Genomic DNA, 56,313 nt, shown 5'->3' with positions numbered 1-56,313 from the left:
GGGCTCGGGCACGGACGCCCAGGTCCTCGCCGGGATCGAGTGGGCGCTGGAGAACAAGTGCGCGGTGATCTCGATGTCCCTGGGCTCGGACGAGCCGCAGGTCTCCCCGGCCTACACCGTGGTGGGCCAGCGGGCGCTGGAGCAGGGAGCCCTCATCGTGGCGGCGGCGGGCAACAACGCCAGCCGGGTCCAGGGGGAGGTCGGGTTCGTGGGGGTCCCGGCCAACAGCCCCTACATCATGGCGACCGGCGCCCTGACCCAGCAGCTCGACATCGCGTTCTTCTCCGCCCGCAGCCTGCCGGTGCGCGGCGGCCACGTGGATCTCGCCGCACCGGGGTGGCAGGTCTACTCGTCCTGGCCCATGCCCGAGCGCCACAACACGATCAGCGGGACCAGCATGGCCACCCCGCACGTGGCCGGCGTCGCCGCCCTGTGGGCCGAGGCCACGGGCTTCCGGGGACGCGACCTGTGGTCGGTGCTCGCGCAGGAGTCCTACCGGCTGCTCGCGCCCTCGGCGGACGTGGGCTCCGGGCTGCCCCTGGCCCCGCAGTAGGCACGGGCCGCAGAGCGGTCCAGGAGGACGGCGGACGCAGATGAACACGCAGACGGCGCACATCACCGTGGTCGTCGACGCGGCCCACCGGCCGGCGATCGATGCCCTGACCCATCGCCTGCGGGCGGAGGGGATGCAGGTGGAGCAGGTGCTCCGCCGGCTCGGCACGGTCACCGGCACGATCCCGGAGGACAGGCTGCCCGCCCTCGAGCGGATCGAGGGCGTCGCCTCGGTCGAACGGGAGCGGCGCTACAGGCTCCCCCCTCCGGACGAGCCGGTCCAGTAGCCGGCGGGCCCGCAGCGACGGGGCCCGGAACCGCGAGCGCGGTCCCCACGGGTAAGCTGAGCCGCCGGCCCCGCACCCGCGCGGGCGGGACGCCTCCTGCCGTCCGATCCCGACAGCCCCGAGGAGACCTCACCATGCTCGATCCTTCGCGACCTCGCCGCAGCGGCACGACCGCGCGGCGGCTCCGCACCGGTGCCGTGCCGGCCCTCGTGCTGACGGCGGTGACGACGCTGACGGGCTGCGGCTCGGACTATCCCCTCGGGGAGGAGCAGGAACGCGCGGCGCAGCACGACGGGTCGGGGCTGTCCGGAATCCTGACGGGCGTCGGCTCGACCGCGCAGAACGCCGCGATGCTCACCTGGCGCAGCAGCTTCGAGTCCGAGAACCCCGGGGCCCGGGTGCAGTACCTCTCCGCGGGCTCGGGCGCCGGACGCAGCGCGCTCGTCGGCGGCGGCACGGACTTCGCCGGTTCGGACGCCTACCTCGATGCGGAGGAGCAGGCCGAGGTGCGGGAGCACTGCGGGCCCGAGGGGGCCGTCAACATCCCCGTCTACATCTCCCCCATCAGCGTCGCCTTCAACCTCCCCGGCATCCAGGAGCTGAACCTCGACCCCGCGACCGTCGCCGGCATCTTCCGCCACGAGATCACGCGCTGGGACGACCCTGCCATCGCAGCCCAGAACGAGGGCGTCGACCTGCCCGACCTGCCGATCACCCCCGTGGCGCGCGCTGACGACTCGGGCACCACGGAGAACTTCACCGACTACCTGCACGCGGTGGCCCCCGAGGTGTGGACCGACGAGGAGGACGGCAGCTGGCCGGGCTCCCTGCCGACCGAGCGGGCCCAGGGCAACGCCGGCGTGGTGAGCCTCGCAGCCCGCACGGAGGGCGCCGTCACCTACGCGGACGACTCCCTGGTGGACGAGTCCATGGGCAAGGCCCGGATCAAGGTCGGTGACGAGTACGTGGCCGTGAGCGGAGAGGCTGCCGGCGCGGCCGTGGGCGCGGCCTCCCGGGTGGAGGGCACCGGCCCGCACGACATCGCGCTCGAACTGGACCGAGACCCCGACGTGGCCGGGGCCTACCCTGTGGTGCTGGTCTCCTACCACATCTACTGCACCACCTACGAGGACCCCGAGGTCCTCGAACTGGCCAAGGCGTTCGGTCACTACGTGGTCGGGGAGGAAGGCCAGCAACTGGCCTCGGAGTCCGTCAAGAGCGCCCCGCTGCCGGAGAACCTGACCGCGGAGGCCCAGGCAGCCCTGGACTCCATGCGCCTCCGCTGACCGCCCGGTCCGGCGACCGGCGCCGGGCGTTCGCGGACGGCTGAGCACCACGGGTGACCCTGGTCACAGCTCCACGGCGACGGTATCGTAAGCAACCTGGCGAACTGGAGACTCTTCGTCACGCACTGCTGGTCCGATCCAGTCGAAATCAAGTCGAAGGAGACGCGATGAGCACCAAGGTCGAGAAAACCGTTGTCGTGGACGTGCCGGTGACCACGGCGTACAACCAGTGGACCCAGTTCGAGGACTTCCCGCAGTTCATGGGCGGCGTGAAGAGCGTGACCCAGCTGACCGACGACCGCCTGGAGTGGGTGGCCGAGATCGCCGGCGTGCGCCGGCAGTGGGAGGCGAGGATCCTCGAGCAGGTCCCGGACCGCAAGGTCGCCTGGGCCGCCACCGAGGGCGCCACGAACGCCGGCGCGGTCACCTTCGAGGACGCGGGCCCCGGCCGGACCTCGGTGCACCTGGTCCTCGAGTACGAGCCCGAGGGCCTCGTGGAGAAGATCGGCGACAAGCTCAACGTCGTCGAGAACCAGGCCGAGAAGGACCTGGAGAGGTTCAAGAAGTTCATCGAGTCCGAGGGCTACGCCTCCGGCGCCTGGCGCGGGACGGTCGCCGGGGGCGCGCCCGTGGGGACGCCCGGCGTCGAGCACGCCGCGGCCTCGCGCGGGGACGAGGGCAAGGCCGGGATCTCCGGCAAGGCGGTCGCCGCGGGCGTCGCCGCGGCCGGTGTCGCCGCCGCCGGAGCCGCCGCGGCCTCGAAGAAGAAGGACAGGGAGGACGAGCAGGTCGTCGTCGAGCCCATCGCACCGGTCGCACCACCCGCGACCCCCGTCGTCGACGAGGTCGTGGCGCCGGCCAGGACTCCCCTGGACGAGAACCCGACCACGCCCCTGACGCCGCCGGTGCCCCCGACCGCCTACGACGCCGTCGGCACGGACGCCGAGGACGAGACCGGCCCGGACCGCACGATGCCGCCGAGCGCCGGCGGGCGCTCCGCGGGCGGACCGATCTAGGCAGGATCCGTCGGGGCCGCGGCGCGCCGCCCGGCCCCTGCACGCGAACGCCCTCCCGGCCCCGGTGACCCGGCGGCAGGGAGGGCGTCTCGCGCGAAGGCCCCGTTCCACCGCCCGCCCGCCGGCCGGCCGAGGCCGTGGCCGGCGAACCCTGGTGGTCTCCCGCGCAGTGGGTCACACTGGGCCTGTGACAGGCGAGGATGTGCTGATAGCCGTGGGCATGGCCCTGTTCGTCGCGGCGATCCTGTGGCAGCTGGGCGCCGGGCTGCGCCGGAGGCGCAGGGCACGGCGTGCGGGCGAGGCGTCGAGGCCGCCGGCGACGCTGACGGCTCCCGCGGTGCTCGGGCCCCTCGTGCTCATCGTGACGGGCGCGGCCCTGCTGGCGACCGCCGCCCTCGTCTGATCCGCCACCGGACACCCCACCTGACGCAGACGTGCGGAAGCCCCCGTCGTCACCGGTCGGCCGGCGACGACGGGGGCTTCCTCACGGTGGGCCCCGTGGGGCTCGAACCCACGACCCATGGATTAAAAGTCCACTGCTCTACCAACTGAGCTAGAGGCCCGCGCTCCGCCGCGGCGCAGGGTGCACGACCCGCCCGGAGCGGACACCACTCTACCGCACGGCCCCCGGCGGGACCGGGATCGGGGCGCTCCGGGGCCTCGACCGACTGGCCTACGCTGGGGCAGGGGGTGTGCGCCTCCCGACGCCGACCCGACCGGAGGACCCACCGTGGCACGCCAGCGAACAGAGGACACCGCCGGCGGCGCGGCCGCGGTGTTCGGCCCCTCAGCCGTCACCGAGTACCTCGAGCAGGTGGTCGAGCAGCTGCGGGACCAGCGCGGCGGCGCTCCCAGCGACTCGATCCCCGCCCTGGCCGAGGCCGACCCGGAGCGCTTCGGGATCGTCATCGCCACCGCGGACGGCCACGTCTACGCGGCCGGGGACGCCGACGAGGAGTTCAGCCTCCAGTCGATCTCCAAGGCCTTCACGTACGCCCTGGCGCTCGAGGACCTCGGCGCGGAGGCGGTGCACGAGAAGATCGACGTGGAGCCCAGCGGCGACGCCTTCAACGAGATCTCGCTGCAGCCGGGCACGGGCCGCCCCGCGAACCCCATGATCAACGCCGGGGCGATCACCTCCACCTGGCTCGTGCCGGACAGCGAGCGCGACCTGCGCCGGGACCGGATCCGTGCCGCCTACTCCCGGTGCGCGGGCCGCGACCTCGCGATCAGCCCCGAGGTGCTCGCCCAGGAGCACGACGCCGGCGACCGCAACCGCGCCCTGGGCTACCTCCTGGCCTCGGCGGGCATCATCGAGGGCGACCCGATCCGGGCGCTGGAGGACTACTTCGCGCAGTGCTCCGTGCTGGTGACCTGCCGCGACCTCGCGCTCATGGGGGCCACCCTGGCCAACGACGGGACGAACCCGGTGACGGGCGAGGAGGTGTTCGCCCCCGGGACCGTCTCCCGCGTCCTGTCCGTGATGAGCTCCTGCGGGATGTACGACGACGCGGGCGAGTGGATGGTCCGGGTCGGCCTGCCCGCCAAGTCCGGGGTGGGCGGCGGGATCATCGCCGTGCTGCCCGGCCAGCTGGCCGTGGCCACGTTCTCCCCCGCCCTGGACCGGCACGGCAACAGCGTGCGCGGCGTGCTGGCGTGCGAACGGCTGTCGCAGGACCTGCAGCTGCACTTCAGCCGCACGGCCCGCGCGTCGCGCTCCACGGTGCGGGCGAGCTACCCGATCGACCAGTCCCCGTCCATGGTGCGGCGCAACGCGGAGGCGGACGCCGTGCTCGCCGAGCACGGCACCGACGCGGTCGTCGTCGAGCTCCAGGGGGACCTGCTGTTCACGGGCGCCGAGACCGCGATCCGGACCGTCCGCGAGGTCGCCCTGGACGCCGAGTACGTCGTCGTGGACATGCGGCGGGTGGACGAGATCGCGGACTACGTCCTGCCGCTGCTGGCCCGCACCCGGGCCGAGCTGAGGGAGGCCGGACGCACCCTGGTGGTGGTCGACGGGGGCCGCGTCTCCCGCTCCGTCCTGGAGGGCGAGCCGCCGCTCGAGGTGTTCCCCAGCCGCGCCGCGGCCGTCAAGTGGGTCGAGGACGCCCTGCTCGAGCGGCACGGCGGGCCGGGGTGCACGCCCTCCCGCGTCGTGCCCCCGGACTCGGAGCTCCTCTCCCGGCTGGACCCCGAGGACGCCCGCGCCGTCCAGGCCCGGACCGTGGAACGGTCCTGGCGGGCCGGTGCCAACATCCTGCGGTCGGGGCAGAACTTCGCGGGCATCCACCTGGTGGTCAGCGGCGACGTCTCGATGTCCGTCCGCACGCCCACCGGCGAGCGGATCGAGCTGCAGATCCTGGGCCCCGGCATGAGCTTCGGGGAGATGGCCCTCGGCTCGGACGGCAAGCAGCACGTGACGCTCACCGCGGTCACGGACGTCACCGCTCGCGTGCTGACCCCCGAGGCCCTCGCGGAGCTGGAGGAGCAGGACCCGGTCCTGGCGCTGCGGCTGTGGAAGGCGATCGCCCGGGACGGCTACGAGCGCGCCGACCAGCAGTGGCGGGACGCGGCCGTGCACGCCTCCGCCACCGACTGGTGAGCGCTCCGTGGTCCGCCGCGGCCCGCGGCCGTACGCTGGTCGCATGAGCGACGTCCCCCGCCACCACAGGCCGGTCAGGTTCTCCCCCGAGCAGTTCGAGGAGCACGAGGGCGGACCCGACCCGGCCCGCGTCTCGGAGGCGGCCCACCTCGCGGCCCACGCCCTGGTCCACCGGGGCCGGGCCAGCGACGACCCAGAGGTGACCCGGCGGCTGATCGAGCTGACCGACGAGCAGGGCCTGGAGGGCATCGCGGAGATGTGGGCGGAGGCGCCCGCCGTGTCCCTGCCCGGGGCCCTGTGGCGGCTCTACGCGCTGCGCGCCGCGGTGCGCAAGGACCCGGAGCGGATGGGCCGCTACTTCGCCTCGGGACGCGGCACCGCGCAGGTCTCCCACGTGGTGGCCGGCGTCGCGGAGCCCCCGGGCGCGGAGGAGATCACCACGATGGCCGACGCGATCCTCTCGGGCGCCTTCAACGGGGACTTCGACGTGGCCCTGGACCGCTTCGCCGCGTTCTGCCGGGTGATCGCCCTGGGCCGGATCCGGCTGGCCGACACCGGGCAGATGGCGGTGGTCGACCCCGCCGCCGCGCGGGGCCCGAGCACCGTGGCCCTCACCCAGCGCCTCGAGCGCACCGCCGAGGAGCTCGAGGCCGCGGCCACCGCCTGGCGCCACGGGCACCTCGACTGAGCGCTCCCCGGATCCGGCCCGTGCCGGGTCCCACCGGGGACGGGCTTGGCCTCAGGGGGAGGTCGACTACCATGGACGCAGGTGTCGGGCCGTGGTAACCCCGGGCTCCAACTCATAGCCGCTGCGAGCGGCCTTACGCCGAGAGGCGTTCCCGGTCCGGCACCGCCCCCTTCCTCCGCTTCTCCTTCCGGTCCTCCCGGCCCGTTCCCGGGCGCGTCCCCCAGGCCCCGGACGGTTCACCCGCGCCGTGTACAGTGATTTTCGCCGTGCCCAGCGGCGCTGTCCCTCACGCCCAGGATGGTCACTACATGGCGCTTCGCATCTTCCCGGAGGACGACAAGGTCCTGGACCTGCTGGCGGACATGTCCGGGCAGATCACCGAGGCCGTGCGCCTGCTCTCGGAGCTGCTGGGCACCCCCGGTCCGAGCACGGACACCCTCGAGGCCATCCGCGAGTGCGAGGCCCGCACCAGCGACCTGTACTTCTCCGTGATGACCACGGCACGCTCCACCTTCGTGCTCCCGGTCCCGCGGCAGGACGTCTACGTCCTCGGGCACTGGCTCAACAAGGCCGCCGAGGAGCTCCTGGCGGTCGCCGAGGCCCACGTCGCCTACGATCTCGACCGTGCGCCGACGCACGCCACCGACCAGCTCGCGGTGATCGTGCGGATGTCCGGGCTCACCACGCGCGCGATGCGCAACCTCAGCTCCCTCGACGGCCTCGACGACTACTGGTACGAGATGCTGCGTCTCGGCAAGCAGTCCGAGCGGATCCACCAGCTGCACATGGCCCACATCCTCGAGCACCACAAGGCCATCCCCGCGATGAAACGACAGCAGGCCGTGGAGCGCTTCGTGGGCGCTGCCCGGGCGCTGGTGCGCGTGTCCACCGAGGTGGGCCGCATCGTCGTGGCGGAGTCCTGAGCGCGGTGCCGGAGCTGCTCACCGTCCTCGGGCTGGTCCTGGCCGTGGGGTACACGGTGGTCAACGGCTTCCACGACGCCCCCAACGCCCTGGCCCTGCCCGTGCGCGGCCGGGCGCTCACCCCGAAGGTCGGCCTGTGCCTGAGCGCCGTGGTGAACGTCGTGGGCGTCCTCTACGCCGGGATCCTGCTGTCCGACTGGTTGCTCCTGTCCGCCCCCGTGCCGCTGGACGTCGTGGGCTCCGCGACGATCGTCTGCGCCCTGCTGGCCACCATCGGCTGGAACCTGCTCACGTGGTGGTGGGGCATGCCGTCCTCGACCACGACCGCCCTGGCCGGAAGCCTCGTGGGCGCGCTGCTCGGCGCCCACGCCGTGGACCTGGTGGCGGACTCCCCGCTCACTGCCACCGCGCTGTACAAGATCGTCGTGCCGCTGGTGGTGGCCCCCGCGGTGGCCTACGCGGTGGCGTGGGCGCTGGTGATCCCCCTCGTCCACCTCCTCAAGCACTCCGAGCCCACGACGACCACCTACCGCTCCCGGCTCGTCCTCGCCACCGGCGCGGCCGCCGTCTCCTTCGGCCACGGCATCAACCACGGCCGCCGGGCCGCCTGGGTGGTCACGACCCTGCTCCTGTGCGCCGGGGTCCCGGTGGCCGCCGACGGCTCCGAGCTGTGGGTGCTGCTGCTGGTCGCCGCCGGCCTGGCGGGCGGCACGCTCTTCGGCGCCCGGCGGATCGCCTACACGCTCTCCTCCCGGATGGTGGTCATGGACCCGTTCCGCGGCGCCGTGGCCCAGGGGGTGGCCGGGGCCCTCCTGTTCATGGGCGGGACCCTGCTGCCCGTCCCCATGTCCACCTCCCAGACCACGGCCGCGGCCATCCTGGGGGCCGGCCAGCAGCAGCGGTTCACGACCGTCAACAGCAGGGTGGTCAAGCAGGTGCTGCTCGTCTGGGGCCTCACCGTGCCGGTGTGCGGGCTCGCCTCCGCGACGCTCATGCTCGCGCTCTCCCCCCTGCTCTGAGCCCCGCTCCCGGTCGCCGGGACGGCGAGCTCTGCCCCCGCACTCGGCCCCCGCACCGGGCCCCCGCACCGGGCCCCCGCACGACGGCGCCGCCCCACCTCGGGAGGTGGGGCGGCGCCGTCGTCGTGCGGGAGAGGAGCCCGGGCTCAGCCGAAGCGGCCGGACACGTAGTCCTCGGTCTGCTTCTCGTGCGGGTTGCTGAAGATCTCCGAGGTGGGGCCGTACTCGATGAGCTTGCCGGGCTTGCCGGTGCCCGCGATGTTGAAGAAGGCCGTCTTGTCGGAGACCCGGGAGGCCTGCTGCATGTTGTGCGTCACGATCACCACGGTGTACTCCTCCTTCAGCTCGCTGATGAGGTCCTCGATCGCGAGGGTGGAGATGGGGTCGAGGGCGGAGCACGGCTCGTCCATCAGGATCACGTCCGGCTTCACGGCGATCGCCCGGGCGATGCACAGCCGCTGCTGCTGCCCGCCGGACAGGCCCGAGCCCGGCTTGTCGAGGCGGTCCTTGACCTCGTTCCACAGGTTCGCGCCCTGCAGGGAGCGCTCCACCAGGTCGTCCGCGTCGGAGCGGGAGATCCGCTGGCTGTTGAGCTTCACGCCGGCCAGCACGTTGTCCCGGATGGACATCGTGGGGAAGGGGTTGGGCCGCTGGAAGACCATGCCGATCATGGAGCGCACGACCACCGGGTCCACGCCGGGGCCGTAGAGGTCCTCGCCGTCGAGCAGGACCTTGCCCTCGGCGCGGGCGCCGGGGATGACCTCGTGCATGCGGTTGAGCGTGCGCAGGAAGGTCGACTTGCCGCAGCCGGACGGGCCGATGAACGCGGTGACCGACCGGGCGTCGATGCCCATGCTGATGTCGTCCACGGCCAGGAAGTCGCCGTAGTAGACATTGAGGTGCTCGACGTCGATTCTTTTGGACATTCTGGGTTCCTTGCTGTTTTCTCGCGGAAGTTGGAGGTCGGTGCTCAGCGGCCGGCGGTCTTGGGCGCGAAGGCCTTGGCGACGAGGCGGGCGACCAGGTTGAGCAGCATGACGATGATGATCAGGATCAGCGCGGCGGCCCACGCGCGCTGCGCGGACGGGTCGGGGTTGGTCGGCGAGGTCGGCGTCATGATCTGGTAGTAGATGAACGTCGGCAGGGTCGTCATCCAGCCGGAGAACGAGTTCCAGTTGATGGCCGTGGCGAAGCCCGCGGTGACCAGCAGCGGGGCGGTCTCCCCGATCACGCGGGCGATCGCGAGGGTGACACCCGAGGCGATGCCGGAGATGGCCGTGGGGATGACGACCTTGACGATCGTCCGCCACTTGCGCACGCCGAGCGCATAGGCGGCCTCGCGCAGCTCGTTGGGGACGATCTTCAGCATCTCCTCGGTGTTCTTCACGACCGTGGGGATCATGAGCACGGTCAGCGCCACCGCGGCCACGAAGCCGAAGCGGGTGGACGGGCCGAAGAGCAGGCCGAACAGCGCGGCCGCGAACAGACCGGCGACGATCGACGGGATGCCCGTCATGACGTCCACGAAGAACGTGATCGCGCGCCCGAGCCAGCCGCCCCTCGAGTACTCCACCAGGTAGATCGCGGTGAGGAGCCCGATGGGCACGGACAGGAGAGTGGCCCAGAAGGTGATCGACACGGTGCCGACGATCGCGTGGTAGGCGCCGCCCAGCACGGGCGTCTCCCCTGCGGCGGCCGCGTTGTCCGTGGCGCCGGTGACCCCGTTCATGGAGGTGAGCAGCAGGTTCGAGTTGAGGCCCGGCAGACCGTTGGCGAGGACCGTCCAGATCACCGACACGAGCGGGACCACGGCCAGGATGAACGCGGTGTAGACCAGGTAGGTCACGAGCGAGTCGGCGCCCTTGCGCCGCCCCTCGACGGCGGTCACGGCGACCGGGGCGGCCACGAGGAAGATGACGGCGGAGAACACGGCCCACAGGGCCACGTTGAAGCCGACCAGCGCCGCGGCGGCGGCGCCGACCACGACCGCGGCGATCCCGATGGTGGGGACGAGCCACGCGGGCCGCTGGTTGCGGGTGAGCCGCGACCGGCGCCCGCCGGTCGGCGGTGTGGAGGTCTGGTTGCGCAGGAGAGTGGTCGACATCAGTTGGCTCCCGAGAATTCCTTGTAGCGGGTGATGATGGCGCGGGCGATCATGTTCACGACCAGGGTGATGAGGAACAGGACGAGGCCCGCCGCGATCAGCTCGGACAGCCGCAGGCCGTAGGCCTCCGGGAAGTTGAGCGCGATCTCCGCCGCGATGGTCTGGTTGCCGGACTGCAGGAGCGACGCCGTGAGCGGGCCGCTCGAGAGGACCAGCGCCACGGCCATGGTCTCGCCGAGGGCGCGGCCCAGCGCCAGCATGACCGAGGAGATGATGCCGGGACGGGCGAAGGGCAGCACCGTCATGCGGATCATCTCCCAGCGGGTGGCGCCCAGCGCCAGCGCCGCCTCCTCGTGGAGCTTCGGGGTCTGCACGAAGATCTCCCGGGACATAGCGGTGATGATCGGCAGGATCATGATCGCGAGCACGACGCCGGCGGTGAGGATGGTCTTGCCAGTCTGGGACGCCGGGCCGGAGAAGATCGGGATGAAGCCGAAGTTCTCGGCGAGCCAGCCGTACAACGGCACGAGCGAGGACGCCAGGACGGTCGTGCCCCACGCGCCGTAGATCACCGAGGGGATCGCAGCGAGCAGGTCGATGACGTAGGCGACCGGCTTGGCGATCCGGGCGGGCGCGTAGTGGGAGATGTACAGCGCCACGAGGACGCCGATGGGCGTGGCGATGGCCAGGGCGATGACCGCCGCGATGACCGTGCCGATGACCAGCGGCCAGATGTAGGCGAAGAAGCCCTCGCCGCCCGACACGTCCTCGGCCGGGGCCTGGAACGTGGGCAGCGCCTGCATGAACAGGAACAGGGCCACGGCGGCCAGGACCGCGAGGATCAGGACCCCGGCGCCGAGGCTGAGCCCGGAGAAGACGGAGTCACCTGCTTTGCCGCCGGCCGCGGATTTCTTGGTGGTGACGGTGGTGGACATGTCGTGCGCCCCTTCGATTGCGTGACACGAGCTGTTCTGGATGGGGATCGGCACCCAGCGCCTGGATCGGGTGGCGCACCTCACGGAGAAGGCGCCCCACACAGAAATGTCCCGTTCGGCGCGGAGCCGGACCTGGGGCCCGGTCCCGCGCCGAACGGGATCACGTGGATCGGATCAGCCGGCGACGGTGATCCGGTCGAGGGCCTCCTGCGCCCGGGTCCGCAGGGTCTCGGACATCGGCGCGGAGCCGGCGGCGTCGGCCGCCGTCTGCTGGCCCTCTTCGCTGACCATGTACGAGCCGAAGGCCTTCGCGAGGTCCGCAGTCTCCTGGGAATCGTACTGCGGGCAGAAGATCTCGTACGACACGAGCACGATCGGGTAGGCCCCGGACTCGGTGGTGTCCCGCTCCAGGTCCATCGCCATGTCGTACTCGGCGCGGCCCTCGACCGGGGTGGAGGCCTCGACGGCCTTCGCGGCGGCCTCCGAGGAGTACGGCACGTACTCCTCGCCGACCCCCACGGCGACGGTGCCGAGGTCGCCGACCGCGGAGGCGTCGGCGTAGGTGATGGCGCCCTCGGTGGCGTTGGTGGACTGGACGACGCCGGCGGTGCCCTTGTTGTTCTCGGCGGCCCACTGGGACGGCCAGTTGCCGGAGACCTCCTCGGTCCACACCTCGGGAGCGGCGGCGGCCAGGTACTCCTGGAAGTTCTCGGTGGTGCCGGACTCGTCGTTGCGGTGCACCACGGTGATCGGGGTGTCGGGCAGGTCGGCCTCGGGGTTCTGGTCGGCGATCGCCGGGTTGTTCCAGGTCTTGATCTCGCCGGTGAAGACCTGGGCGATGGTCTCGCCGTCCATGTTCACTGTCTCGACGCCCGGCAGGTTGAAGGCCACGGCGATCGGGGAGATGTAGGCGGGGACGTGGAAGGCGCCCTCGGGGCCGCAGACCTCCTTGGACGCCTCGTACTCCTCGTCGTCGAGGTAGGCGTCGGAGCCGGCGAAGTCCGCACCGCCGGCGACGAAGGCCTCACGGCCGGCACCGGAGCCGTCCGGGGAGTACTGGACGGTGGCCCCGGAGTTGGCCTCCTGGAAGCCGTTCTGCCACGCGGTCATGGCCGCGTTCTGGGCCGACGAGCCGATGCCGGTCAGGGTGCCCGAGACGGAGCCGGCGGCGGCGCCGGTCTCCGAGCCGGAGCCGTTCCCCGTGGCGTTGTCGGAACCGCACGCGGTCAGCGCGAGGGTGCCGATGGCGAGGACGGCGGCGGACCGGCCGAGGTGGGATGCCTTCACTGTTGCCCCTTCAAATCACAGTCGTGGCCCGTCGAGGGGCCGTGTTCCACGGGCCGCGGGGAGAGCTCCGGGCCCGGTGAGAGGTGGGATCCGCCGATTCGCAGCGGCGCTCTCACAGGGACACGCTAGGAATCGGACCTGACCATCGTGGCGTCACAAGGTGAACGGGTGGTGAACAGTCCCCCTCGTCACGGACACGTGTACGGAAGGTCACACCCCCGGCGCGACTCCCGGCCCCGGCACCACCGGCTCCCGGGGGCCGGCCGCCTGCTCCCCTAGGATGAGCCCATGGCCACAGGCACCCGCGCGCACGCGTTCCTCCGCGCCCTGCGCACGCGCACCCGGGTCGGCTTCACCCGGGTCCGCACCGGGGTGCTCCAGGCCTTCCAGATGACCGTCGCGAGCGTCGGCGCCTACCTGATCGCCGAGCAGCTCCTCGGTCACCACGGCCCCATCTTCGCGGCCACGGCCGCCCTCGTCTCCCTCGGCTTCGCCAAGGGCGGGCTGCGGTACCGGAGGGTGCTCGAGGTATCGATCGGCTGCACCCTGGGCATCGCCGTGGGCGACGCCCTCATCCACGTCCTGGGCACCGGGGTCTGGCAGGCCGGCGTCGTGCTCATGACCTCGATCCTGCTGGCCCGGTTCCTCGACAACGGGACGCTGTTCACCACCCAGATGGGCCTGCAGTCCGTGCTCGTCGTGCTGCTGCCGCCGTCCCAGGACGGCGTGTTCGCGCGCTCCACCGACGCTGTCGTGGGCGGGCTCTGCGCCCTGGCCATGGCCTACTTCGTGCCCACGGACCCCCGGCGCCAGCCGCGCGAGGACCTCCGCCGGCTCGTGGAGCAGTTCTCCCGGGTGCTGCGGGAGGCCGGCCGCGCCGTGGAGGACTACGACTCCACGGCGGCGTGGCTCGCGCTCGTGCGGGCCCGGCAGACCCAGCCCCTGGTCGACTCGGTGACCACTGGGCTCAAGGCCTCCCTCGAGATCGCCCGGGCGTCGCCGCTGTACCGGAGCCGCCGGGCGGAGGTCGAGGAGATCGAGCACTCGATCCACTACCTGGACCTGGCCGTGCGCAACTCCAGGGTGCTCGCCCGCCGGCTCGCCTCCGTGCTCAACCACGTGACGCTCTCGGACGAGGCCGTCGTCTCCCTGACCGGCGCCCTCGACGACCTCGCGGACGCGGTCACCACCCTGGGCAACGCGCTCGCCGTCGCCTCGCCCGGTTCCCGGGAGAGCTACCTGCGCCAGGCGCGCAACGAGCTGGCGGACGTGGCCGGGCGGCTGCTCCCCCGCGAGATGGGCGTGCGCACCATGGAGGGCGAGACCCTGGTGCTGGACATGCGCCCGATGGTCGTGGACCTCCTCGAGGCGGCCGGCATGACCCACGAGGAGGCGCGGGCGCAGATGCCCCCGCTGGAGGGATGGGACCGGGCCTGAGGCTGCCTCCCCCCGGAGCTCAGGGGCGCAGATGCGCGGTGAGGGCGGCGACGGTCTCCTTGGCCGTGGGCCCGACCCCGATCAGGGTGGCCGAGCCCGGTCCGGTCCAGTCCCCGTACCCGAGCAGGTAGAGCCCCGGCACCTTGGTGGAAGCGGTGCCCCGGGTGCTCACCGTTCCGTCGTCCTCCCGGACGTGCAGGGGCCGCAGGTGCCGCAGCGCCGGGCGGAACCCGGTGCACCAGATCACCGCGTCCACCTCCTGTTCCCGCCCGTCGGCCCAGGCGATCCCGGTCGGGGTGAAGCGGGCGAACATCGGAGCGGGCCGCAGCAGCCCGGCGTCCCGCGCCCGCTTCACCGGCGGGACGACGACGATGTTGCCCAGGGACGCGACCCCGCCGGGATCCGGCAGCCCGGCGGCCAGGGCCTGGGCCCGGGCGGTGGCCACGCGGAACAGCTCCCGGCCGTCGACGTCGTCGGGCAGCCAGTGCGGCGCGCCGTTGAGGCACCACGTGAGGTCCGCGGACCCGGCCAGCTCCGCGGCGATCTGCGCCCCGGAGTTCGCCCCGCCCACGACGACGACGCGCCGGCCCCGGTAGGGGTCGGGCCCGCCGTAGCGGGCGCTGTGGACCTGGGCGCCCCGGAAGTCCCGCTGGCCCGGGACGGTGGGCCAGAACGGCTGGGACCACGTGCCGGTGGCGCTGACCACCGCCCGGGCGTGCCACTGCCCGGCGGTGGTCTCCAGCCGGAACCCGTCGCCCTCCCGGTGCACGGCGCGCACGCGGACGGGCCGGCGCACGGGCAGGTCGTAGCGGGCCTCGTAGTCGGCGAGGTAGTCGATCACCTGCGCCGCGCCGGGGTTGCCCCCGGCCGTCGAGGGCATGGGGCGGCCGGGCAGGGAGGAGTACTCCGCCGGGGAGAAGAGCCGCAGCGACGGCCAGGTGTGCCGCCAGGCCCCGCCGGCGGTCTCCTGGTCGTCGAGCAGGACGAAGGACAGCCCGGTGCGGCGCAGGTAGTAGCCCGCGGCCAGCCCGGCCTGTCCGGCGCCGACGACCGCGACGTCCACGTGGTGGTCCATGGTCCTCAGTCTCCCCTGCGGTCTCCCCTGCTCGTGCGGCGCGTGCTCCTGGACGTCCCCCGCCCTACTCCGTGATGGTCCCGGCGGGCAGCAGCTCGGCGATCAGCTGCTGGACCCGGACCTTGATCTCGTCGCGGATCGGGCGCACGGCCTCGAGGCCCTGGCCGGCGGGGTCCTCGAGCTCCCAGTCCTTGTAGCGCTTGCCCGGGAAGAAGGGGCAGGCGTCCCCGCAGCCCATGGTGATGACCACGTCGGAGTCCTGCACGGCCTCGGTGGTCAGCACCTTGGGCTTCTGGGCGCTCATGTCGATGCCCTCCTCGGCCATCGCCTGCACGGCCACGGGGTTGACGGCGTCGCCCGGGGCCGATCCCGCCGAGCGCACCTCGATGCGGCCCCGGGAGAGGTGGGTGAGGTAGGCGGCCGCCATCTGGGAGCGCCCGGCGTTGTGCACGCACACGAACAGGACGCTGGGCTTGGTGGTCTCGGTGCTCATCGGGGTGGTGTCCGTTCTGTCGGGGAAGGGGCGGTGGGAGGGGTCAGGTGGTCCGGGGTCAGACGCGGGCCGGGTCGGTGAGCCCTGCCAGGGCGGTCTCGCCCACGGGCTCGTCGGCCAGCTGCGGGATCACGGCGGTGCGCCGGGCCAGCTGCTGCACGGCCCGGATCTGCTCGGCCTCGTGGCGGGCGCGTTCCTGCAGGAAGGCGGAGCCGGGGTCGGCGGCGGCCACGGAGTTGTTGACCACCCACGCCCAGGGGTGCAGGTCGGCCCGCTCCAGGTCCTCCTGCAGCTGCTGCGCCTCCAGGACGGGGGTGGTCTCGGCCAGGGTGACCAGCACCAGCTTGGTCAGCTCCGGGTCCTGCAGGCGCATCAGCGGCGTGGTGAAGGAGAAGCCCTCGCCCATGCTGCGGGCGATCTCGCGGTGGTAGGAGCCGGTGGCGTCCAGCAGCAGCAGGGTGTGGCCGGTGGGTGCGGTGTCCACGACCACGAAGCGGCGGCGGGACTCGTTGACCGCCGCGGAGAACTCGTGGAAGACCGAGACCTCCTCGGTGCACGGGGACAGCAGGTCCTCGGCCAGCTGCGCCCGGCCGGTCTCGTCCAGGTTCCTGCCCTTGGACGCCAGCACCCGGTCGCGGTAGGCGGCGACGGCCTGCTCGGGGTCGATCCGCGAGACGGTGAGGTGCTCGACCTCTCCGGCCAGGGTCTCGGAGAGGTGGGCGGCCGGGTCGGTGGTGGTCAGGTGCACGTCGTGGCCGCGGTGGGCCAGGGCCACGGCGATGGCCGCGGCCACGGTGGTCTTGCCGACCCCGCCCTTGCCCATGCACATGACGAGCCCGTGGTCCTGGGCTGCGAGCTCGTCCACCAGGGCTCCCAGCCCCGGCAGGTCGACCGCCGCGGGTGCGGTGGCCGTCGCCGGCTCGGGGGCACCGTCGTCGCCGGCGAGCAGGGACCGCAGCGCGGGCAGCCCGACCATGTTCTGCGGGCGCAGCGCCACCTCGTCGCGCGGCAGGCCGGTGAGGACCGCCGGCATCCGGTCCAGGGCGGCCTGCTCCCGGGCCCGCACCGCGCGCACGAGGGGGTCCTCGCCGGCGGGCATCAGGCCGTTGACCACCAGGTGCTGCTCGGTCATCCCGATCCGGGCCAGTTCCTCGTGCGTGCGGGCGACCTCGGCGAGGCTGGACTCCTGGGCGCGGGCCACCAGCACCAGCCGGGTCCGGGCCGGATCGGCCAGGGCGGCCACCGCCGCGGCGTACGTGCTGCGCTGCTTCTCCAGGCCCGAGAGCGGGCCCAGGCAGGAGGCGTCCCCCTTGCCGGCGTCCAGGAACGCGGTCCAGTCCCCGGGCAGCTGCAGCAGGCGGATGGTGTGCCCGGTGGGGGCGGTGTCGAAGAGGACGTGGTCGTAGCGCTCGCCGATCGTCCCGTCGGCCAGGATCCCGGTGAACTCGTTGAAGGAGGCGATCTCGGTGGTGCAGGAGCCCGAGAGCCGCTCGGTGATCGAGGCGATCTCCGCCTCGGGGAGCAGCCCCCGGACCGGGCCGACGATCTTCTCCCGGTAGGCCTCCGCGGCCTGCTCCGGGTCGATCTCCAGGGCGTGCAGGCCGGGCACGTCCGGGATCGCGGTGACCGTGTTGCCGATGACCACCCCGAAGACCTGGCCCACGTTGGAGGCCGGGTCCGTGCTCACCAGCAGCACCTTCCGGCCGGCACCGGCCAGGTGCAGGGCGGCGGCGCAGGCGACGGAGGTCTTGCCCACCCCGCCCTTGCCGGTGAAGAACAGGAACCGGGGGGTGCGGTCGAGGAATGTCATCGTGCTCGCTTTCCGAAGGAGGAGGTCACCGGCGCCCGGGGACACCGGTCAGCTCGCCCAGCAGCCGCCGGACCCGGGCGTCGATGTCGTCGCGGACCAGGCGCATCCGCTCCGCGCCCTCGATCCCCCGCTCGGACGGCTCGTCGGTGTGCCAGGTCTCGACGGTGCCGGCCATGCCCTCGACGGGCTCGACCTCCGCCTCGTTCCCGAGCACCACGACGCGGTCCACGGAGCGCAGCAGCTCCGGGTCGACGGGCTTCGGGCGCCCGTGGGACATGTCGGCGCCGACCTCCGCGACGACCTCGGCGGACAGGGCGTTGATCTGCTTCCCCGGCCTGGTGCCGGCGGAGTGGACCTCCACCGCACCGGCGGCGTGCTTGTCCATGAGGGCGGCGGCCATCTGGGACTTGCCGCCGTTCTTGGCGCAGACGAACAGGACGGAGGGCGTGGTGGCGCTCATCGGATGCTCCTGGGGACTGGCGGGGTCACGGGGTTCACGGGGCGTGGGCGTTCAGCGGGCGGGGACGGTGCGGTCACCGGGGAACAGCTTCCGCCCGGCCCACAGGGACACGTAGACCAGGCCGACCAGGACCGGGACCTCGATCAGCGGCCCGACGACCCCGGCCAGGGCCTGTCCGGAGGTGACCCCGAAGGTGCCGATGGCTACGGCGATGGCCAGCTCGAAGTTGTTGCCGGCGGCGGTGAAGGCCACGGTGGTGGACTTCGCGTAGTTCAGCCCCAGGGCCTTCGACGCGACCAGGCCGATGCCGAACATGAGGAAGAAGTAGACCAGCAGAGGCAGGGCGATGCGGGCGACGTCCAGGGGGTTGGAGGTGATGGCCTCGCCCTGCAGGGCGAAGAGCAGCACGATCGTGAACAGCAGCCCGTAGAGCGCCCAGGGGCCGAGCTTCGGAAGGAAGGTCTCCTCGTACCAGGTGCGGCCCTTGGCCCTCTCCCCCAGGGTGCGGGTGAGGAACCCGGCGACCAGGGGGATGCCCAGGAACACCAGGACGCTCAGCACGATGGACCACACGGAGAACTCCGCCGACGTCGTCGGCAGGCCGAGCCAGGCGGGCAGGACCTGGAGGTAGAACCAGCCGAGGGCGCCGAAGGCGATCACCTGGAACACGGAGTTGATCGCCACCAGCACCGCGGCCGCCTCCCGGTCCCCGCAGGCGAGGTCGTTCCAGATCAGCACCATGGCGATGCACCGGGCCAGCCCCACGATGATCAGTCCCGTGCGGTACTCGGGCAGGTCGGGGAGGAAGATCCAGGCCAGGGCGAACATCAGCGCCGGGCCCACGATCCAGTTCAGCACCAGGGAGGCGCCCATCAGGCGCCTGTCGCCGGCCACGCGGTGGGTCTCGTCGTAGCGGACCTTGGCCAGCACCGGGTACATCATCACCAGCAGGCCGACGGCGATGGGCAGGGACACCTCCCCGATCTTCACCGCCTCCAGGGCGGTGTTCAGGCCCGGGACGAAGCGGCCGAGCAGCAGGCCGGCGACCATGGCGGCGATGATCCAGGCGGGCAGCCAGCGGTCGAGGAAGGACAGGTCCTTCATCACCCCCTGGTGCGGGGCGGGGGAGGTGACGGTGTTGCTCATCAGGAGGCAGGCCCTTCGTATCGACGGTTGTCTATCAGGAACACTATGGGGTCACATCGACGTGCGTCAATGTAGACTGGGGTGATGACTCTCGCACCCGACCTCCAGGCCACCGCCGCCGACCAGTGCGCCCCGGGCTCGTCCCGGTCCGGGTGCTGCTCGCTCTCCGGCGGGCCCATGACGGCGGACGACGCCCAGCGGATCGCCGGGCGGCTCAAGGCGCTGGCGGACCCCACCCGTCTGCGCCTGCTCTCCCACGTGGCCGCCCAGGGCTGCGGCGCGGTCTGCGTGTGCGACCTGACCGAGGAGGTGGGCATCAGCCAGCCCACGGTGAGCCACCACATGAAGAAGCTCGTGGACGCCGGGCTGCTGACCCGCGAGCAGCGCGGGAAGTGGGCCCACTACTCCGTGGTGCCCGAGGCGTTCGCCGAGCTGCAGGCCTTCCTGGACCTGCGCTGACCGGCGCCCCCGCGCCCCGCTGGGGTGTCCGCCGCGGCGGCTAGCCTGGAGCCCATGAGCACCCGCACCCGCCGCACCTCCCCCTCGTACCGCTGCACCGAGTGCGGCTGGACCACCGCCAAGTGGGTGGGCCGGTGCGGGGAGTGCCAGGCGTGGGGCACCGTCGAGGAGATCGGCGAGCACAAGGCGCGCACCACCGCCGCCCGCTCGATCGCCGAGCCCGCCCGGCCCATCGCGCAGGTCGACGCCACCGTGGCCACGTCGATGCCGACCGGGGTGCCGGAACTGGACCGGGTCCTCGGCGGGGGCCTGGTCCCCGGCGCCGTGGTCCTGATGGCCGGCGAGCCAGGGGTCGGCAAGTCGACCCTGCTGCTCGACGTCGCCGCCCGCTTCGCGGAGGGCACCGGCGGGTCCACGCGCGACGTCCTCTACGTCACCGGCGAGGAGTCGGCCGCGCAGGTGAAGCTGCGGGCGGACCGGATCGACGCCGTGGCGCCCACCCTCTACCTCACCGCCGAGACCGACCTCGCCACGGCCCTCGGCCAGATCGAGAGCATCTCCCCCCGCCTGCTCGTCGTCGACTCCGTGCAGACCCTCGCCAGCGCCGAGGTCGAGGGCTCCGCGGGCGGGGTCACGCAGGTCCGCGAGGTCGCGGCCTCCCTCATCGCCGTGGCGAAGAAGCGGAACATGACCACCCTGCTCGTGGGCCACGTGACCAAGGACGGCTCCATCGCCGGGCCCCGGCTGCTCGAGCACCTCGTGGACGTGGTGTGCCAGTTCGAGGGCGAGAAGCACTCCCGGATCCGTCTGCTGCGCGCCGTCAAGAACCGCTACGGCCCCACCGACGAGGTCGGGTGCTTCGACCTCACCGAGACCGGCATCACGAGCGTGGAGGACCCCTCGGGCCTGTTCGTCTCCCGCACCGCCATGCCGGTCTCGGGGACGTGCCTGACGGTCACCCTGGAGGGCCGCCGGCCTCTCCTCGCCGAGGTCCAGGCGCTGCTCGACCGCTCCTCCACCGCCCAGCCCCGCCGCGCCACGGCCGGCCTGGAGTCCTCGCGGGTCGCCATGCTCCTGGCCGTGCTGCAGCGGCGGGCCGGCGTGAACCTGGCCGGCCTGGACTGCTACGTCTCCACCGTGGGCGGGGTGAAGCTCACCGAGCCGTCCACGGACCTCGCCGTGGCGATGGCCCTGGCCTCGGCCGCCCAGGACCGCCCGCTGCCGCAGCGGCTGGTCTGCTTCGGCGAGGTGGGCCTGGCCGGGGAGGTCCGGCCCGTCCCGGGCATCGGCCGCCGCATCCAGGAGGTCGCCCGGCTGGGCTTCACCCACGCGGTGGTCCCGGCCAGCCCCACCGGCCCGGGGCCGGTCCCGCCGGGCTTCACGGTCCGGGAGGTGACCACGATCACCGACGCCATGGAGTTGCTCTTCCCCGCCTCCGCCGCGGGCCAGCGCCCGAGGCGGGCGGCCCCCGCCGCCGTATGATGTGACCGTGGCGAAGACCCCTGAGAACGCACTGCGCAAGACGCTGGCCCGCATCGCTCCCGGCACCGAGCTGCGCGCCGGCCTGGAGCGCATCCTGCGGGGGCGCACCGGCGGTCTCATCGTGCTCGGCTTCGACCGATCCGTGGAGACCATCTGCTCGGGCGGCTTCGACATCGACACCGACTTCTCCGCTCCCAAGCTGCGGGAGCTCGCCAAGATGGACGGCGCGATCGTCTGCGACCGCGACGCCACCCGCATCCTCAAGGCCGGGGTCCAGCTGGTGCCGGACGCCTCGATCGAGACCACGGAGTCCGGCACCCGGCACCGGTCCGCGGAGCGCACCGCCAAGGAGACCGGGGTGCCCGTGATCTCGGTGAGCCAGTCGATGAGCGTGATCACCATCTACGTGGGCGAGACCCGCTACGCGATCGAGGGCTCGCAGTCCATCATGGCCCGCGCCAACCAGGCCCTGCAGACCCTGGAGCACTACAGCCACCGCATGGAGCAGGTGCTGGGCAACCTCTCCTCCCTGGAGATCGAGGCGTCCGTCACCGTCCGGGACGTCGCCCTGACCCTGCAGCGCATGGAGATGGTCCGGCGGATCTCCTCCGAGATCGGCTGGTACGTGCTCGAGCTCGGCGTGGACGGGCGGCTCATCGCCCTGCAGCTCGAGGAGCTCACCGCGGGCACCGGGCCGGGTCCCGACGTGGTGCTGCGCGACTACCTGCCGGACGGCACCTCCGCGCAGGGCCTCACGGAGGGCCTCGAGCGGCTGGCCGAGCTCACGCCCGCGGAGCTCATCGACCTGCAGCGGATCGCCGTGTCCGTGGGGCTGATCGAGCCGCAGGGCAGCCTCGAGACGGACCTGCACCCGCACGGCTACCGGCTGCTCGAGGGCATCAAGTCCATGCCGCGGGCCGTGGCCAACCGGCTGGTGCGCCAGTTCGACGGCCTGCAGTCGCTCATGGCCGCCAACCTCGAGGACCTCAAGGCCGTCGAGGGCATCGGCGAGCAGCGGGCCCGGACCGTGCGCGAGTCCCTGTCCCGGATGGCCGAGACGAGCCTGCTCGAGCGGTTCATGTGAGCCGCCCGCCCCGGGCTCACTCCAGGACGAAGGTCGCGGGCTCGCCCGTGCGCTCCCCCAGGGAGACGGCCAGGCGGTAGTAGCCCGGGTGGGCCTCCGCGCCCGCCTCGGTGCACCCCTCGACGGTGCGCTTCCGGTCCCACGTCAACCGGGCGGTCTGCTGCTGCCCGGGCTCGAGGGTGAGCTCCCGGTCCTCGGAGACCGCCTGGCAGTGCCGGCTGTCGAAGAGGGTGTCGGCTCCCGAGCTGACCTCGTAGACCATCTGGGACGTGCCCGCGTTGACGTGGCACGGGTCCTCCCCCGTGTTCTCGAGGGTCAGGACCAGGGCCGGCTGCTCGCCCTCGGCGTAGCTCTCCTTGTCGGTGGAGGCCCGGACCACCAGCGCGGACCCGCACTCCTCCGCGGGCTCCGCCGTGCTGGACGCGGACGGCGACGCCGAGGCGGAGGCGTCCTCGTCCGGACGGGCCGTGAAGTCCGCGAAGGGGTCCTGCTCCGCCGCCGCGGACGCCGTGGCCGCCTCGGGGGCCGGCACCGCGTCCGACGCGCCGGAGCCGAGCACGGTCACGAGCGCGGTGATCACCCCGACGACCACGAGCACGAGCAGCAGCCCTGCGGCGAGGGCCGCGACGAGCCGGCGGCGGCGGTAGACCTCGGGCGCCTCGCGCCGGGAACCGGGGGTGCTCGGGGGCCGTCCGTCGTCGTCGAAACCGTCCCCCGACCGTCCGTGGGGGGTGCTCCCGGAACCCTTCTGCGCCATGCCCCAAGGCTACAGTGGGTCCGATGAGCTCCGTTCCCACCCCCCTCCCCCGCACCGGCGCGCACGCCGTCCCGCACGGCCTCCACGAGGCCGTGGTCCGGTGGTTCGACGACGCCGCCCGCGACCTCCCGTGGCGGCACCCGGACTGCTCGCCCTGGGGCGTGCTGGTCAGCGAGTTCATGCTCCAGCAGACGCCCGTGGTGCGCGTGCTGCCCGTGTGGCGGGCCTGGCTGCAGCGCTGGCCGCGGCCCGCCGACCTCGCCGCCGAGAGCCCCGGGGAGGCCGTGCGCGCGTGGGGCCGGCTCGGCTATCCGCGCCGGGCCCTGCGCCTGCACGCCGCGGCGGTCGAGCTCGTCGAGCGCCACGGCGGGGAGGTGCCCGCCGACCACGACGCGCTGCTCGCCCTGCCCGGTGTGGGCGCCTACACCGCCGCCGCGGTCGCCGTCTTCGCCTTCGGCGGCCGGCAGACGGTGGTGGACACCAACATCCGCCGCGTCCACGCCCGCGCCGTGTCCGGGCGGGGGCTGCCGTCCCGCTCCCTCACAGCGGCGGAGACGCGGCTCGCGGAGGAGCTGATGCCCGCCGACGACGTGCTGTCGGTGCGCTGGAACCAGGCCGTCATGGAGCTGGGCGCGCTCGTGTGCACCGCCCGGTCGCCGAAGTGCGGGCAGTGCCCCCTCGAGGACCGGTGCGCCTGGGTGGCCGCGGGCCGCCCGGAGCCGGAGGAGGCGCCGCGGGGGCAGAGCTGGCACGGCACCGACCGCCAGGTGCGGGGCGCCATCATGGCGGTGCTGCGGGCCGGCGCCGAGCCCGTGCCCGCGCGCCACCTGACCGGGCCCGTGGACCTGGCCGACGCCGCGCGGCTGCCCCCCGGGGCGCTGCGCGCGCTGGACGCGCTGCACGACCTGGCGGCGCCGGAGGAGCAGCGGCGGCGGGCCCTCGAGGGGCTCCTGCGGGACGGGCTCGCGGTGGCGGGAGCGGCCGGGGTCAGCCTTCCCGGCTGAGCTGCAGGATCATCCGCGTGTTGCCCAGGGTGTTGGGCTTCACCCGGGCGAGGTCGAGGTACTCCGCGACGCCCTCGTCGTGGGAGCGCAGCAGCTCCGCGAAGACGTCGGGGTCGATCTGGTCCTGGTTGGCCATGACCTCGAAGCCCTGACGGGCGAAGAAGTCCACCTCGAACGTCAGGCAGAACACGCGGGAGACGCCCACGTCCCGGGCCCGGGCCAGCAGCCCGGCCAGGAGCATCCGGCCCACGCCCTGCCCCCGCCACTCGTCGGAGGTGGCCAGGGTCCGCACCTCGCCCAGGTTCTCCCACATCACGTGCAGTGCGCCGCACCCGGCGAGGCGCGCGGACCCGTCGTCGCCGACGGCCTCCACGACGAGGAACTCCTGGATGCCCTCGTAGTAGGCCACGGTGTCCTTGTTGATGAGGATCCCCTCGCGCGCCAGCGGCGCCACCAGGTCCTTGATCCCGGGGACGTCGGAGGTGCGGGCGGGGCGCAGGCGCAGGTCGGTCACCCGGCCAGTGTACGCGCGGGAACCCGGCGCCCCGGTGTGCGGAAGGGCCCGCCGCGCGGTGCGCGACGGGCCCTTCCGGAGGTGCCGGCCGGGGTCAGGCCTGGCCGTCCGCCTCGCGGCGGGCGGCCTCGGCCGCCTCGGCCTCCTCGAAGCCGCCCAGGCCCATCGGGTCGACCATGCCGTCGCCCGTGAGGTCGGCCATCGGGGTGGAGGTGAAGACGAACTTCTGCTCGTCGCCCTCGCCCTCGGTGTCGACCGAGATCTTCTCGCCGGAGCGGATCTCGCCGAACAGGATCTTCTCGGAGAGCTGGTCCTCGATCTCCCGCTGCATCGTGCGGCGCAGCGGACGGGCGCCCATCGAGGGGTCGTAGCCCTTCCGGCTCAGCAGCACCTTGGCGGAGTCGCTGAGCTCGATCGACATGCCCTGGTCGCGCAGCCGCTCCTGCAGCCGGGCCACGAACAGGTCCACGATCTGCACGATCTCGGACTCGGTCAGCTGCGGGAAGACGATGATCTCGTCCACGCGGTTGAGGAACTCCGGGCGGAAGTGCTCCTTGAGCTCCTCCTGCACCTTCTGCTGCATCCGGTCGTAGGTGGACGCGCTGTCCACCCCGGCCTGGAAGCCGACCGGCACGGCACGGGAGATGTCCTTGGTGCCCAGGTTCGTGGTCATGATGATCACGGTGTTCTTGAAGTCCACCACGCGGCCCTGCGAGTCGGTCAGGCGGCCGTCCTCGAGGATCTGCAGCAGCGAGTTGAACAGGTCCTGGTGGGCCTTCTCGACCTCGTCGAACAGCACGACGGAGAACGGCTTGCGGCGCACCTTCTCGGTGAGCTGGCCGCCCTCCTCGTAGCCCACGTAGCCGGGAGGGGCACCGAAGAGCCGGGAGACCGTGTGCTTCTCCTGGTACTCGGACATGTCCAGGGTGATGAGGGCGTCCTCGTCACCGAACAGGAACTCGGCCAGCGCCTTCGCGAGCTCGGTCTTGCCCACGCCGGTGGGGCCGGCGAAGATGAACGACCCGCCGGGACGCTTGGGGTCCTTCAGACCCGCCCGCGTCCGCCGCATGGACCGGGACAGCGCCTTGATGGCGTCGTTCTGGCCGATGATCCGCTTGTGGAGCTCGTCCTCCATGTGCAGCAGGCGGCCGGTCTCCTCCTCGGTCAGCTTGTAGACCGGCACGCCGGTGGAGGCCGAGAGGACGTCGGAGATGACCTCGGGGGTCACCTCGGCGAGCTCGTCGCCGCCCTCGCGCCAGGCGCGGTCCTTCTCCTCGCGCTCCGCGATGAGCTTCTGCTCGGTGTCGCGCATCGACGCGGCCTTCTCGTAGTCCTGGCCGTCGATCGCGGCCTCCTTCTGCCGCTTCACCTCCACGATCCGGTCGTCGAGGGCCTTGATCTCCGGCGGGGCGGTCATCCGCTTGATCCGCAGGCGCGCGCCCGCCTCGTCGATCAGGTCGATGGCCTTGTCCGGCAGGAAGCGGTCGGAGACGTAGCGGGCCGACATGTGCACGGCGGCCTCGAGGGCCTCGTCCGAGATCGACACGCGGTGGTGCGCCTCGTACTTGTCCCGCAGGCCCTTGAGGATCTCGATGGCGTGCGCCTCGGAGGGCTCGTCGACCTGGATCGGCTGGAACCGGCGCTCCAGGGCGGCGTCCTTCTCGATGTGCTTGCGGTACTCGTCGAGGGTCGTGGCGCCGATGGTCTGCAGCTCGCCGCGGGCCAGCATGGGCTTGAGGATGGAGGCGGCGTCGATCGCGCCCTCGGCAGCTCCCGCCCCGACGAGGGTGTGGATCTCGTCGATGAACAGGATGATGTCGCCGCGGGTGCGGATCTCCTTGAGCACCTTCTTCAGCCGCTCCTCGAAGTCGCCGCGGTAGCGGGAGCCCGCCACCAGGGAGCCGAGGTCGAGGGTGTAGAGGTGCTTGTCCTTGAGGGTCTCCGGGACGTCGCCGCGCACGATGGCCTGGGCGAGGCCCTCGACCACCGCGGTCTTGCCGACGCCGGGCTCGCCGATCAGCACCGGGTTGTTCTTGGTGCGCCGGGAGAGGACCTGCATCACGCGCTCCATCTCCTTGAAGCGCCCGATCACGGGGTCCAGCTTGCCCTCGCGGGCGGCGGCGGTGAGGTTGCGGCCGAACTGGTCCAGCACGGCGGAGCCCGCGGGCACGCCCTCGGACTGGCCGGCCGAGCGCACCCCGGCGCCCTCCTTCTCGGGGGACCCCCCGCCCTGGTAGCCGGAGATCAGCTCCAGGACGGTGGAGCGCACCTTCTGCGGCTCCGCGCCGAGCTTCGTCAGCACCTGGGCGGCGACGCCCTCCCCCGCCCGGATGATGCCGAGGAGGATGTGCTCGGTGCCGATGTAGTTGTGACCCAGCTGAAGGGCCTCGCGCAGGGACAGCTCGAGGACCTTCTTGGCGCGCGGAGTGAACGGGATGTGCCCGGACGGGGCCTGCTGGCCCGGGCCGATGATGTCCTGGACCTGCTCGCGGGCGCCGGTGAGGGTGATGCCCATCGAGTCGAGCGCCTTGGCGGCGACCCCCTCGCCCTCGTGGATCAGGCCCAGCAGCAGGTGCTCGGTGCCGATGTAGTTGTGGTTGAGCATCCTGGCCTCTTCCTGGGCCAGCACCACGACCCGGCGGGCGCGGTCGGTGAAGCGTTCGAACATGGATACTCCTCAGTCGATGTCTGGACTCGATGCTACGCACCCGGACCGACGACCGGGGGGCTGTTCGCCACCGGCGAGACGCTCTCCCGCCCGTGTTCGCCGGCGGCGAGAAATATCCGGGGCCCGCACCGCCGGGCGCGGCGGGAATTCCGGGGGCAATTGCCGGGCACCGGGGCGGCGCACCGCGAAAGCGCAGGTCACCAAAACAATTCCGCGTTTGCGTCCCCAAAACACCCCACAGGCATTTCGTGGCGGCCGCGGCACCGGAGCACATGCAATTCACGGCGGCCGCGGCACCGGAAACGACAAAGGAAGGGACCGGCGGACCGGTCCCTCCCTCTATTGCCCCCGCTATTGACGCCCGCTAATGCCCGCCGCTATTGACCGCGGCGCGCGGGCCGGGAATCGGTCCGGGGCGCCGGGATCACTTCTGGGCGTCGTAGTAGGCCTTCTGGACGTCGTGGTGGATGCGGCCGCGGTCGGAGACGTCGTAGCCGTTCTCACGGGCCCACTGGCGGATGGCCGCGGTGTCGGGGTTGCTCTTCCCCGCCGGGCGCGCACCGGCCTGGCGCGCCGGCTTCCCGGCCTGCTTGCTCTGGGCGCGGCGGGCCTTCGCGATGAAGGGGCGGATCGCGTCGCGCAGCTTCGCCGCGTTCTGCTCGGAGAGATCGATCTCGTACTGCCCCCCGTCCAGGCCGAACCGGACCGTCTCGTCGGCGGGCCCGCCGTCGAGGTCGTCCTCGAGAATGATCTTCACAGTCTGTGCCATGGCTGAAACTCTCCTCCGCCTTTCGGCGATCGTCGTCCTGTGGACGCGCGGCCAGGGCGCGCCCGGAAGCGGTGCTCTTCCCCCGTGTGGACCGGAAGTCCGGGACGGATCAATGTCCGGAATTCCGAGAACCACCGGGAACGCCCGTTCCCGGTGGTTCTGACTTTATCCTACGATTACCCGGAGCAATTCGTCATCATTCAGCCGGGGAAATGCAGCACCATTTTGCCTTCACGGCATATGCACAGCAGGACGGCCGGAATTGAGGGGTTCAGCGCTCCGGGTCGTCGGGCCCGTGCGAGGGGCGGCCGAACGGCAGGTCGTCGCCCTCCCGCTGCTTGAGCTGCTCGTACCAGCGCGCGGCGTCGTCCTGCGCGCCGGCCTCGGCCGCGCGCTCGGTCCGGTCCCCGCGGAAGATCCAGCGGAGGATCAGCCAGAAGATGATGCCGATGCTGATGGACGGCAGCAGGACCGCGATGTATTCCATGGACTCGTTCTCCCCGGGGGATCTGGACGGCGGCTGGCGGAGGGTGCGGATGCGGGGTCAGGCCTGCTCGGGCTTCATGAGCGGGAACAGGATCGTCTCCCGGATCCCCAGGTCGGTGAAGAGCATGATGAGCCGGTCCAGGCCCAGGCCGAGCCCGCCCATCGGCGGGGCCCCGTGCTCGAGGGCGCGCAGGAAGTCCTCGTCCAGCTGCATCGCCTCGTCGTCGCCCGCCGCCGCGCGCCGGGACTGCTCGGTGAGCCGCTCGCGCTGGACCACCGGGTCGATGAGCTCGGAGAACGCGGTGCCGCGCTCCATGCCGCCGATGATGAGGTCCCACGCCTCGATCAGGCCGTGCTCCGAGCGGTGCTGGCGGGCGAGGGGCTGCGCCGAGGGCGGGTAGTCGCACACGAAGGTCGGCTGGATCAGGGTGGGCTCCACGATCTCGCCGAAGAGCTCCAGCACGTACTTCTCCGCGTCCCACATGGGCCCCACGGGCACCTTGTGCTCCTCCGCGATCCGCTGCAGCGTCTCGACGGGGGTCTGCGGGGTGATCTCCTGGCCGACGGCCGAGGACAGCGCCGGGTAGACGGACAGCCACTTCCACTCGCCGCGCAGGTCGATGGTGCCCTCGTCCGTCTCGATGCTGTCCACGCCCAGGGCGTCGGCGCAGGCGAGGATGATCTCCTTGATCCGCTCGGCCATCGTGAACTGGTCGCCGTAGGCCTCGTAGGCCTCCAGGGTGGTGAACTCGGGGCTGTGCGAGGAGTCGACGCCCTCGTTGCGGAAGACCTTGCCGATCTCGAAGACCCGCTCGATCCCGCCGACCACCGCCCGCTTGAGGTAGAGCTCGGTGGCGATGCGCAGGGTCATGTCCTGGTCGAAGGCGTTGAGGTGCGTCTCGAACGGGCGGGCGCTCGCGCCGCCGTGCACGAGCTGCAGCATGGGGGTCTCGATCTCCACGTAGCCGTGGGAGACCAGGACGTTGCGCACCGTCTGGATGATGAGGGCCCGCTTGACGACGACGTCGCGCGCCTCGGGCCGGACGATGAGGTCCAGGTAGCGCTGCCGGACCCGGGTCTCCTCGTTGAGCTCGTTGTGCAGCGTGGGCAGCGGGCGCAGGGCCTTCGACGCCATGGTCCAGGCGTCGGCCATGACGGACAGCTCCCCGCGGCGGGAGACGATGACCTCGCCGTGGACGGCCACGAAGTCGCCGAGGTCCACGAGGGACTTCCACTCGTTGAGCGCCTCCTCGCCGACCTTCGCGAGGGAGAGCATGACCTGGAGGCGGGTGCCGTCGCCCTCCTGCAGGGTCGCGAAGCACAGCTTGCCGGTGTTGCGCACGAACACCACGCGCCCGGTCACGCGGGCGAACTGCCCCGTCTCCTCGCCGGGCTCGAGGTGGCCGTACGTCTCGCGGACCTCCCGCAGAGTGTGGCTGCGCTCGACGCCCACGGGGTAGGCCTCCCGCCCCGACTCGAGCAGTCGGGCCCGCTTGGCGAGCCGGAACCGCATCTGGTCCGAGAGCTCCGCCTGCTCGGCGGCCTTCTGCTCGGCGGCCTCGTCCTGGGCGGCCTTGTCCTGGGCGGTCGTGGAGGTGTTCTGCGCGTTGGTCACAGTTGTCCAGGATAACGCGGTGGGTCAAATCCCCGGCCGGGCCGGCGAGGACCGCCGCAGCTCCCCCGGGTCGAGGGGTCGCCTCCCGCAGCTCCCCGCGCCGAGGGGTCGTGATCGGCCGGTATGCGTTGCAGGTTCCGGCAGGTCCCGACCCCTCGGCAGGAGCGAGCACCACACGCGTCCCCTCGGCATCAGGAGACCCCGAGGAAACGGGCCGGGGGCGCTCAGAGCACGAGGTTGTCGATCAGCCGTGTGGTGCCCACGTGCGCGGCCACGAGCGCGAGCGCGCCGGGGGCCGGCGGCACGGGGGCGAGGGTGGCGGGGTCGACGACGACGAGGTAGTCCAGCCGGACCTGGTCCTCGGCCTCGATCCGGGCGCGGGCGGCGTCCAGGCCGAGCTCCCCCGCGGCGAGCGCCCGCAGGGTGCGGGAGAGCACGAGCGCGGAGCGGCGCTGGCCGGCGTCGAGGTACCGGTTGCGGGAGGAGAGGGCGAGCCCGTCGGCGTCGCGCACGATCGGGACCGGGCGGATCTCCGCGGGCAGGTCGAAGTCGAGGACCATGCGGCGCACCAGGAGCAGCTGCTGGGCGTCCTTCTCCCCGAAGTAGGCCCGGAAGCGGGCCGGCACGGGCGGGGCAGCGATGTGCAGGAGCTTGTTGACCACGGTGAGGGCGCCGTCGAAGTGACCGGGCCGGCTGGCGCCGTCGAGCACCGCGCCGAGGCGGCCGGCGGTGACCCGCACGAGCGGCTCCCCGTCCGGGTACATCTCCTCGGTGGCGGGCGCGAAGACGAGGTCCGCCCCGAACCGGGAGAGCAGCTCGACGTCGGCGTCCAGGGTGCGGGGGTAGCGCTCGAAGTCCTCGTCCGGGCCGAACTGCAGGGGGTTGACGAAGACGGAGACGGCGACGACGGCGTTCTCCTCCCGGGCCAGGCGCACCAGGTGGCCGTGGCCCTCGTGCAGGGCGCCCATCGTGGGGACGAGCCCCAGCGACGCCTCGCCCGGAAGCGCGCCGAGCCGCTCGGCCAGGGCGGCCCGGAAGTCGGCGATGCCGCGGCAGACCTGCGGGGCGGTGGTGGTCCTCACGGGGTGTCCTTTCCATCGGTGCCGTCGGTGCCGCCGGTGAGCTCGAGGGCGGCGAGCACCGCGTCGTAGCGGGCGCGGTCCAGGAAGCCGCGGTCCAGGGCGCGGCGGGCGGTGACGCGGGCGAGGTCGAGGTAGGCGAGCAGGACGTCGTCGCCCCCGTGGCCGTGCGCGTACTCGTCGAGCGCGCCGCGGTGCGCGGCGACCGTCCCGGCGTCCCCGCGGGCCACGGGCCCGGTGAGGGCGGCCTCCCCGGCGGCCATGGCGTTGTCGAGGGTGGCCCGGAGCAGCGGCCCGAGGACGCGGTCGGGGTGCTCCACGCCGATGTCGCGCAGCACCTGCATCGACTGGCCCGCCACCGTCATGAGGTGGTTCGACCCGTGGGCGAGGGCCGCGTGGTAGAGCGGGCGGTCGGCCTCGGCCACCACGACCGGCTCCGCGCCCATCTCCACCACGAGCGCCTGGGCGATGGGGAGGACGGGGGCGGGCGCCGTGATCCCGAACGAGCAGTCGTTCAGGCGGGCGAGGTCGAGGCTGAGCCCCGTGAAGGTCATCGCGGGGTGGATCGCCAGGGGGATGGCCCCGGCCCGGCGGGCCGGCTCCAGGACACCGGTCCCCCAGCGCCCGGAGGTGTGCACCACCAGCTGGCCCGCCTGCCACAGCCCGGCGTCGGCCAGGCCCTGCACGAGCCCGGGCAGCTCGTCGTCGGGGACGGCGAGCAGGACGAGCTCGGAGCGCTCGAGGACGGCGGGGACGTCGAGGACGGGCACGTCCGGCAGGAGGAGCTCGGCGCGCTCGCGGCTGGCCTCGGAGACGGCGTTGACCCCGACCACGGCGTGTCCCGCCGCGCGCAGGGCGGCCCCCAGGACGGCACCCACCTTGCCGGCGCTGACGACCCCGACCCCCAGTCGTCCCGGGCGGTGGGATGGGTGGGTCATGCTCTCTCCTGCTGGGGGTCTCGGGGACGGTGCGGGCCGTCGGCCAGTCTACGGGCGCCGGCCGCGTGCTCGGCCTGCGCGGCGGCCAGGGCGCGCGCGTCGGCGGTGTCCAGGTGGGGGACCAGGACGGTCACGGGTCCCGGCGTCGAGTGCAGGTGCACGTCGGCGAGGCCCAGCGCCCGCTCGAGGGGCCCCTGGCTGACCGCCACGGACTGGGTCTTCTCGTGGGGCAGGACGGCGGTGCGCCGGCCCAGCCGCCCGGAGCGCACGGCCAGGACCTCGTCGGTGGCGGCGAAGCCGGTGCGGCGGTGCACCAGGGGGTCGACCCACCGGGCGCGGCGCGGGGAGGTGGTGTAGCGGCCCTGCGCCCCGAGGCCGTGCAGCCCCTCCCCCAGCAGCGCCGTGAGCTCCCCGTCGTGGACGCGCGGCAGGGCGAGCGCCAGGACGGCGCGCACCTCGGGGAGGGTGCCGACGGGCAGGAGGGTGGAGCGCAGGGCGTCCTCCTCCCCCGCCGAGGCGCCGTAGCCGGCCACGTTGACCCGCACCCGGTACCAGCCGAAGGGCCGCCACAGCACGGGCTGGTCCACCCCGACGGCCTGGATCCGGCCGGTGGGCACGGTCTGGGAGCGGACGTTGAACAGTCCGTAGCGCACCCGCAGGCCCTCGGGGATGCGCAGCAGGCGGAAGTCGTAGCCCTGCTCGAGGCGGCGGTACAGGACCGCCCCGAAGCTGATGAGGCCCGGCAGCCAGGCCACGAGGACCCCCGGACCGCCCACGGGGTCCAGCAGCAGGGCCGCGGGGGCAGCCGCCAGCAGCACGGCCAGGACGACGGCGGAGCCCGACGCCGACACGGAGCCGATCAGCCGCGCCGGCGGGACCCGCAGCACGGGGAGCTCCTCCTCCCCGTGCGGCGCCCACGGGGGCCGCCGGAGCGGCGGTCCCGCGCCGGGACCACCGGCCGCGCCCGCTGCTCCGGGCGCGCCGGCGGGGCCCGGCACCGCGGTGGCCGGGCCGGCGAGCCCGATCCGGCCCAGCAGCTCGCTGCGGAGCAGGCGCGCCTGGGGGTGGGTGAGGTAGGCCAGGGAGACGGCGGACTGCCCTGCGTCGGCGACCTCGAACTTCAGCTCGGCGAGGCCCAGGAGCCGCGGCAGGAGCGGGCGGTGGATGTCGATGGCCTGGACCCGGTCCAGCCGGGCCTGCCGCTCCTGCCGGAACAGGACGCCCGAGCGGACCCGCACGTGCTCCGGGGTGACCTGGTAGCGGGTGAACCACCACGCCACCAGCACCACCGCCGCGAACACGCCCAGCAGGAGCGCGAGGAGCCCGGCCAGCACCCACCAGAAGGCCCCGCCGAGCGCGCCCGGGTCGAGCTCCTGGGACCCCGGGACGTCGGGGCCGCCGAGGTAGGCGCCCAGGAGGTCGTCCACCACGATGTTGAGGAAGGCCCCCGCGAGCACGAGCATCGCGAGCCAGCCCTTGACGACCGGGGTCAGGGGGTGGACGCGGTGCCACGGCGGCCCGGGCGGGACGGCTCCGGTCACAGCCCCGCCAGGAGGGCCTCGCCGCGCGCGGTGAGCCGCTCCCGGAGCCGGGAGGCCTCGGCGTGCGCCACGCCGGGGATCTCCGCGTGGGCCCCGACGGCGGCGGTGTGCAGCTTCACGGTGGCGAGCCCGAAGGCCCGCTGGAGCGGGGAGACCGACACGTCCACGTACTGCATCCGCCCGTACGGGATGACGGTCACCCGCTGGTAGAGCAGCCCCCGGCGCACGAGCAGGTCCTCGCCGCGCTCGGCGTAGCCGAGGGCGCGGACCCGGCGCGGGGCCAGGAGCACGGAGAGCCCGCCCGCGGCGAGGGCCACGGCCGGGGGGACCAGCACCCAGGGCAGCAGCGCGCGGGGCCAGATCCCGGTGGCGGCCAGGACGGCCGGCCAGCCGAGGGCCGCCGTCCAGAACAGGGTGCCGGCCAGCGCGGAGAGCACCGTGACGGAGACGTGCTTCGGGGAGACCCGGGTCCAGACGAGGCCCTCGGGGTCGATGGCCCGGTTGCGCAGGGGCGGCGGGGCGGCGGGCCCGGGATCAGCGGGCGCGGCGGGTCCGGGGACGCTCGACGGCTCCGCCGGGAAGCCGCCCGCCGGGCCGCGCACGGGGCCGTTCCCCTCTCTCACGGGCATATCCCCCTTCTCCCTCGGGCAGCTCGGTGTCCCGCCCCCTACGGTACTCGGCGTCCTCCTCGGCGTCGGGATCGTCCGGGGGCAGCTTGCAGAACCCCTCCACCACCCAGCCCACCAGGACGAGCACGGCCCCGGCGACCACGTGGGCCAGGCACACCCACAGGGGGCCCTGGTCGGAGCGCAGGGGCACGAGGGCGAGCTGCTCGACGGCGACGGCTGCGTGCCAGCCGGCGAGCATCGAGCCCGCCCAGGCGACGGCCTGGGCGCCCGCGGCGGTGCGGGCCGCCACGAGCGGGTCGTAGCTCTCGGCCCGCCGCCCCTCCTGGTAGCGCTTCACGCGCAGGCCGAGCACGACGAGCACGACGGCGACGGCGGCGAGCGCGGTCAGGGACGCCCACGGCAGGATCAGCAGCGGCCCGCCGGCGGTCGAGGAGACCCGGTTGGCGCTCCAGCCCACGGCGCCGGCGACCGCGGCGCACATCAGCAGTGCGGGGACGGTGAGGACGTGCACGGCGGCCCCCTCAGTCCGTGCCCGGGCCGTCGGGCAGCAGGGGGGTCACGTCCGGGCCGAGGCCGCCGAGGTCGGGGGCCCGGCGGGCGAGCTCGACGACGCTGCGGCACCCGAGCCGGGCGCCGCCGTCCATCAGGGCCCAGGGCACCAGCACGAAGGCGCGGGTGTGCGCGCGCAGGTGCGGGACGGTGAGGTCCGGCTCGTCCAGGTGCAGGTCCCCGTAGACGACGATGTCGACGTCGAGGGTGCGCGGTCCCCAGCGCTGGGTCCGGGTCCGGTGGTGGCGCTCCTCGACGTCCTGGCACGCGCGCAGCAGCTCGAACGGGCTGAGCTCGGTGCCCACCTCCACGACCGCGTTGTAGTAGTCGTCCTGCCCCTCGGGCCCGCCCACGGGCTTGGAGCGGACCACGGGCGAGGCGCGCAGCAGGTCGATGCGGGGGTGGGCCCCGAGGTCGAGCGCGGCCTGCCGCAGCGTCGCGGTGGGGTCCCCGAGGTTGGCGCCCAGCGCGAGGACCGCCCGCACGCCCATCTCAGCGCTCCCGGTAGATGGTCACGGACACGTCCGAGAACGTCACCTCGATGGGGGCCTTGGGCTTGTGCACGGTGACCTCCACGGCCTCGAGCGGGAAGCGCACCAGCAGGTGGCGGGCGATCCGGTCCGCGAGGGTCTCGAGGAGGTTCAGGCTCGGGCCGATGACGATGTCCCGGACCTGCTCGGCCACCTCCCCGTAGTGGGCGGTGAGGGCGACGTCGTCGGTGGCCGCCGCCTCGGAGAGGTCGAGGTACATCACGAGGTCCACGAAGAACGGCTGGCCGCTGCGCTTCTCCTGGTCGAAGACGCCGTGGTAGCCCACCGCGCCGATGCCCATCAGGTTGATCCGGTCCCGGCGGTCGGCCGGGCCCGTGGACCCCAGGGGCACGTGCTGGCGTCCCGCCCGGTCCCCGGGACGCGGGGCGCGCCCCGGGTCGGTCTCCTCGCGCGGTACGCGGTTCATGCCCGTTCCTTCCCGGACCGCGCGGGCCCCGTGGTCGCCGGCTCCGCACCGGGGCGGAGCACGGCGGGCTCGACGCCGCGCCAGGCGTGCGCCACGGCCACCGCGTCGACGGTCGTGCGGACGTCGTGGACGCGCACGCCCCAGGCCCCGCCCCGGGCGGAGAGGGCGCTGACGGCCGCGGTCGCGGCGTCCCGCCCGGCGGCGGGGCGCGCCGCCCCGTCCTCCTCGAGCAGGGTGCCGAGGAAGCGCTTGCGGGACGCGGCCACGAGCACCTTGTGCCCCGTGGCCGTGAAGCGCGGCAGCGCCCGCAGCAGCTCCCAGTTCTGCGCCCCGCGCTTGGCGAAGCCCAGCCCGGGGTCCAGGATCAGCTTGTCGGGGGCCAGGCCGGCCGCCAGGAAGCGTCCCGTGAGCTCGGCGAGCTCCCCGAGCACCTCCCCGGCGACGTCGTCGTAGACGGCCCGGGAGTCCTGCGCGTCGGGCAGGCCCCGGGCGTGCATCAGGACGTAGGGGGCCTGCCGCTCGGCCACGAGGTCGATCATCTCCTGGGCGACGGACAGCCCCGAGACGTCGTTGACGATGTGCGCCCCGGCGTCCAGGACGGCCTCGGCGGTGGCCGGGTGGAGGGTGTCCACGCTGAGCACCGCGCCCGCCGCGGTGAGCGCCTCGACCACGGGCAGGATCCGGCGCTGCTCCTCCGCCGGGGAGATCCGCTCGGACCCCGGCCGGGTGGACTCCCCGCCCACGTCGACGATGTCCGCGCCCTCGGCCATCAGCCGCAGCCCGTGGGCGATCGCGGCCCCGTGCTCGGCGTGCGCCCCGCCGTCGCTGAAGGAGTCGGGGGTGACGTTGAGGATGCCCATGACGAGGGTCCGCCCCTCGGGCAGGGCCTCGAAGGAGCCCCAGCCGGTGGCGGGGCGGTCGGCGGTCGGCTGCGTCATCGGGTCAGCGCCCCAGGATCAGGCTCATGGCCTCGGCCCGGGTCGCGGTCTCCCGGAGCTGCCCGCGGACGGCCGAGGTGACGGTCCTCGCGCCCGGCTTGCGGACCCCGCGCATGGACATGCACAGGTGCTCGCACTCCACGACCACGATGACGCCGGCCGGCTTGAGGTGCTCCACGATGGCGTCGACGATCTGCGTGGTCAGCCGCTCCTGGACCTGCGGGCGCCGGGCGTAGAGGTCCACGAGCCGGGCGAGCTTGCTCAGGCCCGTGACCATCCCGTCGTGGCCGGGGATGTAGCCCACGTGGGCGTGGCCGTGGAACGGGACCAGGTGGTGCTCGCAGGTGGAGTAGAAGGGGATGTCCTTGACGAGGACCATCTCGGAGTGGCCGATGTCGAAGGTCGTGCCGAGCACCTCCGCCGGGTCCTGGTGCAGGCCCGCGAACATCTCCGCGCACGCCCGCGCCACCCGGCCCGGGGTGCCCTGCAGCCCGTCCCGGTCCGGGTCCTCGCCGATGGCCAGCAGCAGCTCGCGCACCGCCGCGGCCACGCGCACCTGGTCCACGCGCCCGGCCCCGGCCTCGAGAGCGGGGTCCGGATCGGGGTACGGCGGCTCGAACGCCGGCGGGTGCCACTCGGTCGCGGCGGGGTCGTTCGTGCTGGCCTCGTGCGGCAACGAGCGCTCCTTCGGGGTCTCCGGGGCCGGCCGGCGGGTCGCGGCAGGCCGTCGCTCCATCCTAGGACACCGCCCGCCCGCGACCGGCTCAGGCGGTGGTGCTGCTGGAGCCCGCGCCCTCCCCGGGCGGGACGGAGTGCCCGCGCTCCGGCACCTCGATCGGGTGCTCGGGGCTCGCGGCCGCCGCCTGGTCCTGCGGGGCGAGGGTGGCGGGGTCCTGGGCGTGCAGCCGCCGGGCCTCCTCGCGCTCCGCCTGGGTGACCACGGGCGGGACGTCGGAGGTCGGGCGGGAGTCCTTGGACAGCCACACGGGGCGCAGGTCCCGCTTGCGGACGTCGCGGAAGAGGTCCGCGATCTGCGCCTCGTTGAGCGTCTCGCGCTCGAGCAGCTCGAGGGCCAGCCGGTCGAGCACCTCCCGGTTGTCCATGAGGATGGCGTGCGCCTCGTCGTGGGCCTGCTCGAGCAGGGCCCGCACCTCCTCGTCGACGATCGCGGCGGTGCGCTCGGAGTACTCCCGGCCCCCACCCGCGGCGTCCCGGCCGAGGAACGGCTCGGAGTGGTCCCCGCCCAGCTTGATCGACCCGACGCGGGCGCTCATCCCGTACTGGGTGACCATCTTGCGCGCGGTGTCCGTGGCCTTCTGGATGTCGTTGGACGCGCCCGTGGACGGGTCCCGGAACACGATCTCCTCGGCGGCGCGCCCGCCCATGGCGTAGGCCATCTGGTCGAGCAGCTCGTTGCGGGTCGTCGAGTACTTGTCGTCCAGGGGCATGACCATGGTGTAGCCCAGGGCCCGGCCGCGCGGCAGGATCGTGATCTTGGTGACCGGGTCCGTGTTCCGCAGGGCCGCGGCCACGAGCGCGTGCCCGCCCTCGTGGTACGCGGTGACCTTGCGCTCGAGCTCCTTCATGATGCGGCTGCGCTTCTGCGGGCCGGCGATCACGCGGTCGATCGCCTCGTCCACGGCGCGGTCGTCGATGAGCTGGGCGTGGGAGCGGGCGGTCAGCAGGGCCGCCTCGTTCATGACGTTCGCCAGCTCGGCGCCGGTGAAGCCGGGGGTGCGCTTGGCCACGGAGGCCAGGTCCACGTTCTGCGCCAGCGGCTTGCCCTGGGAGTGCACCCGGAGGATCTGCAGGCGGCCCTTCATGTCCGGGGCGTCCACGCCGATCTGGCGGTCGAAGCGGCCCGGGCGCAGCAGCGCCGGGTCGAGGACGTCGGGACGGTTGGTCGCCGCGATGAGGATGACGTTGGTGGTGGCGTCGAAGCCGTCCATCTCCACGAGCAGCTGGTTGAGGGTCTGCTCGCGCTCGTCGTTGCCGCCGCCCATGCCGGCGCCGCGCTGGCGGCCCACGGCGTCGATCTCGTCCACGAAGATGATCGCGGGGGCGTTCTCCTTGGCCTGCTGGAACAGGTCGCGCACCCGGGAGGCGCCCACGCCCACGAACATCTCGACGAAGTCGGAGCCCGAGATGGAGAAGAACGGGACGCCGGCCTCGCCGGCCACCGCCCGGGCGAGCAGGGTCTTGCCGGTGCCGGGGGGACCGTAGAGCAGCACGCCCTTGGGGACCTTGGCCCCGAGCGCGGTGAAGCGCTCGCGCTCCACCAGGAACTGCTTGATCTCGTCGAGCTCCTGGACGGCCTCGTCCGCGCCGGCGACGTCCGCGAAGGTGACCGTGGGGTTGTCCTTGTCGAACATCTTGGCCCGGGACCGCCCGAAGCGCATGACCTGGGACCCGCCGCCCTGCATGCGGGAGAACACGAACCAGAAGATCGCGAGGATGATGAGGAACGGCAGCAGGAAGCTGAGCAGGCCGGTGAACCAGTTGTTCTCGACCGGCTGGTCCGTGAAGCCCTCGAGGTCGGCGGCGTTCATCGCCTCGACGACCTCGTCGCCGCGCGGGGCGACGTAGAAGAACTCCACGTTGCGCCCGAGCTCGCGGCCGTCGAGGGTGAGGTCCTCCTTCAGCTGGAGCTCCACCTTCTGCTGGCCGTCGTAGATCTTGGCCTCGGAGACCTTGTTGTCCTGGAGCAGCTCGAGGCCCACGTTGGTGTCCACGCGGCCGCCGCCGCCGGTCGTGAGCGAGCCCACGATCGGGAACAGGACCAGGACGCCCAGGAGCACCCAGAACCAGGGTCCCCTGAAGAAGTTGGTGGGTTTTTTCGCCGTGGCCAAGCCGCTGATCCTCCCGTGGATGGTAGTCCGGCCCCCTCGGGCCGGTGCCCTCCGGGGTCCGGGTGTCCAGGGGACGCAGACCTACAATGTACAGCCCGCGCACGCGGGGACGCCCGGAGCCGCCCGTGAGTTCCCTGTCAGCGGACAGCCGCCCGGCCCGGAGCCCGCGTGCGGCGGAGCTCCAGCGTCCTCCCGGCGGGCTCACGGGCGACCCTCGCTGCGGGCGGGTGGGGCCGCGGCGGTCACGGCCGGACGGTCACCGCCGGGCGCTCACTCGTAGACGTGCGGGGCGAGGGTCGCGATGCAGTCCAGGTTGCGGTACTTCTCGTCGTAGTCGAGCCCGTAGCCCACCACGAACTCGTTGGGGATGTCCCAGCCCACGTACTTGACGTCGATGGGGGTCTTCGCGGCCTCCGGCTTGCGCAGCAGGGCGCAGATCTCCACGGAGGCGGCCCGGCGGGAGCGCAGGTTCGCTCGCAGCCAGGACAGGGTGAGCCCGGAGTCGATGATGTCCTCGACGATGAGCACGTCACGGCCGCTCAGGTCGGTGTCGAGGTCCTTGAGGATCCGCACCACGCCGGAGGACTTCGTGCCGGACCCGTAGGAGGACACGGCCATCCAGTCCATGGGGTACTGGCCCTGGAGCGCACGGCACAGGTCGGCCATGACCATCACCGCTCCCTTGAGCACGCCCACGAGCAGGACGTCGCGACCCCGGTAGTCGGCGTCCACCGCCGCGGCGAGCTCGGCGATCTTCGCCTGGATCTCTTCCTTCGTGAACAGGACCTCGGTGAGATCCCCCTGGACGTCCTCAGCCTTCACGGCGCTCCTCGTGCGATGCGGAATCGGGTGCGGGTTCGGTGGCGGCTCCCGCGGGACGCGGGCCGACGAGCTCGAGGTGCCCGGGACCGCGCGTGCCGGCCGGCGGGCGCCTGCGCCACACGGACACCTTACCCGCCATCTGCACCGGCCCGGCCGCCCCGCGACCCTCGGCCAGGCAGTCCAGCGCCTGGAGCCGCTCGTAGGCGGGGGTCTCCCCGCCGGCCGCGACCACCGCCGCGGACAGCGCGCGGCGGCGCAGGGCGGGGTGCGCCTCCTGGAGCACGGCCAGGTCCAGGACCAGGGAGCCGCCCGCCGGGGCGGCGGACCGGGCGCGGGCCAGCACGTCGTGGGCGGCCTCGTCCAGGCAGTCCGCGTCGGGGCCCAGGATGGCGGCGGACCGGGCCAGCGCCCGGGCCAGGCCCGGTCCCAGCTCGGCCTCGAGCAGGGGCAGGATGCGATGGCGGACCCGGGAGCGCATCAGGGAGGTGTCGTGGTTCGTGGGGTCGTGCCAGGGCCGGAGCTGCTCCGCGGCGCAGATCTCCAGGGTCTGCTCCCGGGAGAGGTCGAGGAAGGGCCGCAGGTAGGTCACGCCGTCGAGCGTGCGCGCCGGGGGCATCCCGGCGAGCGAGCGCGTGCCGGAGCCGCGGGCCAGGCCCAGGAGCACGGACTCGGCCTGGTCGTCGAGGGTGTGGCCCAGCAGGACGGCGTCGGCCCGGGTGCGGGCCACGACGTCGGCGATCCCCCGGTAGCGGGCGGTGCGGGCGGCCATCTCGGGGCCGCTCCCGTCCCGTTCGACGGTCACGGCCGTCACGGCGACCGGGGCGAGGCCCAGATCCTCGAGGGTGCGGGCGGTGCGGGCCGCGACCTCGGCGGAGCCCTCCTGCAGCCCGTGGTCGACCACGACGCCGCCCACGCGCAGCGTGCCGCGGCGGGCGAAGTGGGCCGCGGTGGCGGCGAGCGCGAGGGAGTCGGGGCCGCCGCTGCAGGCGACCAGGACGAGCGGGAGCCCGCCGGGGGCCGGGGGCGGGACGTGGCGGCGGACGGCGTCGAGCACGCGGCGGCGCCCCGCGGCGACGTCCGGGGACAGCCGGCCGCGGCGGGCGAACTGGGTCACCCGCGGGCGTCCTGGCGGGCGTCCTCCCGCGCCGAGGCGGCCTGCTGGTTCTGGGCCTCGCGCACGGCCAGGCGCACGACCTTGGCGAGAGTGGGCGCGGCCTCCTCGAGGAGGCCGACGGCCACCTCGAGCTCGGGCTGCGGCACCACGGTGGCGAGGGCGGCGACCGCGTTGGTCTCGCTGTGGATGCCGGCCTGGATCTGCGTGGTGGAGAGCACCGGCTGCGAGGCCTCGACCTCGGAGAGGACCTCCTCGATGTCCGGGGTGCCGATCCGCTGCTCGAGCATGACCAGGCGCTCGTAGACCGCCGGGTTGCCGATCTTGATCCGTCGCCCGCTGTTGAGCTGCGACAGCATGGGGGCGGAGAGACCGAGAACCTCGGCCAGCCGCCGCTGGGTGATCCCGTAGGCCTGCACGACGGTGCTGAAGCGCTCCGAAAGCGGCTGCCCGTACAGCTTGACCTGCTGTTCGATGTTCTCTGTGCTCACACGTTGATCTTGGCACACAATTGTGACGCCACCTATCAAGTGTCGCGCTGTGACCAGCGACGACACGCCGCCCCGAAGTGGTGACATCTCGATGAATTCGCATGTCAGCAGGGGGTCGACGGCGCCTACCACATCTGCCCGGAAGCTCCCCGGGAGGGGGCCTCCCGGGGGGTCAGGAGAGCCGGTCCCCGTCCCCCACGACGCGGGCGATCCAGCGCTCGGGGGCGTGGATCTCGGCCTCCGTGGGCAGGAGCTCGGGCGCGTCCCAGATCCGGTTGAACTGCTCGAGGCCCGCCGCGTCGACGACGGCCCGGACGAAGCGCTGGCCGTCGCTGTACTGCCGCATCTTGGCGTCCATGCCGAGCAGCCGGCGCACGAACCGGTCGAGGGCTCCCTGCAGCTCGGAGCGGCGCTCGAAGCGGCGCCGGATGGTCTTGACGGAGGGCACGACGGAGGAGTCCACCCCGTCCATCACGAAGTTGGCGTGGCCCTCCAGCAGGCTCATGACGGCGGTGAGGTGGGAGAGGATCTCCTTCTCCCGGGGCCCCATGAGCAGGCCCACCACGCCGATCGAGGGCTGCGGCTCGGCGCGCTCCCCGGACCGCCCGGTGAGGGAGCGGACGGCCTCCGAGAGGCGTGCGCCGAGGGACTCCGCCTGGTCCATCAGGGAGTCGGCGAGCTCCTGGATCTGGCCCATCATGTGCTCGCGCAGCCACGGCGCGGCCGCGAACTGCACCCGGTGGGTCTGCTCGTGCAGGCACACCCAGAGCCGGAAGTCCTCCGGCTCCACGTTGATCTCCCGCTCGACGGTGAGGATGTTGGGCGCCACGAGCATCAGCCGCCCGCCCGGGTGGCGCTGCGCGGCGATGGCGGAGACCAGGCCCGCGTACGGGTCGTACTGGCCGAGGACCTTCGCGGAGAGGAAGCCCAGCAGCGCGGCCATCTCCATCGCCGTGGCCGTCCCGCCGAGCGCGGTGGCGGCGGCGCCGAACTGCTCCGGCCGGCGCCGGCGCAGCGCCTGCACCGCCGGTTCCATGAGCACCTGGAAGGTCTGGGCGTTGGCCCGCGACCACCCGGCCCGGTCCACCACCAGGACCGTGGAGTCCCTCAGGTCCCGCGCGGCCTCGAGCCCGGAGATCCGGTGGACGTGGTCCACGGAGGTCTCGGCGTGCCGGCGCAGGGAGGCCACGGCCTCCTCCATGGCGCGGGCGGAGAGCTTGGGCCCGGCCGGGGTGATCCGGGCGGCGGCGGAGGCGGCGAGATCCCACCGGACGATCCCCGGCGCCTCGGCGGCCGGGACGGGGTCGGCGGTGCGGTCAGCAGTGCGGTCGGCTGCGCTCATCCCCTCATGCAACCACACGCGGCTGGGAGCTTCCGTGGGGCGGCGGGGCCGCCGACGCACCTCGTCACACGCGGCGCCGGGCCCGGATCCAGGGCCGGCCGGGGGCGCAGGGGCCGCCGGCCGCGGCCGGGGCCCGCGCCCTGCGACACCGCCGCCGCGGTTAACGCCGTCCGCGGGCCCCGACTATCGTGGGGAGCGATCTGCCCCACCCCGGCGGGGTGGTGCGGCCGTGTCCGGCCGCCGTCAGCAATGTCCCAGCACGAGGAGAAACACCATGGAGATGGACGTCACCATCGAGATCCCCCGCGGGTCGCGCGTCAAGTACGAGATCGACCACGAGACCGGCCGGCTGCGCCTGGACCGCGTCCTGTTCACGTCGATGCAGTACCCCGCGCACTACGGCTACTTCGAGGACACCCTGGGCGAGGACGGCGACCCCCTGGACGCCCTCGTGCTGCTCGACTTCGACATCGTGCCCGGCGTGATCGTCGAGGCCCGGCCCATCGCCGTGTTCAACATGAACGACGAGGCCGGCGGGGACGCGAAGATCCTCTGCGTGTCCACCGACAAGCGCTACGACCACATCCAGGGCCTCGACGACATCGACGAGTTCAAGCAGAAGGAGATCCAGCACTTCTTCGAGCGCTACAAGGACCTCGAGCCCAACAAGTGGGTCAAGGGCGAGGGCTGGGAGGGCAAGGAGACCGCCGAGCGCCTCGTCGTGGAGGCGCAGGAGCGCTTCGAGCAGTCCCACTACGAGTCCGCCGCGGAGGCCGAGGCGAAGGCCGCCTCCACCGACTGAGCGAGCCGCAGGACCGCGCGGGGCCGGGGACCGGACGGGTCCCCGGCCCCTGCCGTGCCGGGGCGTCCGTGCGCGGGGCGTCACGGACGATATTAGCTCTTCGCAAATCCATGAATTCAGCTATATTCGGAAGCGGCCGGCTCAGCCGGCCCGTCGGCCCAGGACGCATCCCCCCATCGGCGTCCGGGCCGCCGGCCGGGATCGAGGTCGCCGGAGAGCACCCGCGAGGTGCCCGGTGGCGGCGGGGGTCCCCCCACCCGCGCCGCATCCCATCGACTTCTCCCGGCCCATCCCGGTGGGCCCGGTTCTCCCGGGCACCGGGAGTCGGCCGGCAGGTCTGCGACCTGCCGGCCGATCCCCGTCCCCACCGCCCCGAGCGGCCCGCCCCTTGTGACGTCCGGTCCCTGTGGTTCGATGGAGCCGGACCCGGGACGGACCCGGCGACGTGGGAGGAGACGCATGTTCCTGCTGGGGCCCGAGGCCGACCTCGTCTGGTCCGCGAGCGACCTGGTGCGCGCGGCCGAGTGCCCGTACGCGAACCTGTGCGTCCTGGACGAGAAGCTGGGCCGGTCCCCGCGGCGGGCCGAGGAGCGGGACGCCATGCTGGCCCGCACCGCCGAGCTCGGCGACGCGCACGAGCACCGTGTGCTGGCCGCCCACCGGGAGGCGTTCGGCCCCTGGGACCCCGCGACCGGCCGGGGCGTCCACGAGGTGGAGCCGGCCCGGGCCATGGACCGGGCGGAGCTGACGGCCAAGCACGCCGAGTCCCTCGACGCCGTGCGCCGCGGCGCCGACGTCGTCTTCCAGGCCTCGTTCTTCGACGGCAGCTTCCACGGCCGCGCCGACTTCCTGGTCCGCCGCCCCGACGGCTCCTACGCCGTGCACGACACCAAGCTCGCCCGGCACGCGAAGGTCACCGCCCTGCTCCAGCTGGCCGCCTACGCCGACCAGCTCGAGCGCGCCGGCGTGGCCGTGGCCCCCGAGGTCACCCTCGTGCTCGGCGACCAGCGCGAGGCCGTCTTCCCCGTCTCCGAGTACCTGGCCGTCTACCGCGAGCGCCGGGAGCGGTTCGAGGCGGCGGCCGCCGCCCACCGGGCGCGCACCGGTCCCGTGGACTGGCAGGACGACGACGTCGCCCGCTGCGGCCGGTGCGAGCGCTGCGAGCGGGCCGTCGCCGAGCACCGGGACCTGCTGCTGACCGCGGGCATGTCCGTGCGGATGCGCCGCACGCTGCGCGAGCGGCACGGGGTCCGCACGATCGACGAGCTCGCGGCGCTCGGCGGGCGCCTGCCCGCCGCGGTGCGCCGGCTGCGCGACCAGGCTGCGATGCAGACCGGGCGCGGCGGGGAGGACGGCGCCGTGGAGTACGTCCGGGACGGCCGGGCCCGCAGGGTGGCCTACCGGGTGCTCAGCACGGACCCCCTCCGGCGGCTGCCCGCCCCGGACCCCGGCGACGTCTTCTTCGACTTCGAGGGCGACCCCCTGTGGCAGGACCCGGACGACCCGACGTCCTGGGGGCTGGAGTACCTCTTCGGCGTCGTCGAGCAGCCCTCCGCCCCCGGCGCCCGCCCGGTCTTCCGCCCCTTCTGGGCGCACTCCCGGGAGCAGGAGCGCGAGGCCCTGCGGGACTTCCTGGAGTACGTGGCCGAGCGGCGCAGGACCCACCCGGGGATGCACGTCTACCACTACGCCAACTACGAGAAGGCCGCCCTGCGCCGCCTCTCCCTGGTCCACGCCGTGGGCGAGGACGCCGTGGACGAGCTGCTGCGGGAGAACGTCCTGGTGGACCTCTACGACACCGTGCGCGGGAGCCTGCGGCTGTCCGAGAGCTCGTACTCCATCAAGAAGCTCGAGCCGCTCTACATGGGCGGGCACCTGCGGTCCGGGGACGTCGTCGACGCCGGCGCGTCCGTGGTGGCCTACGCGGACCACTGCGCCGCCCGGGACGCCGGGCGCGCCGGGGAGGCGCGGCGGATCCTCGCGGGCATCGCCGGGTACAACGAGTACGACTGCCTCTCGACCCTGCGGCTGCGGGACTGGCTGCTGGGCCTGGCCGGGATCTCCCCCGACCCCGCCGACCACCGGGCGACCCCCGCGCAGCAGGCCCTCGAGCTGCCCGGCCCGGTCCCCGGCGAGGAGGTGCCCGACGCCGAGCAGCGGCTGCGCGCATTCCTCGACGACCCCGCCGCCCTGGACCTGCTGAGCGCGGACGAGCGCACCGCCGTGGCCATGGTCGCCTCCGCCACCGGCTACCACCGCCGCGAGCGCAAGCAGTTCTGGTGGTCCCACTTCGACCGGCTCGAGGCGCCGGCCGAGGACTGGGAGGACACCCGCGACGTCTTCGTGGTGCAGCGGGCGGAGGTGCTCCAGGACTGGGCGAAGGACCCGGAGCGGCCGCGCGCCGCCCCCACCCGCCTGCTGCGCGCCTCCGGGCGGCTCGGCGAGGGCTCCGCCCTCAAGCCGGGGACCGGCGGCCTGTTCCTGATGTACGGCCCGCCGGTGCCGGCGCAGCTGGCCGAGGACGCCGGCCGGCGCGGCAGCGGCCGCTCCGGCGAGTGGACCGCGACCCTCGAGGAGCTCGAGGAGCACGAGGACGGCACCGCCGTGCTCGTCGTGCGGGAGCGGCTGCGCACGCCGAAGGACGCCCCCGCCCCCGAGCCGTGGCCCGACCTGCCGATCGCCCTCACCCCCGGCCAGCCGATCGCCACGAAGTCCCTCGAGGAGTCCCTGCAGGCCCTGGCCGCCCGCACGGCCGACGCCCTCCCGTCGCTGCCCGAGCACCCCGGCCTCGAGCTGCTGCGCCGGCAGCCCCCGCGCCAGGCCGGCGGCGGCCCCCTGCCCGTCCCCCACGACGGGCCCGACGGCACGATCGACGCCGTGGTGCGGGCCCTGGGCGCCGTCGAGCGCGGCTGCGTGGCCGTCCAGGGTCCCCCCGGCAGCGGCAAGACGTTCCTGGGCTCCCACGTGATCGGCCGCCTCGTGCACGCGGGGTGGCGGATCGGCGTGGTGGCGCAGTCCCACGCCGTCGTCGAGAACCTGCTCGCGGGCGTCGCCGGCAGGGGCGGGGTGGACCCGGCCCGGATCGGGAAGAAGCCTCCCTCGGGCGAGCCCGCGGACCGGCAGGTGCCGTGGCAGAAGGTCGCGGGCAAGGACTTCGGCCGGTTCCTGGACGAGGGCGGAGCCGTCCTCGGCGGCACGGCCTGGGACTTCTCCAGCGCCAAGAACCTCGACGACGAGGCCCTGGACCTGCTGGTGGTGGACGAGGCCGGGCAGTTCTCCCTGGCCAACACGCTGGCCGTGTCCCGGGCCGCGCCCCGGCTGCTGCTGCTCGGGGACCCGCAGCAGCTGCCCCAGGTCTCCCAGGGGACCCACCCCCTGCCCGTCGACGAGTCCGCCCTGGGCTGGCTCTCCCACGGCTCCCCCACGCTGCCGGCGGAGCACGGCTACTTCCTGGACCGCACGTGGCGGATGCACCCCCGGCTGTGCGAGCCGGTCTCCGAGCTGTCCTACGCCGGGCGGCTGGGCTCGGCGCCGGCGGCCGGCCGCCGGGAGCTGACCGGTGTGGCACCGGGCCTGCGGACCTGCTACGTCGCCCACACCGGCAACGTCACCGCCTCCCCGGAGGAGGCCGCGCGCGTCGTGGAGCTGGCCGGGGAGTTCATCGGGACCCCGTGGCGCCCCGTCCCGGACGCCGGCCCCGTGGCCCTGCGCCCCGAGGACGTCCTGGTGGTCGCCGCCTACAACGCCCAGGTCGACCTCGTCGGCCAGGCCCTAGAGGCCGCCGGGCTGCGCGACGCCGACGGGCTCGGCGTCCGGGTGGGCACCGTGGACCGCTTCCAGGGCCAGGAGGCGCCCGTGGTGATCGTGTCCATGGCGGCCTCGGCCGCCGAGGGCCCCCGCGGCATGGAGTTCCTGCTCATGCCCAACCGGCTCAACGTGGCCGTCTCGCGGGGCCAGTGGTGCGCCGTCGTGGTCCGCTCCCCCGCCCTGACCGACTACCTGCCCACCACCCCGGAGGGCCTGCAGGTGCTCGGGCGGTTCACCCGGCTGTGCCGCCACGGGGAGCCGGCGGGGTCGGCGTGAGCGACAGGAGCCCGGAGCGGGTGCCCTACGTCCTGCACTTCGAGGCCCGGACCGTGGTGCTCGGGGAGCCGGCCCACCTCGAGGAGCTCGACGTGCTGCTGCGCGGCGCGGGGGCCGAGACGCGCCCCACGTACTGGCACGGCATGCGCGCCCAGGACCCGGGCGCGGTGGTCAACAGCGTGGGCACGGACCTCGCCCGCGCCTCGTTCTGGGACCGGGTGGACGCCGGGGTCTTCGCGTCCGCGCGGTGGCCCGTGGACCTCGACGGCCCCCTCTACCTGCCCGCCCCGCCCGCGTGGCTGCAGCGGGCCCGGGCCTGGGAGTACGACCCGGTGGCCCCCGCCCTGGGCGCCGCCGGGCCCGGCGGGTGGCTGCGCGTGCCGGGGTGGGCGGGCACGGAGAACAACGACGCCGGGGCGTCCGTGGGCCTGCTCCAGCTCACCGACCCCGAGACGTTCTGGGTGCTCGGCTCCGACGCCGATCTGATGGAGGTCGCCGAGCTGGGCAAGGACCTCGCCCGCTTCCGGCTGGGCTTCGACCGGCTCACCGCCTACTTCGGCCCCGACGACCGGATCGGGTGCCTGCGCCTGCCGGTGATCTGCCGGGAGCCGCTCGAGGACGAGCTGATCGCCCACGGGGTGGACGTGGAGCCCCGCTTCTGGGAGTGACCCCGGGCCGCGCCGCCCCCGCTCCGCCGGGCCCGTGCCCGATACTGGGAGCGTGTACGTCGTCACCCTTGACCAGCGCCCGGGCGCGCCCGGCGACCCCGTGCCCTCGCTGCTGCGTCTCCTCGCGGACCTGGACGCCGTGGTGCCGTTCCAGCGGGCCCGGCCGGACGCGCTGCAGGGCATCGTCGCCGAACCGCACGCCGCGGTCGCCGCCGCGCTCGCCGGACTGCGCGGCGGGGCCTGGAGCGTGGGCATCGGCGTGGGGGCGGTCCGGCTGGAGACCGCGACCGATGGGCAGGGACGGCCCGGCCTGCGCGCCGACGGACCGGGCACGGTCCACGCCCGCCGCGCCGCCGAGGCCGCGCGCTCGGGCGGGCGGGTCCCCGTCGGCGTCGCGGCGGACGACGGGCCGGCGGCCGCCCACGCGCAGGCCGTCCTGCGGCTGCTCGGGCGGATCGTGGTCTCCCGCACCGCCGCGGAGTGGCGCGTCCTCGACCTCCTCGTCCCCGGCGCGCGGGGGCAGCAGAAGGTCGTGGCCGCCGAGCTCGGCATCACCCCGCAGGCCGTGTCCAAGGCGGTGGCCCGGTCCCTGTGGCAGGAGGAGTGGGACGTGCGCCCCGCGGCGGCACGCCTGCTGGAGCTGTGCGAGCAGGCCGGGGGCGACGAGGACGCGGCGGACGGGGACCGTGCGGGCGCGGGTGCTCAGAGCAGCGAGCGCAGGACCTCCGCGACGCCGTCCTCGTAGACGGTGCGGGTGACCTCGTGGCAGACGGCCGCGACCTCGTCCGGGGCCTGGCCCATGGCGACGCCCCGGGCGGCCCAGTCCAGCATCTCGATGTCGTTGCGGCCGTCCCCCACGGCGATGGTGTGGGAGGGGTCCACGCCGAGCTTGCGGCGGATCTGCTCCAGGGCGCTGGCCTTCGTCACGCCGTTCGCGGCGATGTCGAGCCAGGCGCTCCAGCCCACCGAGTAGGTCACGCCGTGCAGGCCGGCCTCGTCGATGGCCGAGGCGAACTCCTCGGGCGTGTGCTCCGTGCTGTAGACGACCATGCGCACGGCCTTCATCTCGGCGAGCTCGTGCAGGTCCACGCCGACCGCCTCGATGCCGAAGGACGCGTCCTGGAACCGCTCCGTGGAGTAGAAGCTGCCGTCGTCGGTCTCCAGGGCGAACTTCGCCGTGGGGAGCCGCTCCTCGAGCGCCACCAGGGCCTGGCCCGGGTCGAAGGAGACGCAGTCCAGCACCCGGTGGTAGTCGGGCAGCTCCGGGTCGATCTCGAGCGTCATGCCGCCGTTGGAGCACACGGCGTAGCCGTGCATCTGGCCGATGAGCTCGATCACGGGCAGGGTGGCGCCCTTGGAGCGCCCGGTGGAGATGACCAGGTGGTGACCGGCCTCGAGCACCGCCGCGGCGGTCTCCCGGACGGTCGGGGACATGTGGCCGTCGTGGTCGACGAGCGTGCCGTCGACGTCGAGGGCGACGAGGTACTGGACGCCCGCCTCCTTGGTCCACCCGCTGGAGCGCGGGGTCTGGACCTTCAGCGGGGGCAGGGTGTCCGCGGCGGAGCGCTCCCGCGCGGGAGCGGTGGTGCCGCCGGCCGTGTCCGTGAGGTCCTCCGAGTGTTCGACCTTCAGGGGCACGGTGGAGTTGATGCCGACGAGTTCGTGCTGGTCCTCGGTGCCAGCGATCTTTTCCTTTGTCATGCGGGACATGGTGCCACATCACTCCGACAGGGTGGCCATGATTTCGATATGAGATGAACTGCGGCCGAACGCCGGACGACGGCTCAGCGCAGGACGGGGACGGACTCCTGGCCCCGCATGTAGGGCCGCAGGGCCTCGGGGATGCGCACGGAGCCGTCCGGCTGCTGGTGCGTCTCCAGGATCGCGACGAGCCAGCGGGTGGTCGCGAGCGTGCCGTTGAGCGTGGCGACCGTGCGGGTGCCGCCCTTGCGGACCTTGCCGTCGTCGCCGGTCGTGTCCGGCATCCGCTCGCGGATGTTGAGCCGCCGGGCCTGGTAGGTGGTGCAGTTCGACGTCGAGGTCAGCTCGCGGTACCGGCCCTGCGTGGGCACCCACGCCTCGCAGTCGAACTTGCGGGCGGCGGAGGCGCCGAGGTCGCCCGCCGCGGTGTCGATGACGCGGTAGGCCAGCTCGCACTTGGCGAGCATCTGCTCCTCCCAGGCCAGCATCCTGGCGTGCTCGGCCTCGGCGTCCTCGGGGGCGCAGTAGACGAACATCTCGAGCTTGTTGAACTGGTGCACCCGGATGATGCCGCGGGTGTCCTTGCCGCCGGAGCCGGCCTCGCGCCGGTAGCACGAGGACCACCCGGCGTAGCGCAGCGGGCCCGCGGAGAGGTCGAGGATCTCGTCGGCGTGGTAGCCCGCCAGGGGCACCTCGGAGGTGCCCACGAGGTACAGCTCGTCCTTGCCGACGTGGTAGATCTCGTCCGAGTGGGCGACGTCGAAGCCCGTGCCGCTCATGATCTCGGGGCGCACGAGGTTGGGCGTGGTCATGGGGACGAAGCCGTTGTCCAGGGCCTGGTCCTGGCCCATGAGCAGCAGCGCGGTCTCGAGCCGGGCGATGTCCCGCTTGAGGAAGTAGAACCGGGCCCCGGAGACCTTCGCCCCGCGCTCCATGTCGATGCCGTCCACGAGCTCGCCGATCTCGAGGTGGTCGCGGGGCTCGAAGCCCTCGGCGGCGAAGTCGCGGGGCTCCCCGACGGTCTTCACGAGGGCGTAGTCGTCCTCCCCGCCGACGGGCACCCCGTCGAGGACGAGGTTCTCGACGACGGACACCAGCTCGTCCTGGCGTGCCCTCGCGGCCTCGGCGGCGGACTGCGCCTCCTTGACCCGGGCCGCCAGGTCCTTCACCTCGGCGAGCAGGGCCTTCTTCTCCTCGCCCTGGGCGCGGGCGACCTTCTTGCCGAAGGCGTTCTGCTCCGCGCGCAGGGACTCGTGCTGGGTGATCAGGTTGCGGCGCTCGACGTCCGCCTCCAGGATCCGGTCGATCAGGGAGACGTCCGCCCCGCGGGCACGCTGGGAGGCGCGGAAGACGTCGGGGTTCTCACGGAGCTGGTTGATGTCGATCACCTGAACAGGGTACCCAAGACCGGGCAGGGGCCCGGGATAGGCTGACGGCACCGCAGGCTGCCGCGTCCCGGCATCGCCCCCGACCCGAGGAGCCCACCCGTGACAGAGACCCCCGCCGGCCCGCAGCGGGTCGCCGTCGTCATCAACCCCGTCAAGGCCGAGGCCGACGCCGCCCGGGACGCGATCATCATCGCCTGCCGCAAGGGAGGGTTCCCCGACCCCGTGTTCTTCGAGACCGAGGCGGACGACCCCGGCTTCTCCATGACCCGCAGGGCCATGGAGAAGGGCTTCGACCTGGTGCTCGCCGCCGGGGGCGACGGCACGGTGCGCTCCGTGGCAGAGGTGCTCACGGGGCACGACACCCCGCTCGGGCTGCTGCCGCTGGGCACGGGCAACCTCCTGGCCCGCAACCTGGGGGCGGACCTCGGGGACCCGCACCGCAACGTGGACATCGCGCTGTTCGGGGAGGAGCGGGCCATCGACATGGCGACGTTCCGCACGGAGCTCGCGGACGGGTCGGTCCAGGACCACGCGTTCTGCGTGATGGGCGGGGCGGGCTTCGACGCCCAGATCATGACCGACACCAAGGACGAGCTGAAGCGGCTGGTCGGCTGGGCCGCCTACGGGGAGGCCGGCGTCCGGCACCTGTTCGCCGCGCCCCGCTGGGCGCGGTTCCGGATCGACGACGGCGAGTGGCAGAGCCGCCGCGTGCGCTCCGTGATGGCCGCCAACTGCGGGATCCTCACCGCGGGCATGGTCCTGGTGCCCCAGGCGAAGATCAACGACGGCGTGCTCGACATCGTCGTGATGTCCCCGCGCAGCACCCTCGAGTGGGCGCTGATGGCCGCCAAGGTCGTGTTCCGGCAGCGCCGGGACCTGCCCGTGATCGAGTTCTTCGCCGCGAAGAAGGTGCGCGTGGAGTTCCACGAGCCCATCGAGTCCCAGGTGGACGGGGACGGCACCGGGCTGATCACGGCCTTCGAGTCGCAGATCCTCCCGGGCGTGCTCTCCGTGCGCGTCCCGCCCTCCCAGGCCGACTGACCCGCCCCTGCGCGGGCCGGCGCCGCCCGGGAGGGCGGCGCGTCACCGGGGGCCGCCGCCCTGCAGGCCGGCCACCCAGGCCTGGGCCTCGCGGAACGCACCGTCCGAGTGGTGCCGGGCCACGGTCGCGACCTTCCGGTCCGCCCGCTGGTAGGAGCCGAGGAACCGGGTGCTGGGGCAGACCCGGCGCAGGCCCACGAGGGCGTCGGCCACCCGTGCGTCCTGGACGTGGCCGTCCACGTCCACGCTGAAGAAGTACTCGCCGAGGACGTTGCCCGTGGGGCGGGACTCGATCCGGGAGAGGTTCACCCCGCGCGTGGCGAACTGCTCCAGGATCTCCATGAGCGCGCCGGCCCGGTCCTCCCACAGCGGGATGACGAGCGTGGTGCGGTCCGCCCCGGTGCGCGGGGGCAGCGGGGCGTCGGGGCGGGCCACCAGGACGAACCGGGTGACGGCGCCCTGGTTGTCGCCGATGTTCTCGGCCAGCACCTCGAGCTCCGGGTGCTGCTCGACGACGACGGGCGAGCACACCGCGGCGTCGAAGCCCACGTCGCGCCCGGGCAGCAGCGCGAGAGCCGCGGCGGCGGTGGAGGACGCGGGGACGTAGTCGGCGCCGGGCAGGTGCTGATCCATCCAGCCCCGCACCTGCGCCCACGCGTGGGAGTGCGTGGAGACCGCGCGGACGTCGGCCAGCGCCGTGCCCGCCGGGGCCACCAGGACGAAGCTGATGGGCACGAGCGCCTCGCGCACGATGCGCAGCTCGCTGCCCGTGGCGATGGCGTCCAGCGTGGCCGTGACCCCGCCCTCCACCGAGTTCTCGATGGGCACCATGGCGGCGTCGACGTCCCCGGAGCGGACGGCGGCCAGCGCCACGGGGACGGAGGACACGGGGACCCGCTCGGCCTCCCGCGCGCCCTCCACGCCCAGCAGCGCGGCCTCGGTGAAGGTTCCCGCGGGCCCCAGGTAGGCGTACCTCAACGGACGGTCGGCGTCTCGCCCGTCTCGGACACCATGGGCTTGTCGGCGTCCGCCCACGCGCCCATGCCGCCCAGGACGTTGACCGGGTCGAAGCCGTACTGCAGCAGGTACGCGGTGGCCCTGAGGGAGCGCCCGCCGGACCGGCAGATCACGTACACGTCCTCGTCCGCCACGACCTCGCCGTAGCGCTCGGGCAGCTGGCCCAGCGGGATGTGCCGGGCGCCGTCGATGTGCCCCGCCTCCCACTCGAAGTCCTCGCGGACGTCCAGGATCTGCGCCCCCTCGGGGATCTCCTCCACCGAGGCGCTCGGCAGGTTGTCGACGTTGTCCATGGTCGGTCCTCTCGTCGGAATCGGTTGTTCGGGGAACAGCCTAGTTCGCCGGGGAGAGGCCGGACCGCCGGAGCGGGGCGCCGTCGCCACGGGGTCAGGGGTCGCGGATCTGCTCGCCGGTGGTCGGACCGACGGTCGCGCAGGTTGTGCCCCGAGACTATGCCGGAGACCGTGTCATGGGTCACAATGGCGGCGCCCCTGCGGTGCCCGCACGCCGGCACCCCTCGCACTCGGACACGATCACACAGAATCGAAACAAAAACCGTATAGATTGTGGCCTCGCCGCCGGGCGTGCCGCGCGGCGCTCTCGTCACGACGTCCTCCGGGCACGTCCGCAACAGAAGGAACACCACCCATGAGCACCATCGACTCCGGGGGCGCGACGCCGCCCGCCACGGACCGCGAGGACCACGGCTTCAAGAAGGTCCTCGGCCGGCTGGACGCCATCGCCCTCGGCTTCGGCGCGATGATCGGCTTCGGCTGGGTCATCCTCACCGGCGACTGGCTCAACGAGGCCGGGACCATGGGCGCCGTGCTCGCCCTTCTGGCCGGAGGCCTGATCATGTCCGTCGTGGGCCTCGTCTACGGCGAGCTCGTCGCCGCCATGCCGTACGCGGGCGGGGAGCACAACTACCTGATGCGCGGCATGGGCGCCCGGTGGGCCTTCATCGGCTCGTGGGCCATCACCGGCGGCTACATCACCATCGTGGCCTTCGAGGCCGTGGCCGTTCCCCGCACGGTGCAGTACATCTTCCCCGGCCTGAGCCAGATCCCGCTGTGGACCGTCGCCGGCTTCGAGGTGAACCTCACCTGGGCCCTCGTGGGGGCGCTCACCGCCGTCGTCATCACGGGGGTCAACATCCGCGGCGTCAAGCACGCGTCGACGGTCCAGATCTTCGTGATCCTGTTCCTGCTGATCGTGGGGCTCATGATGCTCTTCGGGGCGTTCACCCGCGGCTCGGTCGACACCATGGAGCCCTTCTTCACATCCGGCACCACCGGCTTCTTCCTCGTGCTCGTGACCGTGCCCTTCCTGTTCGTGGGCTTCGACGTCATCCCGCAGGTCTCGGAGGAGATGCACCTGCCGGCCAAGCAGCTGGGCGGCACCATCATCGTCTCCGTCCTGCTCGCCGCGGCGTGGTACGTCATGGTCGTTCTCACCACGTCCTCAGCGATGTCCGGACCGGACATCGCCGGCGCGGACATCGCCGTCGCCGACGCCATGGGATCGATGTTCAGCAGCACGGCCGTGGCCAACCTGCTCATCGCCGGCGGTCTCGCGGGCATCCTGACGTCCTGGAACTCCCTGCTCATGGGCGCCTCCCGGCTGCTCTGGGCGCTCGGGAACTCCCGGATGATCCCCCGGTGGTTCGGCCGGCTGCACCCCAAGTACGGAACACCGGTCAACGCCCTCCTGTTCGTGGGCGCCGTCTCCTTCGTGGCCCCCTTCTTCGGCGCGCAGATGCTCGGCTGGCTCGTGGACTCCGGTTCCCCCTCCATCGTGATCGCCTACGCCCTCGTCTCCGTGGTGTTCGTGCTGCTGCGCCGCCGCGAGCCGGGCATGGACCGGCCGTTCCGGATCGGCGGGCGCGGGCAGGGCGGGATCGCGATCGGTGTGCTCTCGGTCGTCCTGTGCCTGGCCCTGATCAGCCTCTACCTGCCCGGGATGCCGGCGTTCCTCAGCGCCCCCGCCTGGACGATCTTCGGGCTGTGGTGGTTGCTCGGGGCGGTGTTCCTGGTCCGCATCCCCCGCGGGATCCGCCCGGGCGCCGACGCCGAGCAGCGGCTCGTCGCCGAGGTGGACCGCCGCCGCGCCGGCAGCACCCCGGCAGCACCGGCCGACTAGCCCGCCGTCACACGGTGACGTCCCCGACGTGGCGGACGTCGCACGGACCTTTACGATGGTCGGGCGGGCCCGTTGCTGTCGCCCGCCCGTCCGACCACACCCCTTGGGCGCACCCTGCGGCACCGTTGCCCGGTGCCCTGCGTCGAGAAGAGAGGCTTCATCGATGAGCATCACGGACCAGGCCCGACCGGGCCTCGGCATCAAGGACAGGATCGAGGAGGTCCTGGGCAGGACCCCGAAGGGCCTGCTGATCAACGGCCAATGGCGCGA

53 protein-coding genes and 1 tRNA gene (1 of these 54 only partly in view) are annotated in these 56,313 nt (G+C 73.3%); 20 read left to right on the top strand and 34 right to left on the bottom strand.

The window, feature by feature from the left end; all coding sequences use genetic code 11:
* The 5 genes from IEW07_RS12435 to IEW07_RS12415 form a co-directional block, all read left to right on the top strand.
* Positions 1–553, top strand: partial view of a S8 family serine peptidase gene (locus IEW07_RS12435; protein WP_188537700.1) — the 3' end only. The gene continues 755 nt to the left of window position 1, outside the view; 553 of the gene's 1,308 nt are visible here — the last part of the coding sequence; the start codon falls outside the window, past its left edge; its stop codon occupies positions 551–553.
* Between the two features lie 40 nt (positions 554–593).
* Positions 594–839 carry a ketohydroxyglutarate aldolase gene (locus IEW07_RS12430; RefSeq protein ID WP_188537698.1) on the top strand — a complete coding sequence of 82 codons (246 nt, stop codon included), beginning with the start codon at positions 594–596 and terminating at the stop codon, positions 837–839.
* A gap of 134 nt (positions 840–973) precedes the next feature.
* Positions 974–2,125 (top strand): phosphate ABC transporter substrate-binding protein PstS, encoded by a 1,152-nt coding sequence (gene pstS, locus IEW07_RS12425; RefSeq protein ID WP_188537697.1) that lies wholly within the window; start codon positions 974–976, stop codon positions 2,123–2,125.
* A gap of 167 nt (positions 2,126–2,292) precedes the next feature.
* Complete coding sequence (locus IEW07_RS12420; protein ID WP_188537695.1) at positions 2,293–3,141, top strand: SRPBCC family protein; 849 nt, start codon at positions 2,293–2,295, stop codon at positions 3,139–3,141.
* Between the two features lie 187 nt (positions 3,142–3,328).
* A complete protein-coding gene (locus IEW07_RS12415; protein ID WP_188537693.1) occupies positions 3,329–3,544 on the top strand; it encodes a hypothetical protein in 216 nt (71 codons plus the stop codon).
* A gap of 87 nt (positions 3,545–3,631) precedes the next feature.
* On the opposite strand, the gene IEW07_RS12410 is transcribed toward IEW07_RS12415, so the two are convergent.
* Positions 3,632–3,704 (bottom strand) — tRNA-Lys (locus IEW07_RS12410).
* Positions 3,705–3,871: 167 nt separating this feature from the next.
* Here IEW07_RS12410 and glsA point away from each other — a divergent pair.
* The 4 genes from glsA to IEW07_RS12390 all read left to right on the top strand — a co-directional run bounded on the left by glsA (position 3,872) and on the right by IEW07_RS12390 (position 8,373).
* A complete protein-coding gene (glsA, locus tag IEW07_RS12405; protein WP_188537691.1) occupies positions 3,872–5,743 on the top strand; it encodes a glutaminase A in 1,872 nt (623 codons plus the stop codon).
* A 43-nt stretch (positions 5,744–5,786) separates the two neighbouring features.
* A complete protein-coding gene (locus IEW07_RS12400) occupies positions 5,787–6,431 on the top strand; it encodes a hypothetical protein (RefSeq protein WP_188537689.1) in 645 nt (214 codons plus the stop codon).
* Between the two features lie 308 nt (positions 6,432–6,739).
* Positions 6,740–7,354 (top strand): DUF47 domain-containing protein, encoded by a 615-nt coding sequence (locus tag IEW07_RS12395; protein WP_188537687.1) that lies wholly within the window; start codon positions 6,740–6,742, stop codon positions 7,352–7,354.
* A gap of 5 nt (positions 7,355–7,359) precedes the next feature.
* The gene (locus IEW07_RS12390; RefSeq protein WP_188537685.1) at positions 7,360–8,373 is read left to right on the top strand and encodes an inorganic phosphate transporter; all 1,014 of its coding nucleotides are present in this window, start codon (positions 7,360–7,362) and stop codon (positions 8,371–8,373) included.
* A gap of 146 nt (positions 8,374–8,519) precedes the next feature.
* Here the strand turns inward: IEW07_RS12390 and pstB are convergent, their stop codons facing one another.
* The 4 genes from pstB to pstS (IEW07_RS12370) form a co-directional block, all read right to left on the bottom strand.
* Positions 8,520–9,299, bottom strand: coding sequence for a phosphate ABC transporter ATP-binding protein PstB (gene pstB / locus IEW07_RS12385; RefSeq protein ID WP_188537683.1), 780 nt, complete (start codon positions 9,297–9,299; stop codon positions 8,520–8,522).
* 44 nt (positions 9,300–9,343) lie between these two features.
* On the bottom strand, positions 9,344–10,477 hold the full coding sequence (pstA, locus tag IEW07_RS12380; protein WP_188537681.1) for a phosphate ABC transporter permease PstA: 1,134 nt from the start codon (positions 10,475–10,477) through the stop codon (positions 9,344–9,346).
* Positions 10,477–11,412: a phosphate ABC transporter permease subunit PstC gene (gene pstC, locus IEW07_RS12375; RefSeq protein WP_188537679.1), complete on the bottom strand. Its 936-nt coding sequence runs from the start codon at positions 11,410–11,412 to the stop codon at positions 10,477–10,479. Before pstC ends, pstA begins: the two co-directional genes overlap by 1 nt.
* Positions 11,413–11,586: 174 nt before the next feature.
* Positions 11,587–12,699, bottom strand: coding sequence for a phosphate ABC transporter substrate-binding protein PstS (gene pstS / locus IEW07_RS12370; RefSeq protein ID WP_188537677.1), 1,113 nt, complete (start codon positions 12,697–12,699; stop codon positions 11,587–11,589).
* Positions 12,700–12,987: 288 nt separating this feature from the next.
* On the opposite strand from pstS (IEW07_RS12370), the gene IEW07_RS12365 reads away from it, so the two are divergent.
* On the top strand, positions 12,988–14,136 hold the full coding sequence (locus IEW07_RS12365) for an FUSC family protein (RefSeq protein WP_188537675.1): 1,149 nt from the start codon (positions 12,988–12,990) through the stop codon (positions 14,134–14,136).
* Positions 14,137–14,155: 19 nt separating this feature from the next.
* On the opposite strand, the gene IEW07_RS12360 is transcribed toward IEW07_RS12365, so the two are convergent.
* From IEW07_RS12360 to arsB, 5 genes are all read right to left on the bottom strand, one after another.
* A complete protein-coding gene (locus IEW07_RS12360) occupies positions 14,156–15,211 on the bottom strand; it encodes an ArsO family NAD(P)H-dependent flavin-containing monooxygenase (protein ID WP_188537673.1) in 1,056 nt (351 codons plus the stop codon).
* A 64-nt stretch (positions 15,212–15,275) separates the two neighbouring features.
* Positions 15,276–15,704, bottom strand: coding sequence for an arsenate reductase ArsC (locus IEW07_RS12355; protein WP_188537671.1), 429 nt, complete (start codon positions 15,702–15,704; stop codon positions 15,276–15,278).
* Positions 15,705–15,762: 58 nt separating this feature from the next.
* A complete protein-coding gene (arsA, locus tag IEW07_RS12350) occupies positions 15,763–17,514 on the bottom strand; it encodes an arsenical pump-driving ATPase (protein ID WP_188537669.1) in 1,752 nt (583 codons plus the stop codon).
* Positions 17,515–17,539: 25 nt separating this feature from the next.
* Positions 17,540–17,974, bottom strand: a complete 435-nt coding sequence (locus IEW07_RS12345; protein WP_188537667.1) for an arsenate-mycothiol transferase ArsC — start codon at positions 17,972–17,974, stop codon at positions 17,540–17,542.
* A gap of 51 nt (positions 17,975–18,025) precedes the next feature.
* Complete coding sequence (gene arsB, locus IEW07_RS12340) at positions 18,026–19,120, bottom strand: ACR3 family arsenite efflux transporter (protein WP_308738231.1); 1,095 nt, start codon at positions 19,118–19,120, stop codon at positions 18,026–18,028.
* An 84-nt stretch (positions 19,121–19,204) separates the two neighbouring features.
* On the opposite strand from arsB, the gene IEW07_RS12335 reads away from it, so the two are divergent.
* Genes IEW07_RS12335 through disA form a run of 3 tightly spaced genes read left to right on the top strand, consistent with a single transcriptional unit; the run spans position 19,205 to position 22,145 of the window.
* Entirely contained in the window at positions 19,205–19,579 is a 375-nt protein-coding gene (locus tag IEW07_RS12335; protein ID WP_188537665.1) for an ArsR/SmtB family transcription factor, read from the top strand.
* 54 nt (positions 19,580–19,633) lie between these two features.
* Positions 19,634–21,061, top strand: a complete 1,428-nt coding sequence (gene radA, locus IEW07_RS12330; RefSeq protein WP_188537663.1) for a DNA repair protein RadA — start codon at positions 19,634–19,636, stop codon at positions 21,059–21,061.
* Between the two features lie 7 nt (positions 21,062–21,068).
* A complete protein-coding gene (gene disA, locus IEW07_RS12325; protein ID WP_188537661.1) occupies positions 21,069–22,145 on the top strand; it encodes a DNA integrity scanning diadenylate cyclase DisA in 1,077 nt (358 codons plus the stop codon).
* A 16-nt stretch (positions 22,146–22,161) separates the two neighbouring features.
* Here disA and IEW07_RS12320 read toward each other — a convergent pair whose 3' ends face one another.
* Positions 22,162–22,902: a hypothetical protein gene (locus IEW07_RS12320; RefSeq protein ID WP_188537659.1), complete on the bottom strand. Its 741-nt coding sequence runs from the start codon at positions 22,900–22,902 to the stop codon at positions 22,162–22,164.
* Positions 22,903–22,925: 23 nt separating this feature from the next.
* On the opposite strand from IEW07_RS12320, the gene IEW07_RS12315 reads away from it, so the two are divergent.
* Positions 22,926–23,906 carry an iron-sulfur binding domain-containing protein gene (locus tag IEW07_RS12315; RefSeq protein WP_188537657.1) on the top strand — a complete coding sequence of 327 codons (981 nt, stop codon included), beginning with the start codon at positions 22,926–22,928 and terminating at the stop codon, positions 23,904–23,906.
* Here IEW07_RS12315 and IEW07_RS12310 read toward each other — a convergent pair.
* From IEW07_RS12310 to IEW07_RS12220, 19 genes are all read right to left on the bottom strand, one after another.
* On the bottom strand, positions 23,890–24,420 hold the full coding sequence (locus IEW07_RS12310) for an amino-acid N-acetyltransferase (protein ID WP_188537655.1): 531 nt from the start codon (positions 24,418–24,420) through the stop codon (positions 23,890–23,892). The two genes, IEW07_RS12315 and IEW07_RS12310, sit on opposite strands and share 17 nt — an antisense overlap.
* Positions 24,421–24,514: 94 nt before the next feature.
* Complete coding sequence (locus IEW07_RS12305) at positions 24,515–27,088, bottom strand: ATP-dependent Clp protease ATP-binding subunit (protein ID WP_188537653.1); 2,574 nt, start codon at positions 27,086–27,088, stop codon at positions 24,515–24,517.
* Positions 27,089–27,512: 424 nt separating this feature from the next.
* Positions 27,513–27,857: a histone-like nucleoid-structuring protein Lsr2 gene (locus tag IEW07_RS12300; protein WP_188537651.1), complete on the bottom strand. Its 345-nt coding sequence runs from the start codon at positions 27,855–27,857 to the stop codon at positions 27,513–27,515.
* Between the two features lie 271 nt (positions 27,858–28,128).
* Entirely contained in the window at positions 28,129–28,344 is a 216-nt protein-coding gene (locus tag IEW07_RS12295) for a hypothetical protein (RefSeq protein WP_188537649.1), read from the bottom strand.
* Between the two features lie 57 nt (positions 28,345–28,401).
* A complete protein-coding gene (lysS, locus tag IEW07_RS12290; protein ID WP_188537647.1) occupies positions 28,402–29,958 on the bottom strand; it encodes a lysine--tRNA ligase in 1,557 nt (518 codons plus the stop codon).
* A 224-nt stretch (positions 29,959–30,182) separates the two neighbouring features.
* On the bottom strand, positions 30,183–31,040 hold the full coding sequence (panC, locus tag IEW07_RS12285; protein WP_188537645.1) for a pantoate--beta-alanine ligase: 858 nt from the start codon (positions 31,038–31,040) through the stop codon (positions 30,183–30,185).
* On the bottom strand, positions 31,037–31,975 hold the full coding sequence (locus tag IEW07_RS12280) for a Rossmann-like and DUF2520 domain-containing protein (protein ID WP_188537643.1): 939 nt from the start codon (positions 31,973–31,975) through the stop codon (positions 31,037–31,039). The genes panC and IEW07_RS12280 overlap by 4 nt, the downstream gene beginning before the upstream one ends.
* Positions 31,972–33,516, bottom strand: a complete 1,545-nt coding sequence (locus tag IEW07_RS12275) for a PH domain-containing protein (protein ID WP_188537641.1) — start codon at positions 33,514–33,516, stop codon at positions 31,972–31,974. Before IEW07_RS12275 ends, IEW07_RS12280 begins: the two co-directional genes overlap by 4 nt.
* Entirely contained in the window at positions 33,513–34,139 is a 627-nt protein-coding gene (locus IEW07_RS12270; RefSeq protein WP_371870229.1) for a PH domain-containing protein, read from the bottom strand. The genes IEW07_RS12275 and IEW07_RS12270 overlap by 4 nt, the downstream gene beginning before the upstream one ends.
* Positions 34,051–34,656, bottom strand: a complete 606-nt coding sequence (locus IEW07_RS12265) for a DUF3180 family protein (RefSeq protein ID WP_229741821.1) — start codon at positions 34,654–34,656, stop codon at positions 34,051–34,053. The genes IEW07_RS12270 and IEW07_RS12265 overlap by 89 nt, the downstream gene beginning before the upstream one ends.
* Positions 34,657–34,666: 10 nt before the next feature.
* A complete protein-coding gene (gene folK, locus IEW07_RS12260) occupies positions 34,667–35,185 on the bottom strand; it encodes a 2-amino-4-hydroxy-6-hydroxymethyldihydropteridine diphosphokinase (protein WP_188537637.1) in 519 nt (172 codons plus the stop codon).
* Position 35,186: 1 nt separating this feature from the next.
* Positions 35,187–35,651, bottom strand: a complete 465-nt coding sequence (folB, locus tag IEW07_RS12255) for a dihydroneopterin aldolase (protein WP_188537635.1) — start codon at positions 35,649–35,651, stop codon at positions 35,187–35,189.
* Positions 35,648–36,589, bottom strand: a complete 942-nt coding sequence (gene folP, locus IEW07_RS12250) for a dihydropteroate synthase (protein ID WP_188537633.1) — start codon at positions 36,587–36,589, stop codon at positions 35,648–35,650. Before folP ends, folB begins: the two co-directional genes overlap by 4 nt.
* 4 nt (positions 36,590–36,593) lie before the next feature.
* Positions 36,594–37,325, bottom strand: coding sequence for a GTP cyclohydrolase I FolE (folE, locus tag IEW07_RS12245; protein WP_188537631.1), 732 nt, complete (start codon positions 37,323–37,325; stop codon positions 36,594–36,596).
* A gap of 28 nt (positions 37,326–37,353) precedes the next feature.
* Positions 37,354–39,438, bottom strand: coding sequence for an ATP-dependent zinc metalloprotease FtsH (ftsH, locus tag IEW07_RS12240; protein WP_188537630.1), 2,085 nt, complete (start codon positions 39,436–39,438; stop codon positions 37,354–37,356).
* A 270-nt stretch (positions 39,439–39,708) separates the two neighbouring features.
* Positions 39,709–40,260, bottom strand: coding sequence for a hypoxanthine phosphoribosyltransferase (hpt, locus tag IEW07_RS12235; protein WP_188537629.1), 552 nt, complete (start codon positions 40,258–40,260; stop codon positions 39,709–39,711).
* Positions 40,250–41,374: a tRNA lysidine(34) synthetase TilS gene (gene tilS, locus IEW07_RS12230; protein WP_188537628.1), complete on the bottom strand. Its 1,125-nt coding sequence runs from the start codon at positions 41,372–41,374 to the stop codon at positions 40,250–40,252. Before tilS ends, hpt begins: the two co-directional genes overlap by 11 nt.
* Positions 41,371–41,862, bottom strand: coding sequence for a DNA-binding protein (locus tag IEW07_RS12225; protein WP_188537627.1), 492 nt, complete (start codon positions 41,860–41,862; stop codon positions 41,371–41,373). Before IEW07_RS12225 ends, tilS begins: the two co-directional genes overlap by 4 nt.
* Before the next feature lie 172 nt (positions 41,863–42,034).
* On the bottom strand, positions 42,035–43,204 hold the full coding sequence (locus IEW07_RS12220; RefSeq protein WP_188537626.1) for an Rv3626c family coenzyme F420 biosynthesis-associated protein: 1,170 nt from the start codon (positions 43,202–43,204) through the stop codon (positions 42,035–42,037).
* Positions 43,205–43,478: 274 nt separating this feature from the next.
* Here IEW07_RS12220 and IEW07_RS12215 point away from each other — a divergent pair, with 274 nt between their 5' ends.
* From IEW07_RS12215 to IEW07_RS12200, 4 genes are all read left to right on the top strand, one after another.
* Entirely contained in the window at positions 43,479–44,006 is a 528-nt protein-coding gene (locus IEW07_RS12215; protein ID WP_188537625.1) for an inorganic diphosphatase, read from the top strand.
* Positions 44,007–44,465: 459 nt separating this feature from the next.
* Positions 44,466–48,089 carry a TM0106 family RecB-like putative nuclease gene (locus tag IEW07_RS12210; RefSeq protein WP_188537624.1) on the top strand — a complete coding sequence of 1,208 codons (3,624 nt, stop codon included), beginning with the start codon at positions 44,466–44,468 and terminating at the stop codon, positions 48,087–48,089.
* Positions 48,086–48,757, top strand: a complete 672-nt coding sequence (locus tag IEW07_RS12205) for a hypothetical protein (RefSeq protein WP_188537623.1) — start codon at positions 48,086–48,088, stop codon at positions 48,755–48,757. Before IEW07_RS12210 ends, IEW07_RS12205 begins: the two co-directional genes overlap by 4 nt.
* A 52-nt stretch (positions 48,758–48,809) precedes the next feature.
* Positions 48,810–49,502, top strand: coding sequence for a hypothetical protein (locus IEW07_RS12200; protein WP_229741820.1), 693 nt, complete (start codon positions 48,810–48,812; stop codon positions 49,500–49,502).
* On the opposite strand, the gene IEW07_RS12195 is transcribed toward IEW07_RS12200, so the two are convergent.
* Positions 49,460–50,467 (bottom strand): HAD family hydrolase, encoded by a 1,008-nt coding sequence (locus tag IEW07_RS12195; protein WP_229741819.1) that lies wholly within the window; start codon positions 50,465–50,467, stop codon positions 49,460–49,462. The two genes, IEW07_RS12200 and IEW07_RS12195, sit on opposite strands and share 43 nt — an antisense overlap.
* Positions 50,468–50,541: 74 nt before the next feature.
* Positions 50,542–51,846, bottom strand: a complete 1,305-nt coding sequence (gene serS / locus IEW07_RS12190; RefSeq protein WP_188537622.1) for a serine--tRNA ligase — start codon at positions 51,844–51,846, stop codon at positions 50,542–50,544.
* 99 nt (positions 51,847–51,945) lie between these two features.
* On the opposite strand from serS, the gene IEW07_RS12185 reads away from it, so the two are divergent.
* Positions 51,946–52,887: a diacylglycerol/lipid kinase family protein gene (locus IEW07_RS12185; protein WP_188537621.1), complete on the top strand. Its 942-nt coding sequence runs from the start codon at positions 51,946–51,948 to the stop codon at positions 52,885–52,887.
* Positions 52,888–52,929: 42 nt separating this feature from the next.
* Here IEW07_RS12185 and pheA read toward each other — a convergent pair whose 3' ends face one another.
* A complete protein-coding gene (pheA, locus tag IEW07_RS12180; protein ID WP_188537620.1) occupies positions 52,930–53,865 on the bottom strand; it encodes a prephenate dehydratase in 936 nt (311 codons plus the stop codon).
* On the bottom strand, positions 53,862–54,197 hold the full coding sequence (locus IEW07_RS12175; protein WP_188537619.1) for a rhodanese-like domain-containing protein: 336 nt from the start codon (positions 54,195–54,197) through the stop codon (positions 53,862–53,864). The genes pheA and IEW07_RS12175 overlap by 4 nt, the downstream gene beginning before the upstream one ends.
* 355 nt (positions 54,198–54,552) lie before the next feature.
* Between IEW07_RS12175 and IEW07_RS12170 the strand changes: the two genes are divergently transcribed.
* Entirely contained in the window at positions 54,553–56,043 is a 1,491-nt protein-coding gene (locus IEW07_RS12170; RefSeq protein ID WP_188537618.1) for an APC family permease, read from the top strand.
* The last annotated feature ends 270 nt before the right edge of the window (positions 56,044–56,313 follow it).

The organism is Kocuria dechangensis, from assembly GCF_014636775.1.
Lineage (GTDB): Bacteria > Actinomycetota > Actinomycetes > Actinomycetales > Micrococcaceae > Kocuria > Kocuria dechangensis.
Note: the sequence above shows the minus strand (reverse complement) of the source record. Positions and strands in the feature narration are given on the sequence as shown.

What these genes read in the sequence shown, in the direction of transcription:
- folB (WP_188537635.1), bottom strand. Translation starts at nt 35,651, where the DNA reads ATGAACCGCGTACCGCGCGAGGAGACCGACCCGGGGCGCGCCCCGCGT.
- IEW07_RS12365 (WP_188537675.1), top strand. Translation starts at nt 12,988, where the DNA reads ATGGCCACAGGCACCCGCGCGCACGCGTTCCTCCGCGCCCTGCGCACG.
- IEW07_RS12210 (WP_188537624.1), top strand. Translation starts at nt 44,466, where the DNA reads ATGTTCCTGCTGGGGCCCGAGGCCGACCTCGTCTGGTCCGCGAGCGAC.
- IEW07_RS12315 (WP_188537657.1), top strand. Translation starts at nt 22,926, where the DNA reads ATGAGCTCCGTTCCCACCCCCCTCCCCCGCACCGGCGCGCACGCCGTC.
- IEW07_RS12345 (WP_188537667.1), bottom strand. Translation starts at nt 17,974, where the DNA reads ATGAGCGCCACCACGCCCTCCGTCCTGTTCGTCTGCGCCAAGAACGGC.
- arsA (WP_188537669.1), bottom strand. Translation starts at nt 17,514, where the DNA reads ATGACATTCCTCGACCGCACCCCCCGGTTCCTGTTCTTCACCGGCAAG.
- IEW07_RS12300 (WP_188537651.1), bottom strand. Translation starts at nt 27,857, where the DNA reads ATGGCACAGACTGTGAAGATCATTCTCGAGGACGACCTCGACGGCGGG.
- IEW07_RS12215 (WP_188537625.1), top strand. Translation starts at nt 43,479, where the DNA reads ATGGAGATGGACGTCACCATCGAGATCCCCCGCGGGTCGCGCGTCAAG.
- IEW07_RS12335 (WP_188537665.1), top strand. Translation starts at nt 19,205, where the DNA reads ATGACTCTCGCACCCGACCTCCAGGCCACCGCCGCCGACCAGTGCGCC.
- IEW07_RS12295 (WP_188537649.1), bottom strand. Translation starts at nt 28,344, where the DNA reads ATGGAATACATCGCGGTCCTGCTGCCGTCCATCAGCATCGGCATCATC.
- IEW07_RS12175 (WP_188537619.1), bottom strand. Translation starts at nt 54,197, where the DNA reads ATGGACAACGTCGACAACCTGCCGAGCGCCTCGGTGGAGGAGATCCCC.
- IEW07_RS12430 (WP_188537698.1), top strand. Translation starts at nt 594, where the DNA reads ATGAACACGCAGACGGCGCACATCACCGTGGTCGTCGACGCGGCCCAC.
- pstS (WP_188537697.1), top strand. Translation starts at nt 974, where the DNA reads ATGCTCGATCCTTCGCGACCTCGCCGCAGCGGCACGACCGCGCGGCGG.
- radA (WP_188537663.1), top strand. Translation starts at nt 19,634, where the DNA reads ATGAGCACCCGCACCCGCCGCACCTCCCCCTCGTACCGCTGCACCGAG.
- IEW07_RS12400 (WP_188537689.1), top strand. Translation starts at nt 5,787, where the DNA reads ATGAGCGACGTCCCCCGCCACCACAGGCCGGTCAGGTTCTCCCCCGAG.
- IEW07_RS12280 (WP_188537643.1), bottom strand. Translation starts at nt 31,975, where the DNA reads ATGACCCACCCATCCCACCGCCCGGGACGACTGGGGGTCGGGGTCGTC.
- folK (WP_188537637.1), bottom strand. Translation starts at nt 35,185, where the DNA reads ATGGGCGTGCGGGCGGTCCTCGCGCTGGGCGCCAACCTCGGGGACCCC.
- IEW07_RS12360 (WP_188537673.1), bottom strand. Translation starts at nt 15,211, where the DNA reads ATGGACCACCACGTGGACGTCGCGGTCGTCGGCGCCGGACAGGCCGGG.
- IEW07_RS12195 (WP_229741819.1), bottom strand. Translation starts at nt 50,467, where the DNA reads ATGTCCCGCATGACAAAGGAAAAGATCGCTGGCACCGAGGACCAGCAC.
- arsB (WP_308738231.1), bottom strand. Translation starts at nt 19,120, where the DNA reads ATGAGCAACACCGTCACCTCCCCCGCCCCGCACCAGGGGGTGATGAAG.
- IEW07_RS12320 (WP_188537659.1), bottom strand. Translation starts at nt 22,902, where the DNA reads ATGGCGCAGAAGGGTTCCGGGAGCACCCCCCACGGACGGTCGGGGGAC.
- IEW07_RS12305 (WP_188537653.1), bottom strand. Translation starts at nt 27,088, where the DNA reads ATGTTCGAACGCTTCACCGACCGCGCCCGCCGGGTCGTGGTGCTGGCC.
- IEW07_RS12420 (WP_188537695.1), top strand. Translation starts at nt 2,293, where the DNA reads ATGAGCACCAAGGTCGAGAAAACCGTTGTCGTGGACGTGCCGGTGACC.
- pstC (WP_188537679.1), bottom strand. Translation starts at nt 11,412, where the DNA reads ATGTCCACCACCGTCACCACCAAGAAATCCGCGGCCGGCGGCAAAGCA.
- folP (WP_188537633.1), bottom strand. Translation starts at nt 36,589, where the DNA reads ATGACGCAGCCGACCGCCGACCGCCCCGCCACCGGCTGGGGCTCCTTC.
- IEW07_RS12170 (WP_188537618.1), top strand. Translation starts at nt 54,553, where the DNA reads ATGAGCACCATCGACTCCGGGGGCGCGACGCCGCCCGCCACGGACCGC.
- folE (WP_188537631.1), bottom strand. Translation starts at nt 37,325, where the DNA reads ATGGAGCGACGGCCTGCCGCGACCCGCCGGCCGGCCCCGGAGACCCCG.
- pstB (WP_188537683.1), bottom strand. Translation starts at nt 9,299, where the DNA reads ATGTCCAAAAGAATCGACGTCGAGCACCTCAATGTCTACTACGGCGAC.
- IEW07_RS12220 (WP_188537626.1), bottom strand. Translation starts at nt 43,204, where the DNA reads ATGAGCGCAGCCGACCGCACTGCTGACCGCACCGCCGACCCCGTCCCG.
- IEW07_RS12395 (WP_188537687.1), top strand. Translation starts at nt 6,740, where the DNA reads ATGGCGCTTCGCATCTTCCCGGAGGACGACAAGGTCCTGGACCTGCTG.
- pstA (WP_188537681.1), bottom strand. Translation starts at nt 10,477, where the DNA reads ATGTCGACCACTCTCCTGCGCAACCAGACCTCCACACCGCCGACCGGC.
- IEW07_RS12355 (WP_188537671.1), bottom strand. Translation starts at nt 15,704, where the DNA reads ATGAGCACCGAGACCACCAAGCCCAGCGTCCTGTTCGTGTGCGTGCAC.